44 protein-coding genes are annotated in these 53,008 nt (G+C 31.8%); 20 read left to right on the top strand and 24 right to left on the bottom strand.

Features of this window, described 5'->3' with window-relative positions; genetic code table 11:
• Nucleotides 1–314 precede the first annotated feature (314 nt).
• The gene (locus tag ABD816_RS20495; protein WP_344930611.1) at nucleotides 315–665 is read right to left on the bottom strand and encodes a hypothetical protein; all 351 of its coding nucleotides are present in this window, start codon (nucleotides 663–665) and stop codon (nucleotides 315–317) included.
• An 82-nt stretch (nucleotides 666–747) separates the two neighbouring features.
• A complete protein-coding gene (locus ABD816_RS20490) occupies nucleotides 748–1,821 on the bottom strand; it encodes a tyrosine-type recombinase/integrase (protein ID WP_344930609.1) in 1,074 nt (357 codons plus the stop codon).
• A gap of 146 nt (nucleotides 1,822–1,967) precedes the next feature.
• Between ABD816_RS20490 and ABD816_RS20485 the strand changes: the two genes are divergently transcribed.
• Entirely contained in the window at nucleotides 1,968–2,321 is a 354-nt protein-coding gene (locus ABD816_RS20485; RefSeq protein WP_344930607.1) for a hypothetical protein, read from the top strand.
• A 4-nt stretch (nucleotides 2,322–2,325) separates the two neighbouring features.
• Here the strand turns inward: ABD816_RS20485 and recG are convergent, their stop codons facing one another.
• Nucleotides 2,326–4,428, bottom strand: coding sequence for an ATP-dependent DNA helicase RecG (gene recG / locus ABD816_RS20480; RefSeq protein WP_344930615.1), 2,103 nt, complete (start codon nucleotides 4,426–4,428; stop codon nucleotides 2,326–2,328).
• A gap of 402 nt (nucleotides 4,429–4,830) precedes the next feature.
• Between recG and ABD816_RS20475 the strand changes: the two genes are divergently transcribed.
• The 5 genes from ABD816_RS20475 (at nucleotide 4,831) to ABD816_RS20455 (ending at nucleotide 11,580) form a co-directional block, all read left to right on the top strand.
• Nucleotides 4,831–7,083 (top strand): CocE/NonD family hydrolase, encoded by a 2,253-nt coding sequence (locus ABD816_RS20475; RefSeq protein ID WP_344930605.1) that lies wholly within the window; start codon nucleotides 4,831–4,833, stop codon nucleotides 7,081–7,083.
• A 120-nt stretch (nucleotides 7,084–7,203) separates the two neighbouring features.
• Nucleotides 7,204–9,327 (top strand): M1 family metallopeptidase, encoded by a 2,124-nt coding sequence (locus ABD816_RS20470; RefSeq protein WP_344930603.1) that lies wholly within the window; start codon nucleotides 7,204–7,206, stop codon nucleotides 9,325–9,327.
• Between the two features lie 3 nt (nucleotides 9,328–9,330).
• Nucleotides 9,331–10,254, top strand: a complete 924-nt coding sequence (locus ABD816_RS20465; RefSeq protein ID WP_344930602.1) for a patatin-like phospholipase family protein — start codon at nucleotides 9,331–9,333, stop codon at nucleotides 10,252–10,254.
• A 62-nt stretch (nucleotides 10,255–10,316) separates the two neighbouring features.
• On the top strand, nucleotides 10,317–10,952 hold the full coding sequence (locus tag ABD816_RS20460; protein WP_344930600.1) for a transglutaminase-like domain-containing protein: 636 nt from the start codon (nucleotides 10,317–10,319) through the stop codon (nucleotides 10,950–10,952).
• A gap of 196 nt (nucleotides 10,953–11,148) precedes the next feature.
• The gene (locus ABD816_RS20455; RefSeq protein ID WP_344930599.1) at nucleotides 11,149–11,580 is read left to right on the top strand and encodes a PH domain-containing protein; all 432 of its coding nucleotides are present in this window, start codon (nucleotides 11,149–11,151) and stop codon (nucleotides 11,578–11,580) included.
• Between the two features lie 113 nt (nucleotides 11,581–11,693).
• Here the strand turns inward: ABD816_RS20455 and ABD816_RS20450 are convergent, their stop codons facing one another.
• From ABD816_RS20450 to ABD816_RS20430, 5 genes are all read right to left on the bottom strand, one after another.
• Nucleotides 11,694–12,212 carry a DUF7935 family protein gene (locus ABD816_RS20450; RefSeq protein ID WP_344930597.1) on the bottom strand — a complete coding sequence of 173 codons (519 nt, stop codon included), beginning with the start codon at nucleotides 12,210–12,212 and terminating at the stop codon, nucleotides 11,694–11,696.
• An 81-nt stretch (nucleotides 12,213–12,293) separates the two neighbouring features.
• Nucleotides 12,294–13,868 (bottom strand): FMN-binding glutamate synthase family protein, encoded by a 1,575-nt coding sequence (locus ABD816_RS20445; protein ID WP_344930596.1) that lies wholly within the window; start codon nucleotides 13,866–13,868, stop codon nucleotides 12,294–12,296.
• Between the two features lie 12 nt (nucleotides 13,869–13,880).
• Nucleotides 13,881–15,164, bottom strand: coding sequence for an amidohydrolase (locus tag ABD816_RS20440; RefSeq protein ID WP_344930595.1), 1,284 nt, complete (start codon nucleotides 15,162–15,164; stop codon nucleotides 13,881–13,883).
• 444 nt (nucleotides 15,165–15,608) lie between these two features.
• On the bottom strand, nucleotides 15,609–17,984 hold the full coding sequence (locus ABD816_RS20435) for an Ig-like domain-containing protein (protein WP_344930593.1): 2,376 nt from the start codon (nucleotides 17,982–17,984) through the stop codon (nucleotides 15,609–15,611).
• Nucleotides 17,985–18,199: 215 nt separating this feature from the next.
• Entirely contained in the window at nucleotides 18,200–18,487 is a 288-nt protein-coding gene (locus ABD816_RS20430) for a hypothetical protein (protein WP_344930591.1), read from the bottom strand.
• Nucleotides 18,488–18,958: 471 nt separating this feature from the next.
• On the opposite strand from ABD816_RS20430, the gene ABD816_RS20425 reads away from it, so the two are divergent.
• The 3 genes from ABD816_RS20425 to mltG all read left to right on the top strand — a co-directional run bounded on the left by ABD816_RS20425 (nucleotide 18,959) and on the right by mltG (nucleotide 23,934).
• Nucleotides 18,959–21,289 carry an ATP-dependent helicase gene (locus ABD816_RS20425; protein WP_344930589.1) on the top strand — a complete coding sequence of 777 codons (2,331 nt, stop codon included), beginning with the start codon at nucleotides 18,959–18,961 and terminating at the stop codon, nucleotides 21,287–21,289.
• Nucleotides 21,290–21,354: 65 nt separating this feature from the next.
• Nucleotides 21,355–22,839, top strand: coding sequence for an FAD-binding oxidoreductase (locus ABD816_RS20420; RefSeq protein ID WP_344930586.1), 1,485 nt, complete (start codon nucleotides 21,355–21,357; stop codon nucleotides 22,837–22,839).
• Between the two features lie 9 nt (nucleotides 22,840–22,848).
• Complete coding sequence (gene mltG, locus ABD816_RS20415) at nucleotides 22,849–23,934, top strand: endolytic transglycosylase MltG (RefSeq protein WP_344930583.1); 1,086 nt, start codon at nucleotides 22,849–22,851, stop codon at nucleotides 23,932–23,934.
• 34 nt (nucleotides 23,935–23,968) lie between these two features.
• Here mltG and ABD816_RS20410 read toward each other — a convergent pair whose 3' ends face one another.
• The 4 genes from ABD816_RS20410 to ABD816_RS20395 all read right to left on the bottom strand — a co-directional run bounded on the left by ABD816_RS20410 (nucleotide 23,969) and on the right by ABD816_RS20395 (nucleotide 26,704).
• Nucleotides 23,969–24,283 (bottom strand): hypothetical protein, encoded by a 315-nt coding sequence (locus tag ABD816_RS20410; protein ID WP_344930582.1) that lies wholly within the window; start codon nucleotides 24,281–24,283, stop codon nucleotides 23,969–23,971.
• Nucleotides 24,284–24,312: 29 nt separating this feature from the next.
• On the bottom strand, nucleotides 24,313–25,212 hold the full coding sequence (locus ABD816_RS20405) for a YitT family protein (RefSeq protein ID WP_344930580.1): 900 nt from the start codon (nucleotides 25,210–25,212) through the stop codon (nucleotides 24,313–24,315).
• A gap of 10 nt (nucleotides 25,213–25,222) precedes the next feature.
• Nucleotides 25,223–25,540, bottom strand: coding sequence for a hypothetical protein (locus ABD816_RS20400; RefSeq protein ID WP_344930578.1), 318 nt, complete (start codon nucleotides 25,538–25,540; stop codon nucleotides 25,223–25,225).
• 249 nt (nucleotides 25,541–25,789) lie between these two features.
• Nucleotides 25,790–26,704 (bottom strand): LysR family transcriptional regulator, encoded by a 915-nt coding sequence (locus ABD816_RS20395; RefSeq protein ID WP_344930576.1) that lies wholly within the window; start codon nucleotides 26,702–26,704, stop codon nucleotides 25,790–25,792.
• Nucleotides 26,705–27,082: 378 nt separating this feature from the next.
• Here ABD816_RS20395 and ABD816_RS20390 point away from each other — a divergent pair, with 378 nt between their 5' ends.
• On the top strand, nucleotides 27,083–27,865 hold the full coding sequence (locus ABD816_RS20390) for a prohibitin family protein (protein ID WP_344930575.1): 783 nt from the start codon (nucleotides 27,083–27,085) through the stop codon (nucleotides 27,863–27,865).
• Nucleotides 27,866–28,321: 456 nt separating this feature from the next.
• On the opposite strand, the gene ABD816_RS20385 is transcribed toward ABD816_RS20390, so the two are convergent.
• Both ABD816_RS20385 and ABD816_RS20380 read right to left on the bottom strand, forming a co-directional pair.
• Nucleotides 28,322–28,630, bottom strand: a complete 309-nt coding sequence (locus tag ABD816_RS20385; RefSeq protein WP_344930572.1) for a hypothetical protein — start codon at nucleotides 28,628–28,630, stop codon at nucleotides 28,322–28,324.
• 98 nt (nucleotides 28,631–28,728) lie between these two features.
• The gene (locus ABD816_RS20380) at nucleotides 28,729–29,694 is read right to left on the bottom strand and encodes a sodium-dependent bicarbonate transport family permease (RefSeq protein WP_344930571.1); all 966 of its coding nucleotides are present in this window, start codon (nucleotides 29,692–29,694) and stop codon (nucleotides 28,729–28,731) included.
• A 479-nt stretch (nucleotides 29,695–30,173) separates the two neighbouring features.
• Between ABD816_RS20380 and ABD816_RS20375 the strand changes: the two genes are divergently transcribed.
• Nucleotides 30,174–30,794 (top strand): L-threonylcarbamoyladenylate synthase, encoded by a 621-nt coding sequence (locus tag ABD816_RS20375; protein ID WP_344930570.1) that lies wholly within the window; start codon nucleotides 30,174–30,176, stop codon nucleotides 30,792–30,794.
• Nucleotides 30,795–30,909: 115 nt separating this feature from the next.
• On the opposite strand, the gene ABD816_RS20370 is transcribed toward ABD816_RS20375, so the two are convergent.
• Nucleotides 30,910–31,785, bottom strand: coding sequence for an AraC family transcriptional regulator (locus ABD816_RS20370; protein WP_344930569.1), 876 nt, complete (start codon nucleotides 31,783–31,785; stop codon nucleotides 30,910–30,912).
• Nucleotides 31,786–32,026: 241 nt separating this feature from the next.
• Here ABD816_RS20370 and ABD816_RS20365 point away from each other — a divergent pair, with 241 nt between their 5' ends.
• Both ABD816_RS20365 and ABD816_RS20360 read left to right on the top strand, forming a co-directional pair.
• Nucleotides 32,027–32,614, top strand: a complete 588-nt coding sequence (locus tag ABD816_RS20365) for a hypothetical protein (RefSeq protein WP_344930567.1) — start codon at nucleotides 32,027–32,029, stop codon at nucleotides 32,612–32,614.
• 478 nt (nucleotides 32,615–33,092) lie between these two features.
• Nucleotides 33,093–33,680, top strand: a complete 588-nt coding sequence (locus ABD816_RS20360) for a hypothetical protein (RefSeq protein ID WP_344930565.1) — start codon at nucleotides 33,093–33,095, stop codon at nucleotides 33,678–33,680.
• A gap of 761 nt (nucleotides 33,681–34,441) precedes the next feature.
• Here the strand turns inward: ABD816_RS20360 and ABD816_RS20355 are convergent.
• The 3 genes from ABD816_RS20355 to ABD816_RS20345 all read right to left on the bottom strand — a co-directional run bounded on the left by ABD816_RS20355 (nucleotide 34,442) and on the right by ABD816_RS20345 (nucleotide 36,928).
• Nucleotides 34,442–35,308 (bottom strand): OmpA/MotB family protein, encoded by an 867-nt coding sequence (locus tag ABD816_RS20355; protein ID WP_344930563.1) that lies wholly within the window; start codon nucleotides 35,306–35,308, stop codon nucleotides 34,442–34,444.
• A 101-nt stretch (nucleotides 35,309–35,409) separates the two neighbouring features.
• The gene (locus ABD816_RS20350; RefSeq protein ID WP_344930613.1) at nucleotides 35,410–36,402 is read right to left on the bottom strand and encodes a glycosyltransferase family 2 protein; all 993 of its coding nucleotides are present in this window, start codon (nucleotides 36,400–36,402) and stop codon (nucleotides 35,410–35,412) included.
• An 82-nt stretch (nucleotides 36,403–36,484) separates the two neighbouring features.
• The gene (locus ABD816_RS20345) at nucleotides 36,485–36,928 is read right to left on the bottom strand and encodes a type I restriction enzyme HsdR N-terminal domain-containing protein (RefSeq protein ID WP_344930561.1); all 444 of its coding nucleotides are present in this window, start codon (nucleotides 36,926–36,928) and stop codon (nucleotides 36,485–36,487) included.
• A gap of 213 nt (nucleotides 36,929–37,141) precedes the next feature.
• Here ABD816_RS20345 and holA point away from each other — a divergent pair, with 213 nt between their 5' ends.
• Complete coding sequence (holA, locus tag ABD816_RS20340) at nucleotides 37,142–38,146, top strand: DNA polymerase III subunit delta (RefSeq protein WP_344930560.1); 1,005 nt, start codon at nucleotides 37,142–37,144, stop codon at nucleotides 38,144–38,146.
• Between the two features lie 83 nt (nucleotides 38,147–38,229).
• Here holA and ABD816_RS20335 read toward each other — a convergent pair whose 3' ends face one another.
• Both ABD816_RS20335 and fumC read right to left on the bottom strand, forming a co-directional pair.
• On the bottom strand, nucleotides 38,230–38,958 hold the full coding sequence (locus ABD816_RS20335; RefSeq protein ID WP_344930558.1) for an SDR family oxidoreductase: 729 nt from the start codon (nucleotides 38,956–38,958) through the stop codon (nucleotides 38,230–38,232).
• 269 nt (nucleotides 38,959–39,227) lie between these two features.
• Nucleotides 39,228–40,625: a class II fumarate hydratase gene (fumC, locus tag ABD816_RS20330; RefSeq protein WP_344930557.1), complete on the bottom strand. Its 1,398-nt coding sequence runs from the start codon at nucleotides 40,623–40,625 to the stop codon at nucleotides 39,228–39,230.
• Nucleotides 40,626–41,012: 387 nt separating this feature from the next.
• On the opposite strand from fumC, the gene ABD816_RS20325 reads away from it, so the two are divergent.
• Nucleotides 41,013–41,189, top strand: coding sequence for a hypothetical protein (locus tag ABD816_RS20325; protein WP_344930556.1), 177 nt, complete (start codon nucleotides 41,013–41,015; stop codon nucleotides 41,187–41,189).
• Between the two features lie 156 nt (nucleotides 41,190–41,345).
• On the opposite strand, the gene ABD816_RS20320 is transcribed toward ABD816_RS20325, so the two are convergent.
• Nucleotides 41,346–43,778 (bottom strand): TonB-dependent receptor, encoded by a 2,433-nt coding sequence (locus ABD816_RS20320; protein ID WP_344930555.1) that lies wholly within the window; start codon nucleotides 43,776–43,778, stop codon nucleotides 41,346–41,348.
• A 383-nt stretch (nucleotides 43,779–44,161) separates the two neighbouring features.
• Between ABD816_RS20320 and ABD816_RS20315 the strand changes: the two genes are divergently transcribed.
• From ABD816_RS20315 to ABD816_RS20305, 3 genes are read left to right on the top strand one after another with little or no spacing between them, the layout of a single operon-like run.
• On the top strand, nucleotides 44,162–44,734 hold the full coding sequence (locus ABD816_RS20315) for a conjugal transfer protein TraO (RefSeq protein ID WP_344930553.1): 573 nt from the start codon (nucleotides 44,162–44,164) through the stop codon (nucleotides 44,732–44,734).
• 7 nt (nucleotides 44,735–44,741) lie between these two features.
• Nucleotides 44,742–46,337, top strand: a complete 1,596-nt coding sequence (locus tag ABD816_RS20310; RefSeq protein ID WP_344930550.1) for a PKD domain-containing protein — start codon at nucleotides 44,742–44,744, stop codon at nucleotides 46,335–46,337.
• Between the two features lie 35 nt (nucleotides 46,338–46,372).
• The gene (locus ABD816_RS20305; protein ID WP_344930548.1) at nucleotides 46,373–48,253 is read left to right on the top strand and encodes a hypothetical protein; all 1,881 of its coding nucleotides are present in this window, start codon (nucleotides 46,373–46,375) and stop codon (nucleotides 48,251–48,253) included.
• Nucleotides 48,254–48,324: 71 nt separating this feature from the next.
• On the opposite strand, the gene arsC is transcribed toward ABD816_RS20305, so the two are convergent.
• Nucleotides 48,325–48,669: an arsenate reductase (glutaredoxin) gene (gene arsC / locus ABD816_RS20300; RefSeq protein ID WP_344930545.1), complete on the bottom strand. Its 345-nt coding sequence runs from the start codon at nucleotides 48,667–48,669 to the stop codon at nucleotides 48,325–48,327.
• 84 nt (nucleotides 48,670–48,753) lie between these two features.
• A protein-coding gene (gene prfB / locus ABD816_RS20295; protein WP_344930544.1) for a peptide chain release factor 2 occupies nucleotides 48,754–49,852 on the bottom strand; the annotation gives its coding sequence in 2 pieces (ribosomal slippage) (nucleotides 48,754–49,788 and nucleotides 49,790–49,852; 1,098 coding nt in all).
• Nucleotides 49,853–50,150: 298 nt separating this feature from the next.
• Here prfB and ABD816_RS20290 point away from each other — a divergent pair.
• Nucleotides 50,151–51,164, top strand: a complete 1,014-nt coding sequence (locus ABD816_RS20290; protein WP_344930542.1) for a threonine aldolase family protein — start codon at nucleotides 50,151–50,153, stop codon at nucleotides 51,162–51,164.
• A gap of 55 nt (nucleotides 51,165–51,219) precedes the next feature.
• Here ABD816_RS20290 and ABD816_RS20285 read toward each other — a convergent pair whose 3' ends face one another.
• Nucleotides 51,220–51,540 carry a YegP family protein gene (locus ABD816_RS20285; RefSeq protein WP_344930540.1) on the bottom strand — a complete coding sequence of 107 codons (321 nt, stop codon included), beginning with the start codon at nucleotides 51,538–51,540 and terminating at the stop codon, nucleotides 51,220–51,222.
• A gap of 228 nt (nucleotides 51,541–51,768) precedes the next feature.
• Between ABD816_RS20285 and ABD816_RS20280 the strand changes: the two genes are divergently transcribed.
• A complete protein-coding gene (locus ABD816_RS20280; protein ID WP_344930539.1) occupies nucleotides 51,769–52,872 on the top strand; it encodes an OmpA family protein in 1,104 nt (367 codons plus the stop codon).
• The last annotated feature ends 136 nt before the right edge of the window (nucleotides 52,873–53,008 follow it).

Raw genomic sequence — 53,008 nt, 5'->3', positions numbered from 1 at the left:
TACGCCATTCACAAATAAATTCAATTTTTTGTTCCATAGTTGTTGTGTTTTTCCAAGGCATAATAATTTGATTTTTGTCTCAAATTATAACTTGAAAAAGTGTAAACTATGTCCCTTTAACGTACCTGATTGGCTATAACGCCAAATATATGAATCGGAGCAAGGCAAGTACCCTAGAACCAATTGATCTATCTGCGCATTTTTATTTCTTATTCAATTTATAAAAATTTAGCGCCACTGCAAAAAGGAAATGACCTTTTGATTTGACATTAAATTGCTCTGATTTCATATATGATGTTGTATGTAGTTTATTTTCAAAGTTCAGTAAAATATAGCATTCGCATTCCGACAGTTTTTGTTTCCATTAAACTTCCAGGAGCAAATCCAGAAAATGCATTTTCGGCGTATTTATTGTATTTTTTATTTTTGAATTTAAACTCACAATTCTGCCACTTTTTTTCATCAAACACAATACTTTCCCACTCACCATTTAATGGAGCCACTTTATAAGAGCACCAAAACATATCAGTGAATTTCCAGTCAACAAGCTCACCAATAGTTTTACCTTCGTATTCAATATACCATCCATAATCTCTTCCGAAATTAGATTTTTTCAGTTCTTTTTTATCTTTATACTTTTTTAAATATTTTGAAAAGAAGTTCACTTACTATAATTTAATTACTCTTTTTAGGGAATTACATACAACAATGTTATAATAGCAATTGCTATTATATTCCTTGTATTTACTACAAATCTAATGGATTTTTAATTGATTTGAAATTGTTTATTGCCACTTGAGTATAAATTTCTGTGGTTTTTGTACTACTATGCCCTAAAAGAGTTTGAATATATCTTAGGTCAGTACCACTTTCTAAAAGATGAGTAGCAAAACTATGCCTTAACATATGCGGAGTTACTCTCCTGTTTATCTTCGATTTTTCTGCTGCTTTAACTACTATTTCTTTTACACTACTTCCACTATATTTAGTTCCTTTTAATCCTTCAAACAGATATTCTTTTGGTTTCCATTCTTTATAATATACCCTTAATTCTTTTAACACAGTTTGTGATAACAATGAATACCGGTCTTTATTATTTTTTGCATTTTTGATATGAATTAGCATCCGCTTACTATCTATATCTTGAATTTTTAATTCTAATAATTCACTTCTTCGTAATCCAGCAGAATATAATAGACTTACAATACAACGGTGTTTTATATTATTGGTATTGGCAATCATAGCGAGAATCTCTTCTTTCGATATTACTTGTGGAAGCTTCTGTTCTTTTCTAGGTCTTTCTATACTATAAAATCGATTGGGCATTCCCATCACCACTTCATAATAAAACTTAATACTATTTATAGATTGGTTGATATAACTGTTAGATTTGTTTTGTCCGATAAGTAATTGCAAATATTCTCTTATCTCTTGTTCAGATAATTCCACAATATCTTTATCGGGATACTGATTTATAAACTTCTCGAATAAGGAGATGTATATTTTACAGGTGTTTAGGGCGTATCTTTTGAGTTCTAGTTTCAGAAGATATGCTTCTGGCACATACTTATAAGAAACTGTTTTTACTCTGTTACGATACCAGTTAATATTAACTGGCTCGTTATCACGTTTTATTTTCTCTTTAAAAAAAGAATTTCCATTAATCCAGGCGACACCTCTAAATTTCTCAAAAACACAATTCAAGTTTTCTTTATTATGAACGATATATACCATCGCAAACTCTCTGCTCCATCTAGGGTTGGAGAGTTCTTTTATCAATGCTTGGATCACTTTATCAGGATGAAATTGTATCCCAATCATCTTTTGGTTATTAATCAACAAATGCTTTAAGGTGATGTGTTTAGTAAGATTCATGATACAAAAATGCAGTATTTAAAAACCATAGTAGTATTTTAGTCGAATACTATTCGAATAGTATTTGACTAATTTTTAGTTAAAAAGAAAATATGAATCCATGTCCACAATGTAAAGCTGAAATTATAGGTAGATCTGATAAGAAATATTGTTCCGTTCATTGCAAATCTGCTCATCAATATCAAAAACGTAAATCTGAAGAAACTTTATATTACTCAATTGACAAACAATTAAAAACTAATCGAAAAATATTAAAGGCATATAATAAATCAGGACTATCTACAATACGCAAAGAAAAACTGATTTTAGAAGGCTTTAATCCAAAATATTTCACACATTACTGGAAAAATAAAGAAAATAAAGTATACCTGTTTTGTTATGAATATGGATTTCTTGACCTAAAGGATAAATTTATATTAGTTACCTGGCAGAAATACATGGATTAAATGGTTAACTAATATAATTCCAAATATTCTTATGTTTAGCGACTTGTTGATACGTATATAATAAAACGTGGTTCTTTTCTAAAGCTAAAGAAGGATCTTCTTTTAATATTTTCATAGCATAATACCGTGCAGTTTTTAGAATATCATTATCTCGCACCATATCCGCAATTTTTAAATTGAGAACTCCACTTTGTTGCGTTCCCATAATATCCCCGGGTCCCCGTAACTTAAGATCTACTTCTGCGATATCAAATCCATCATTAGTACGAACCATAGTCTCTAATCTGGTTTTACTATCAGAAGAAAGTTTAAAACCGGTCATCAAAATACAAAAACTCTGTTCTGCCCCTCTACCTACACGTCCTCTTAGTTGATGTAATTGCGAGAGTCCAAACCGTTCTGCACTTTCTATAATCATCACACTGGCATTAGGTACATTAACACCTACTTCAATTACTGTAGTAGCAACCATAATTTGAGTTTCTCCTTTTACAAAACGAGCCATCTCATACTCCTTGTCTGCGGGTTTCATTTGCCCATGTACAATAGAGATCTGATACCGAGGAGCAGGGAAGGAGCGGGCAATACTTTCATACCCATCCATCAAATCTTTATAGTCCATTGCTTCTGATTCCTGAATCAGAGGATATACAATATATACCTGTCTGCCTTTTGCAATTTCTTCTGCCATAAACTTAAATACTTTAAGTCTGTTGCTATCATATCGATGTACCGTCTTGATTGATTTTCTTCCCGGAGGTAATTCGTCGATAACAGAAATATCTAAATCTCCATATAAGCTCATAGCTAATGTTCTGGGGATGGGAGTGGCTGTCATTACAAGAATATGTGGAGGGTACTTGTTTTTATGCCATAACTTAGCTCGTTGTGCTACACCAAACCTATGTTGCTCATCTATAATGGCTAAGCCTAGATTTTTAAATTTTACTTTATCTTCTAATAAAGCATGAGTGCCAATCAATATATGTAAGGTACCATTCTCCAGTTCTTCATGAATAATTCTGCGTTCTTTTACTTTAGAGCTGCCCATTAGCAATTTTACCTGGATATCCAAGCCCTTGGTGAGCTCTGTGATTCCTTGATAATGCTGACTTGCCAGAATAGCTGTTGGTGCCATCAAACATGCCTGAAACCCATTATCAATAGCTAGTAACATCGCCATAAAACCAACAATTGTTTTACCTGATCCAACATCACCTTGTAATAAACGATTCATCTGTGCACTACTGCCTATATCTTTTCTAATTTCCTTAATTACCCGTTTCTGCGCATTGGTAAGAGTAAAAGGTAAATGGTCGTTATAGAATGTATTAAAATAGGTACCAACTTCTGTAAATGGATACCCTTTGATTTTTTGTTTTCTAATCAGCTTTTTGATAATCAGTTGTAGCTGAATGTAAAAAAGTTCTTCAAATTTAAGTCGGTACTGAGCTTTTGCCAGTATTTCCTGATTTTTAGGAAAATGTACATGAAATACAGCTTCTCTTTTTGAAATTAATTTAAGTTCTGATAGAATTTCTTCAGAAAGGGTGTCATAAAATTTAAGTTGTGTTTCTGCAAACAATTGTTGCATCATTTTACTGATTACCCTATTACTGATACCTTTATTGGATAATTTCTCTGTAGATGGATAAACAGGTTGCATGCTGATTTTTAGATTTTTTTCATGCTCGGTCAGCAATTCCATTTCTGGGTGTGGCATAGAGTACCCATTGTAGTACTTTGTTTTTCCAAAGATAACGTACGGAGTATTGAGTTTTAGGTTTTCTTTGATCCATTTATGCCCTCTAAACCATACAAGCTCCATATCGCCAGTATCATCCATAAATTTAGCAACCAGACGTTTTCCTCGTTTCTGATCTACCATTTTGATATGCGTAATCTTACCCACAATCTGTACTTCTGCAGTGGTACGCTGCAATTCGTTGATCTTATAGTAATGAGTTTTATCAATATATCGATTAGGAAATAAATTGATCAAATCCTGATAGGTATGAATTCCTAACTCTGCACGTAATAAAGTGGCTCTTGATGGACCTACACCTTTTAAGTAATCAATAGGGGTTTGTAAAATGTTAGAATTCATAAGAACGAAGATATGTTTCATCACTCAAAGTTCAAAATGAAACAAAAACAGGTTTGCAACTATCTATAGTACGTTTTCTTTTTTTAATTTGTTTCGTACAAATTTATCTGTTGTTATTTTGAAATATGAGTTGCTACGACATATTAACAAGCTTGGTAAAGAACGGGTAGGTGTATTTTTACAAATCGCTTTCAGGGTCTTTATACGGAGTTTAAAATGCCTTTAATATACCTACAATTTAAAGTTCTTATTCTGAAAGTTAGTTCTAAAATCAGTCTTTAAGACATACTTTATAGAAGTAATTTTAAATAATTTTAGCAATTTTTTATTCGATTCATTTTAAATACCTTTTTTTGTAACCAAATTATAGGGCATTCATTCAATCATAATATATAGGTTCACATGAAAAAGATCTTTTTTCTCACCATATTTTTGTCAAGTATCACCTCTCTTTTTTCGCAACAATATTATTTTCCTGAAGCTTTAACTGAAGATCAAAATACTTTTGACAATAAAGTATCAGAACTGGCTGTTTCCTTATCAAAAGACTATGCCGAAAGGGATAAGAAAAAATTTTATACAAATTTAATTGATATTCAGATTTTATCCGGAAGATACGCAGAAGCATTGGTTTCAATTGATAGCTTGCGAATCATTGCAGGACAAGAGTATCCCGAAGAGGCAAATTTAATGGTCGCAGAACGCTACCTGTATGCTGATGCTATGCGATCCAAAAAAACCAATTTTGAGACTGCTTATACTAATTCATTTAAAAAATTATATGATCCTCTCACAGAAAAGGCAAAACTTTTTCTTCCTCGCAATTTTGATATCCACGAAGATGAGTTACAAAGAAAAATAGATAAACTTCTTCTAAAAAGAGTGGGCAAGGATAGCATTACAAAAAGTAATGCGATACAATTAGTTTCGCTTTGTACTTCTAAAAAAATTACAAAAGAGACTAAAAAAATGGCGTTTACAATACTGGACAGAGAAGATGAAAAAAGATACATAATAGAGGATAGTATCGCTATTAAGACAAAGGATAATGCTACGGTAGCATTACAGATGGCAATAAAAAAAGGAGATATTACCCCAAGGCCTACCATGTTAATATTTAGTATTTACCCATATGAAAGTGGTGTAATAGATAAAATAGCACTTAAGGAAGCTGCTTATTATGGATATAACGGAGTTTTTGCAAGTACGAGAGGAAAACATTTTAGCCCGGATGACATAGAACCTTTTGAACATGATGCTACCGATGCATACGAGGTAATTGATTGGATAAGTAAACAACCCTGGAGTGATGGTCAGGTAGGTATGATGGGAAGTAGTTATCGGGGATTTAGTCAATGGGCAGCAGCTAAGAAATTACATCCGGCGCTTAAAACAATTGTGCCTCAAGTTGCTGTTGGTACAGGTCTGGATTATCCAATGGAAAATAATGTTTTTATGAGTTACATGATCAGGTGGATTAATTTTGTGACTACAAATAAATTTATTGATCTTGAGAATTTTTTAGATACCCAACAATGGAGTAAGGTATATCGTGCTTGGTATGCTAGTGGTAAGTCATTCAGAGCATTAGATTCTTTACACGGCAAACCTAATAAAATTTTTCAGCGCTGGTTAGATCACCCCAGTTATGATGATTATTGGCAGAATATGGTGGCTAGTAAAGAAGATTTTGCTCATATTGATATTCCTGTTTTAACTACTACTGGATATTATGATTCGGATCAGGTGGGAGCTTTACATTATCACCGAGAACATATCAAAAGAAATAAAAATGCCAATCATTACTTATTAATAGGTCCATATAATCACAGTGGTGCAGCTGGAAGAACAGCAAAAAAGGTAAGAGGTTTAACGGTGGATAGTATTGCTAAATTAGATATGGATGTATTGGCGTATCAATGGTTTGATTATATTTTTAAAGGTGCAGAAAAGCCTAAAATATTAAAGGATAAAGTGAATTATCAAGTTACAGGAGCAAATATATGGAAACATAAACCTACGTTAAGAGATATGAATGACGATACATTAGTATTGTATCTGGATAATGTGAGAGAAGGAAAAGATTATAAGTTAACATTACAAAAACCAGACTCCAAAGAATATATAAGACAAGAATTAGATTTTATGTATAGAGGTGATAGTATCCAAAAACGTAATTCTATATATGCTAAAGAAATTCAAATGCACAATCAAGTTTCTTTTGTTTCTGAGGCATTTACCAAACCATTTGATATAAATGGAGCTTTTCTGGCAGACCTATATGCAGAAATCAATAAAAAAGATGTAGATATTATTCTTGAAATTTTTGAAATGAAAGCTGATGGTAGTTACTTACAGTTATCCAATTATTTGGGAAGAGCTAGTTATGCAAAGAACCCTGGTAAACGACAGCTTTTAGTGCCCGGTAAGCGAGAATTCATACCTTTTAGCAATTCATACTTTACCAGTAATAGAATTGAAAAAGGGAGTAAACTGGTACTGTTGTTAGGACTACACAAGAGCCCATCCTGGCAAATTAATTATGGAACAGGTAAAGATGTTAGTGATGAAACTATAGCTGATGGCAAAATTCCTTTGCAAGTAAAATGGTTTAGCGATAGCGCTATTAAAATACCGATAAGTACGGTAAAATAATAAGGAGTAATACTTATTTAAAGAAAAACAATGGTATTAAATATGTATTTGCTAACACTATTTTGTAATACTAGACATGTAAAATCGTTATTTTGGCAGAACATTTGATCAGATTTTACTATGCGTATTATTTTTTTTTACATTGTATTGCTTCTTTCTTTGCATATTCGGGCTAAAAAGTTTGATGTATCCTCTCTGGATAAAATTAAAAAAGAACAGACCTCTGTAGATTTTTTACAAGCGACCATTAATATTACTGTTAATCCTGTAACCAAAAGTGTAGAAGGGTCTGTGATATATACGATGAAAATTAATGAGGCTACACCATCAGTCACAATCGATGCACAGCAAATGCAAATAGAACAAGTGTTATTAGATGGTAAAAAAGCTGATTTTTCTTATGATGCTAAGCAAATAAAGATAACTTCTGATTTTAAAACAGATACAGAGCATATCATTAACATACGGTACAATACTACTCCAAAAAAAGCGGTATACTTTATTAAGGATTATCAGGGTAAAGATCAGATATGGACTCAGGGACAAGGCAAATACTCATCTAACTGGGTTCCTAGTTTTGATGATATGAATGAGAAAGTAGAATTTGATCTCACAATTAATTACAATAAAGAGTATGAGGTAATTGCTAACGGGAAACTGAGTAAACAAGAATCTCTTAATGATTCTATACAGAGTTGGCATTATGATATGCAAAAACCAATGAGTAGTTACCTTTTAGCATTTGCGATTGGTGACTATGAAAAAGTAATAGAAACTTCTGCAAGTGGAATTCCGCTTGAAATGTATTATTATCCAACAGATAAAAATAAAGTAGAGTTTACCTATGCACATACAAAACAAATTTTTGATTTTTTGGAAACAGAGATTGGATTTGATTTTCCGTGGCAGAATTACAAGCAGATACCTGTAAAAGATTTTTTGTATGCGGGTATGGAAAATACAGGAACTACTATTTTTTCTGATGCTTTTGTAGTAGATAGTATCGCTTTTAATGACCGTAATTATATTAGTGTAAATGCACACGAGTTAGCACATCAATGGTTTGGAGATTTGGTGACAGAAACAGAGGGAACACACCACTGGTTACAAGAAGGTTTTGCAACCTATTATGCATTATTAGCAGAGAGAGAAATTTTTGGTGATGAATATTTTCAGTATAAATTATATGAGAGTGCAGAGCAATTGACAGCGCAGTCCAGAGAAGAAGGAGCTACTTCATTACTAAATGCTAAAGCGAGTTCTCTTACATTTTATCAACGTGGTGCCTGGGCATTACACGCCCTGAGAACAATGATAGGAGATGTCAATTTTAAGATTACTATTCATAATTATTTAGAAAAATATCAATATACAAATGTTACTACGGCTGATTTTATAAAAATAGCAGAAGAAGTAAGTGATACAGATTTATCAATTTATAAAAAAGATTGGTTAGAAAATATAGCATTCCCTTCGCGAAAAGCCTTAGATATTCTTACAAAAGATGATTTTATCAAAAAATACCTCATTTTAGCTCAGGAACGAACCCAACCATTAGCAGGAAAATGGGGAACACTAGCTAAATCATTAGAGTTTCCTGTTAATGATTATATAGGCCAAGAGGTTGTATATCAGCTAGAAGGAGATAGTTCTCAGGAAGCTATAGCGATAGTAGATAGAGCTTTTGATACTAATAATCTTTATGTAAGACAAGCGATTGCTAATAGCATGAGTGATATCCCGAATGGGTTAAAAAAACAATATGAATCCTTATTAAAAGACCCATCTTATGCGACTATAGAACCTGCACTGTATCATTTATGGTCTAATTATCCACTGAATAGAGGTGAATATCTGGATGAAACAAAGGATATTATTGGATTTAATGATAAAAATGTTAGAATCCTTTGGTTGGTACTGGCTGTAAGTACTAAGGATTATCAAACAGATAATCACCAGCAATTTTATAATGAATTATCAGGGTATACGTCTCCAATTCATCATTTTAGTACACGTGAAAATGCATTTACGTATTTAGAAAGTCTACAATCATTCTCAGAAAGATCATTGGCAGATTTGGTAGAAGGGGCCTTACATCATAATTGGAGATTTAGAAAGTTTTGTCGTCAATTATTAGATAATACTCTTGAGAATGTTTCATATCGTAAGAAATACGTAGATTTAAAGAATGATTTGCCAAAGAACCAACAAGAATTTTTGGAAAAAAAGCTAACCCCAAATTAAAATATGCGAGCATTAGTAATTTCTGGAGGAGGAAGTAAAGGAGCTTACGCCGGTGGTGTGGCACAATATTTAATGCAGGTAGAAGGGAGGAAATATGATTTATTTCTGGGAACCTCTACAGGTAGTCTTTTGATACCTCAATTAGCATTAGGCAATATCGAGAAGGTACATGACATTTATACAAACGTTAATCAAAACTCTATTTTTAGTATCAATCCTTTTCGAACAAGAAAAAAAGGTAATAGAGAATATGTGTCGATTAATTTTACAAACACTATTCGTCAGTTTCTTAAACGTAAACGAACCTTTGGAGAAAGTAAAAATTTGCGTAAATCCATTAGAAGAAATTTTTCTGAAGCAGAGTTTAATGAAGCAAAAAAGCATACAAAAGATCTGGTAGTAACAGTTTCTAATCTTACTAAAAATAGAACAGAATATAAATCCATTCATGATTATGGATATGAAGATTTTTGTGATTGGATATGGATCTCCTGTAATTACATTCCTTTCATGAGTTTGGTTACCAAAAATGGTTGCGAGTATGCGGATGGAGGTTTTGGCTGTATGGTTCCTATACGAGAAGCTATCAAACGGGGAGCTACAGAAGTAGATGCTATCATTCTAGAGTCTGAGAATATGGAGTATCAGAAAGTTTTGGGTAAGAATCCTTTTTCATTGATGGTAAACTTATTTAGTTTTATGCTAGATCAGGTAGAAGGACATGATACCGTATTAGGCAAGTTAGCAGCTATTAATAAAGATGTGCCCTTAAACCTGTATTATACCCCATCTAAACTAACAGAAAACTCTCTGATTTTTAATAAAAAGTTAATGCGTAGCTGGTGGAAACAAGGATATGCATATGCTGAAGAAAAAGCTTCTCTAGCTGAAGAAAATAAGATCAAAAATATCGATATGGCGGGATAAATCTACACTGGAAGATATCATTCTAAAAATGAGATGTTAAATTAAATGCTCAATAAATAAATATGGATTATCTGAGAACAACCTATTATTTTGATTATCAGAGTAAAGAAATTCAGGAATTGGTATCTATGTATCAAACCGATTCACTTTCTGATAAAGAAAAGGCAAAACAGCTGTATATTAGAGTTCGTGACTCGTGGAGATATGATCCATATAATTTTAACTTGCGAAAAGAAAGCTTTAAAGCCAGTGTCATTGCGAGAAAATCAAAAGGACATTGTGTAGAGAAATCAATTTTATTAATTGCTTGTTTTCGTGCATTAGGAATACCAGCGAGGTTACATCTCGGTAAGGTAAAAAATCATATTGGAGTAGAACGATTAACAGAAAAGTTTGGAACGAATGAATTGACTCCGCACGGAATGGTTAATGTCTATTTAGAAAACACCTGGCTTAAATTATCACCTGCATTCAATAAATCAATGTGCAGAATTTGCAATGTTTCTCCCTTAGAATTTGATGGTGAAAATGACTCGTATTTACAAGCATTTAATGATGAAGGAAAGATTTTTATGGAATATCTTGATGACTATGGTCATTTTGAAGACGTCCCTTTGGCATTTATGATAGAAAATATTAGGAAACATTATCCTCATATTTTTCAAACCAATAATGATACATTGGATTTTAATGTATGAGTAAAAACAATATAACTTTATAAAGTCGATAGTATCATATTCTGGAACGCTTGAAAATTAGCAGCAAAAGACTATGTAATTGTGTCCACGGCTTGGTCTATTCATCATACTATCTTGTATTTTTAGTCTGTTTTTTATAATCCATTTGATATAAGATACTTATATTTATCAAAACGATTATAAAATTTAGAAAACGATGAATAAAATTACAATCGGGTTAATGTCGCTGATATGTTTTGTTTTAGTATGTTCTTGTAATATGCGTGAAGGTGGAGTAAGAGTAATGAATAATATGGAAGAGTATGCTATAAAATATATGAATACCAATCAATTGTTAAATACAGAAGAAAAAGTATTAGCGTATTATGATTATACCATTTCATTAGATGGTACAGAAGCTGCGATATTAACTGATTCCAGATTGATATATCATAATAAAGAAACGACAACTTCTTTTATAGCAATTAAAGATATTACTGATATTCAACACAGAAAAGAAACATTGATAGGTGATATTATTGAAGTAACTGACCATAATGGAGATCTCTTCGTTGTTGAGATTGCACCTTTAAATCAAGGAGAAACATTTCTGAGGGTACTGCAATCTAAAGTCAATGCAATTGAGTAGATTAGAAAAAAATATTTTTTTTATTTGATGAACAGATAGTTAACTTATTGATTTAATTATTTGTTGATATTTTTTTTGTCATATAATGTTATTATAAAAGTAGATATAAGAAGCTAAAATAGATTAGCTACTTCTTCTTTTATAGCAATCAGTGCTGTATCACTAGGAGCAACCTTTTCTATTAAATCCGTGAGTATTACTTCTCTCATCTTACTGGCAGAAGTGATTTCTTCTTTTAAAACTGTTTTTCTGATAATAGCGATGGTTCCATTTTTTGCAGCCTTGATAATATTCCAGGATTCATCAGAAATATAGATTTGCTGAGTTAAGTTATGTTCAAATTCCTGTTCGATGGTTTGAACCAGTAGTTCCTCATAACTTTTTTTATCATCTCCAATAGGAGCAATTCTAATAAGTAGTTTACCAGGAGAAATCCGCTCTAGTAATAATGCCATACGCTCATAGGCTTGTAATCTGAGAGGTAAGGATTGTTTTTGGTTTTCTTTGTGCATTAAATATCTACGTCTTTTTTCCTCATTATCAGTATGCATTTTAAAATAGGCAAATGCTAATAGGGTAATGAATAATGAAGGAATCAGTGAAATTAAAAGTGGAAGAATTTCTATGTTCATGAGTATGCTTTAATTTATAAATATTAATCTTAGATCGTTAATTTACTTGTGTCATCTTTCTAGATGTAAGGATGCTATTATTTAATGAGTTTCGTTTTTATGATAATGACCTCCAAGATAAGTACAATCTTTTAAATGCTGAATAGATGTAAAGTCAACTGGTGTTTTTGAATATTTATAAGAATCTTCCAGTGTTCTTGTAAGATCCACATCATCTACATTTACATTTACATCTTTCATAGTAAACTGGCACGGGTGTTCATATCCGGCAGCATGTGTAATTTCTGTTAGTTCTTTTCTAAACGTTTTAAAATATTGTGCAAGTCGATCAGATTTAAGAGGAACATTGATTCCTTTTTGTAACCAGTTATTCTGGGTAGCAATACCACTAGGACATTTATTAGTATGGCATACCTGAGCCTGAATACAACCAATACTTAGCATAGCTTCTCTGGCTACATTAATACAATCTGCTCCCATAGCAAAAGCCATTGCTCCTTTAGCTGGGAATCCTAATTTTCCACTACCAATGAATACAACTCTTTGGGTAAGGTTATGTTTTTGAAATATTTTATAGATTGTTGAGAATCCATAGATCCAAGGTAAGGAAACATGGTCGGCAAAGCTAGGAGGTGCTGCACCGGTTCCTCCCTCTCCACCATCAATAGTGATAAAATCAGGTCCGCGATTGGTTTCTACCATAAGTTGTGCTAATAATTCCCATTGTTCTATTTTACCAATTGCAGCTTTAATTCCCACTGGGAGACCCGTTTCATTGGCAATATCTTCTATAAACTTTAGAAGTTCTGGTACATCAGAAAAAGCTGTATGACTAGAAGGGGAAAGCACGTCTTTCCCAACTTCTACCCCTCTTATTTTAGCTATTTGAGGAGTTATTTTTGCACCAGGCAGTACACCTCCCTTTCCGGGTTTAGCACCTTGCGATAATTTGATTTCAATAGCCCTGATAAAAGGATTTTCTTCTATCAGTGTTTTTAATTTTGACATAGAGAAATTACCATCTTTTGTTCTAACACCAAAATATCCGGTTCCAAAATGAAATACAACATCACCGCCATGACTATGATAAGGTGATAATCCACCTTCTCCTGTGTTGTGATAAGCATTCGCTTGTTTGACACCTATATTTAAAGATTCTATAGCTCTGGCAGAGAGCGATCCAAAACTCATAGCCGATACATTGATAGCAGATGCCGGACGATACGGTTTTCTACGTTCATTATATAGTCCCATGACTTTGGCACAGGGTAAAAATGTTTTATCTTTATTATTAGGGTGAGCTGCATCCATCTTAAACGGAATCATACAGTTTTTTATGAAAATGTGTTGATGTTGATAAATATCCCGATCCGTTCCAAAACCTTCATAATTGTTTTCATTTTTAGAAGATGCATATACCCAACCTCTTTCAATACGATTAAATGGAAGTTCTTCTCTGTTATTAGCCACAAAATACTGTCTCATTTCCGGGCCTATACTTTCTAACATATACCTAATATGTCCAACTACAGGGAAGTTGTGACTTATCGTATGAGATTTGTTAAAAAGAATGTCTCTGATAGCTATTAACAAAATGATAAATAAGATCCACATCCACCAGGATATTGAGCTAAAGAAATGTAAAACTGCTTCCATCTTTTAATAATATTATTGCGCGTTTAAATAGTCTATTGTCATCTGAGACATTACTTTTACTCCTAATACTAATCCGCTTTCATCAATATAGAAATCTGGAGTATGATGTGAGGGAGCGTCTATAGTATCCAGGGCTTTTCCACCTAAAAAGAAGTAAAATCCAGGTACTTTCTCCTGAAAATAGGAGAAGTCCTCACCGCCGGTAGTAGCTTTTGACAAAACAACATTATTATCACCTGCAATAGCTTTCATTGTAGGTAACATTTGTGTAACTAATGCCGGATCATTGTAAGTAATAGACGTATTATTCTGAAATGTAATTTTGGCCTGACCGCCATATGCTTTTGCGATGGCAGGAACCATCTCATTCATTCTACGAATAATTAACCCACGCATCTTTGGATCAAGGGTTCGCACTGTACCAATCATCTCTGCATCCTCTGGGATAATATTAAAACGTACACCACTGGTTATTTTACCTACCGTAATGACTGCGGCTTCATCTACTAAAGGAGATTCTCTACTTATAATAGTTTGTAAACCATCTATTATTTTTGCCGAAATCAATATGGGATCCACACCTGTCCAGGGAGCCGATCCATGAGTTTGTTCTCCCTTTACATCAATAACAAAACGTTCTACAGCCGCCATTGTACCTCCCGGTTTATAACGAATAGTACCCACTGGTGTTCCTGAATTAATATGAAGTCCAAAAATAACATCTACGTCCGGATTTTTTAAAACCCCTTCTTTAATCATTAATTTAGCTCCTCCTTCTTCTCCAGGAGGAGGCCCCTCTTCTGCAGGTTGAAAAATAAACTTAACCGTACCCTTTATCTTCTCTTTACTTTTACTCAATACCTCGGCTACTCCCATTAAAATAGCTGTATGTGTATCATGACCACAAGCGTGACTGACACCGACTTCTTTATCCATAAAAGTTGATCTCACTACTGATTTAAATGGAATATCTACACGTTCTGTAACAGGTAATGCATCTATATCAGCTCTAAGGGCAACCGTTTTCCCTTTTGTACTGCCTTCCAGAATACCAACGACCCCGGTTTTTGCTACATTCTCAGTAACTTGAAATCCTAAGCTTTTTAAATGGGTTGCAATTTTTTTAGCTGTCTTAAATTCACGATTAGAGAGTTCGGGATTTTGATGAAAGTCTCTACGCCACTCTATAACTTTAGCTTCTATTAACTCAGACATAGTCATCAATTCTGTATCAGCCGTTTGGGATTGAATTATGTTGCATCCTAATAATATAAGGATAAAAGTAAGGTGTTTCATGAATTTAGTCGATATGAATTGCTTGCTAGCATGTTATACTTTTAATTATAAAAATGGAATGTACATTTATTATAATAATGTAAAGGCTAAAGATAGGAATTGCCTATTAACTTGTAAACTTTTTCGTAAAAGAATAGCGTATCAGTCTATATTTTACTTTTTTGCATACATTATGATGTGAATAAAAATAAATACGTGTGATATTTGTTTTGAGCTGGTGAGGTTAGAAATAGGAATAACCGCTGTAAAAATGAAAAACTCTCAATCCATATAGTTATTATTGAGAGTTTCTCTAACAAACAAATACTTGTAAAATTGTAGAGTTCAAAATTCTAATTTTTGGCTTTTAAAAGTTTTTAGAAGTTTATTTGAGTAAAATTATGAGTTCATATTTTGACTGATTATAAAAAAGATTCTTTTATTTAACGAATTTCTTATATTCAATTATAGTTTTACAAATTTACCTACATATTTATTATTTATAAGAATGATATACATTCCCTTAAATAAATTAGTAACCTCCATTGCTGGTTCTATTGAGGATTCTATCATAACTTGCCCTAAAGCATTTACTATTCTTATATCCGTTTCATTAACTGTTAATCCATCGATATAAAGTATGTCTGAGGCAGGATTTGGGTAATACTTAAAAAGACTGGTTCCTTGACTTAGATTAAGTTGTGATAAATCAACAGAAAACTCTGAAGAAACTGCATTACATCCAGTTTCATTAAAAACCTCTACACTGTAGTCTCCTATTTGATCTGGAGTATATGTTGATTTATCAGCTCCGTTGATTAGTTCGCCATTAACGTACCATTGATATTGAGTATATATGCTCGCTACAGTAAGATCAGAGGTATCAGGTATAGAAATCTCAGGCGAAGGTAAATTTTCTTCTACAATAATATGAACCTCAGTTCGTGTATCGGTTGTGCAACTATCAAAAGAACCTGATACATAATAGGTTTTATCAGATTCTAATATTGGCGTTTCAAAAGTAGCTCCCTGATGAACGAGGCTTCCGCCATTTGGCGAATCGTACCAATCAAAATTACTATTCCCTGATACGGTTAACACGGTTGATTCTCCAATACAAATACGAGCATCTTCACCAATGGGCTGTTCTGGAATACTAATAGTAATAAAATTATTTCTTTCTCTTGTATCTTGTCCTGCACTATTAGAAGTGGTAAGAGTAATACTATATGTTCCACTATCGGTATAGGTATGTGTAGGATTTTGTTCCGTAGAGGTTTCTCCATCGCCAAAATTCCAGAGATAAGTATTTACATTATTAATGGATGTACTATTAAAATCTACAGTAGAACAATCATAAGCTGCGTCAAAATTAGCTATGGGAGGTTGATTATTATTCCCCGGAGTATAATTCCCTGAAATAAAATAATTTCCTATAGATGAATAATCGGAATACCCTGTAATTAGGTCACCTTCACCAACGCCATCAATTTCTATAAAGTAGGTTCCAAAGGTAAGATCTTCATTAATATTGGCACTAAGTCCCGAAGGATCAGAGATGGCAACTTCTTCTCCTAGTCCATTTAGGATACGAGCTTGTATGTTAAGATTAGGATAATCAGGATTGGGTTCGAAATTAAATGAAACATTTCCTGTTTCAATCACAAAAGAAAATACATCCTTATCATCTCTATTATGTATAAAACCATAATTCTGATCGGAACTGACATTTCCATCTGAGCTTACTAAAATTGGTGTAGCCTCAGTAATAACATTTTGATGATCATCATCTCTAAAACCAACTCCATTACTACTTCCTGCTATGATTGCAATATCATCTTCCTGCTCTACTGCACCTATATATTCTCCTTTACTCCAATGACCAAGAGCTCTATTAACACTCCATCCCATTATTGGCGACCATTGGCCATGACCCGAATAATATTCACGATCAGCATCTCCATCGTGGCTTAATCCTAAGGTATGACCCACCTCATGAGATCCTGTTTCTCCTGCAGCCCTACTACTACCTAAATTAAAAACCCAACAAGGATTATCTGTACGACTAGCCGCAAACGATCTTACGTAGGCAATTCCTCCAGACGTAGGAGCAACATCTTTGGTCGGAGTAAAAATGACCATCATTCTCCTATTATTGGGAGCATTATCAAATAGATCTCTTCTTGTAGTTACATTAAAATTGAAAGATCTAAAATCTTCTGCCATTATTTTCCATATTTCTGTTATTTTTTCATCAGAAAATTCAGCAGGTTGTGCATCAATAGTGGCTCCACTAAGCCAACTTGTTTCAGAAACTATCTCTCCATCAAAATCTAAATAAATTATCCCCGGAGCTCCCGGAAGACTTTCCAATTGTGGGGTAATTTTAGATATATTGCTTTCTTTTTCTTTATTATCATCTTCTACAACGGATTCAAAATCTACACATACAAGTGTATTTATATTGACCTCTTTTAAAAAAACGTTACCATTCTTATGGGTAAATAAATGATACCCTTTTTTGTGATCATTTACGATAAGGGTACCCTCAAGGGTGTTGTTGGTTTTATATATGGTAAAGGAAGATCGGTTATCATCATTAATATTACCTATGAATGTAATAGTATCATCTTTTAATTTTTCTACATGAATACTTAATGAAAGAGAAGTTTTGTTAAAGACAGAAAGCGAAAGTCCTTTAGCCTTGTTAGCGGTAAGACTTTCTATAAAACTATCAGGGCTTTCTGCTATCAAAATAGGAGTTGTATCCTGGGAAAAGCCACATGTAGAAATTAATATAAATAGAAATAAAGTAACCTTTTGGGTATAAGCTTTGATCATTTTGGTTTATTAATAACAATTTAATTTTATACTCAGTAGGTGGGGGGTATTACCTTAAAACTATTATGGAATCTCAATAAAAGATAATTATCTAACAATATTAAACATAGTAAACTAGACTTTATTGTATTTTTTATTATCGAATTGCAATAAAATAGTTTTAATTATTTGTTTAAAAGACCTTTTCAGCTTTTGGAGAATAATTAATTGTATTTTTAAGTAATACTTATAATTCTTTCTAATGGAATTATTGTAGCACTTTTTAAGATAACTTCTTTATCAGTAATGCCCCAGATTGTTGTCTCTACAATTTTTAAGCCTTTAGCATCTACAAAAGTAATACGTACTTTTTGACGCTCTAAATTGCCTAGAGCAAGAGCTCTTTGTAAATCCAAAATGCGATTTATTTGATCTTTTCTTGTATGTAATACATCTTTCTTAGGGAACTTTAAGAATTTAATTTGTTCTTTTTCAATGGATAGGATGGATAGATTTTGGGTCATAGTATATAGGTATTTGGGGTTGATTTTTAAGAAGATTAATTATCATCATAAAGTATAAATATATGTATTTTATCTTTAAAATAAGTATTTTATCGTATTTATTTTGAATAATATTGCAAATAAGTAGGAAATTTATTATTCATTTAACGTTTACATAGAATATATGAAATTTAATATTTTCAATTTTGATGTTATTAAAATAATCAATAATCTATAAGTGGAAAATTTATTAAATACAGTATATTTTTTGATAAAACCAGATGATAAAGTGCTTTGTAAACAATACTGAGAAGGGATTTATATCGTTTTTTAACAAATATAATTAGTACGGTCTTACGTTTCAGAATCTGGTTCAAAATTAAATTAATAAAAGTTCTAAAAAAATTCATCACTTGTTTATAAGTAAAGCACTCTAAGTTTCAATAAAAGATATACTTTACTTAAATTTCGTAGCTTAAAAATGAAGAAAAATTGGAAGACTATTTAGCCGGATTAAATGATGCACAACGCGCTCCTGTGCTGCAAAAAGATGGACCTCTTATTGTGATTGCTGGTGCAGGTTCAGGAAAAACCAGGGTACTTACGTATCGCATTGCTTATTTAATGCATCAGGGTGTAGATTCATTTAATATATTATCGTTGACGTTTACAAACAAAGCGGCACGTGAGATGAAAAAAAGAATCGCAGACATCGTAGGTCCCAGTGAAGCAAAGAATTTATGGATGGGTACTTTTCATTCTATATTTGCTAAAATCCTTAGGTTTGAAGCTGATAAATTAGGATATCCCTCTAATTTTACCATTTATGATACACAAGATTCTCAGCGATTAATATCTTCTGTGATTAAGGAAATGGGATTAGATAAAGATATTTATAAGTATAAACAGGTATACTCTCGTATTTCTTCTTATAAAAACAGTCTGATCACGGTAAAGGCATATTTTCAGGATGCAGATTTGATAGAGGCAGATGCGATGGCAAAACGTCCTCGAATGGGTGAGATTTATCAACAATATGTAGAGCGTTGTTTTAAAGCAGGAGCGATGGATTTTGATGACTTATTGCTTAAAACAAATGAGCTACTGAATCGTTTTCCAGAGGTTTTAGCTAAATATCAAAATCGTTTTAGGTATATTCTGGTAGACGAGTATCAGGATACAAATCACTCACAATATTTAATTGTTAAAGCATTGTCTGATAAGTTTCAGAATATTTGTGTTGTAGGAGATGATGCGCAGAGTATTTACGCGTTTCGTGGGGCAAATATTAATAATATCCTTAATTTCCAGAAGGATTACGATAATGTACAACAGTACAGATTGGAACAAAATTATAGATCAACAAAGAATATTGTAGAAGCAGCCAACTCCATTATCGATAAAAATAAAACTAAATTGGATAAAGTTGTATGGACTGCAAATGATTCCGGACCAAAAATTCTGGTTAACCGTTTATTAACTGATGGAGATGAAGGAAGATTTGTAGCAAGTTCGATTTTTGAGAATCGCATGCAGCATCAGCTCAATAACGGTCAGTTTGCAATTCTGTACAGAACGAATGCGCAATCCAGAGCTATGGAAGATGCATTACGTAAAAGAGATATTCCTTATCGAATTTATGGAGGACTTTCTTTTTACCAGCGTAAAGAGATTAAAGATGTATTATCTTATTTACGGTTAATTATAAATCCCAAAGATGAAGAAGCATTAAAAAGAATAATTAATTTTCCTGCAAGAGGTATTGGTGGTACAACAGTTGACAAACTGGTCGTTGCAGCTAATCATTATGATCGTTCTATTTTTGAGGTGATTGAAAATTTAGATCGAATTAATCTCAAAATTAATAGCGGGACTAAAACCAGGTTACAAAACTTTATGATGATGATCAAAAGTTTTCAGGTAACTAATCAAACAGCAGATGCTTTTGTATTAGCAGAAGAAGTAGCTAAAAAGACTGGATTATTACAAGAGCTTAAAAAAGATGGGACACCAGAAGGAATAGCGCGTATAGAAAATATAGAAGAGCTACTTAATGGAATGCGAGATTTTGTAGAAGGGCAAAAAGAACTGGCAGATCAGACAGGCTCTCTTGCTGAGTTTCTGGAAGATGTGGCTCTGGCTACTGATCTTGATATGGATACCGGCGATGATGATAGAGTAGCATTAATGACTATACACTTAGCAAAAGGATTAGAATTTCCTTATGTATATATTGTGGGGATGGAAGAGGATCTATTTCCATCCGGAATGAGTATGAATACCCGTGCAGAAATTGAAGAAGAACGAAGGCTTTTTTATGTAGCATTAACCCGTGCAGAAAATCAAGCATATTTGACGTACACTCAATCCAGATATCGTTGGGGAAAACTGGTAGATGCAGAGCCTAGCCGCTTTATAGAAGAAATTGATGATCAGTTTCTGGAATATATCACACCCATCGACACCTATCAATATAAACCATTAATCGATATTGATGTTTTTGGTGAAGTAGATAAAAGCAAATTAAGACTTAAAAAACCAATCACAGGCAGACCGCCATTAGCACATAAACCATCAGAAGAGCAATTACGTAAATTACGTAAACTACGTCCCGTATCTAATAAGTCAGCAAGTACCCAAAAGGCAAACTTATTTGATGGAGACTTGATCCCTGGTACTATGGTAGAGCATATGCGTTTTGGTAAAGGAAAGATCTTACAATTAGAAGGAGTAGGGCAGGATAAAAAAGCAGAAATTAATTTTGAAAATGGTGGGATAAAAAAGCTCTTACTACGATTTGCAAAACTAAAAGTATTAGAATAATGAACTTTTTTATGTGTTAGCACATTAACCATATCTACATAAGTATATAATTCAATCAAGTAAGTATGAAAGAACAAAAAAATAGGAGAGAGGTTTTAAAATTATTAGCATTATCCGGTTTTAGTGTATTTCTACCATCTTGTTTGCATTCTGAAAAAAAAACCGGAAATGGTGCAGCAACTTCTTTAGATACAACTGTAAAAGATACAATTGCATCTTTTGAAGAAGCCGTAACGGTAAATGATGTGGTCTATTTTAGAAAGACAGATAAAGAATATGATGAATTAAGACAAAGCTTTAATTTAAACGTTCAGAAATTTCCTTTGATTATAGCATTATGTAAAAATACTGTAGGAGTGGCAGCGGCTATTAAATTAGCAAATGCAGAAGGATTAAAAGTAGCAGTAAAAAGTGGAGGTCATAGTTTTGAATCTTTTTCATCTATTGACAATGGATTACAAATTAATTTATCTTTATTAAAAAGTACTACATGGAATGATGATCAAACTGTCACCATAGAACCTGCTTGCACATTAAAAGAAATGTATGATGAGTTGTTGCCTAAAAACAGAATCATACCTGCGGGTTCCTGTGCAACTGTTGGCATAGGGGGATTAACGCTGGGAGGTGGATATGGTTTTTTTGCTAGAAAATATGGATTAACCTGTGATCATTTAATTGAAGCTATATTAGTAGACGGCTTAGGAAATGTGCATACTACAAAAACCGGAGAAGAATTAATGTGGGCACTACGAGGTGGAGGAAATGGTAATCTGGGTGTAGTGACAAAGCTTACTTTTAAAACGCATAAAGTTCCTTACGGATTTACGAGACATCGATTTAAAGCATATAAGTTAGATAAAGAAAGGACAAAAGAGCTATTACAAGCATATTTTAAATATTCTGCAGCCTTACCAGAAAGTTGTTTTGCAGCATTTGTACTTAATTACAAAACTATGGTGCTATTGATAACTAATTATGGCGAGGATAATGAACCGTTGCGTGAGATGCTGGATGCATTCTCTACATTAGCGGATAAAACATCCATTGGTACGAAAAAGAACCTAGCGGTATCACTTCGTAATTATTATGGAATCCAGCATCCGATTTATTTCAAAAATGCTTCTGCTGGTTATTACAAAGGTTATGAATCTATTGAAACCAGTATTGATGCTGTATTGAATGTGGTATTTAGAAAAAGAGGTTTGATTTATCAGATAAATACACTAGGAGGTGCTATTAATACTCCAGAATTTGAATCTAATTCTTGTTACCCTCATCGTAACATCCCATACCTGTCTGAACTACAAGCGTACTGGGAAGAAGGAAAAAACCCGGAAGTCTTAATCGAATCTTTTGAAGAAATTCAGGGAATCCTTTACGATCACGGAATTAAAAGACAATATCGCAATTATCCGCATAAAGGTTTTAAAGATTGGGAAACTGCTTACTATGGAGATAACTATAAAAAACTTCAGGAAATCAAAAAGAAGTATGATCCTAATGATGTTTTTTCTCATGAACAAACGGTTAAATTAAAAAAATACTAAATCAGTCTGATGAGTCCAAAAAAAAAGAAAAAAAGTGTCAAGAAAAAGAGTAGCGGTATTCTTAAAAAAATTCTGGGTTTTCTGGTGTTATGCGGATGTATTGTTGGTGGATATGTAGGGTATTTGTACTACACTAATTTTATGAAAGCAAATGTGGATACTAAAGGCGAGGAGGTATATCTAATGATCCCTCGTAATGCTAATACAGAGCAAGTATTGACATTAATAAACGAATTAGATATCATAATTGATGAATCGTCATTAATATGGATGGCGGAAAAGAAAAACTATAAAGGAAGGAATATAGTTGCTGGTAAATACAGGATAAAAGACGGGCTGAGCAATAATTCATTAATTAATCACCTGAGAGCAGGGAATGGAAAACTTGATATGACGATTACCTTTAATCAAGTTAGGGATTTAAAACAACTTTCTGGAGCGATTACCCGTGGAATTATGTTAGATTCTCTTGATGTATATAATTGGTTGTCTAATAAAGACTCAATTAGGAAATATGGCTTTAATGAAAACACAATTATCTCCATGTTTATTCCTAATACATATAATGTGGATTGGGATGTAACTGCTTCCGAATTAATGGCAAGGATGGCAAAAGAATATAAGGATTTCTGGAATGAAGAGCGTATAAAAAAGAGTAAAGCATTAAAATTGAGTCAGTCAGAGATAACCACATTAGCATCAGTTGTCTACTGGGAAACAAAAAAGCCTAAAGATATGCGAACTGTTGCGGGTGTATATCTGAATCGTTTGCGGATCGGAATGCCACTGCAGGCGGATCCTACATTAATCTTTGCTTTAGGTGACTATACTATCAGACGTGTATTAGATAAACATAAGGAAATAGATTCTCCTTATAATACGTATAAATACAATGGTTTACCTCCAGGGCCAATTATAATTCCTCCGATTTCTTATATTGATGCAGTATTGAATTATGAAAAGCATGATTATTTATATTTTGTTGCAAAAGAAGATTTCTCAGGAGATAGTTATTTTGCGAAAACATATAGTCAACATCTTATATATGCACGCAGATATCAAAACGCATTGAATAAACGAAACGTATATAGGTAGTTGCAGCGATTGACAGAAGTTCTTAGCTTTAGTCTTATTTATTAAATTCACTTTTGATAGAAAGAGCAAACTGCATTAAATTAAGATCCGCATGCACACCATAATTACTACTTAAACAACCTTTAATTCCATCATCACAGGAGATTAGAAATAAAATTGATGCATCACCCGGGTCATTAAATCCTTCGTGTCTACAATATTCTATCAGGGTGCAATTTTCAATAGAATATGCCTTGTTTGTTTCACGATCGTAAATCTGATTATCTTTATATAAAAAGTCAGCAGTAAATCCTGCTTTTTTAGCTGCTTCAATATCTTCCAGAAGTGTTTTATGTGATGATAATATCATAATGATTAATTTTTTTGTTTGAATGAATTCTAAAATTGACCTGTCTTTTTAGAAAGATACCGCCTTAGGATACCGCCCTTTATATGGTTAACATCATATTCTATAACAAATGCCTCAGGGTCAATGGTATCAATTATTTTATTAATTTTTCCAATTTCAATTCTATTAATAATGGTATGAATTACCTCCAGATCTTGAGTTTTTCCACGGTTTCCATATCCTTGGGCACCATTAAAAACAGTCATTCCTGAACCTAATTTAGTGGTAATAGCGTCTTTGATCAATTCATAATGCTTAGATACAATCATAACTCCAATAAAATTTTCAAAACCTTCTATTGTAAGATCTGTAATTTTTGCAGTGATTAAAAAAGCCAGAGTTGAATACATAGCCGTTTCTTTAGATACCATAATAGCTGTGATACCAAATAGAATAAAATTAAATAACAAAATGATTTTCCCTATTCCTATTCCATAATGCCGATTTATATAAATTCCTAACACTTCTGAACCATCTAATACGGCTCCGTTTTTAATAGTAATTCCTATACCAAGCCCCAAGAAAAGTCCTCCAAAAATCGAGGTTAGTAATTTATCACTCGTTACTATTTCAAAATTTTCAAGATGTATGAATACTGCTAAACTCAGAATACTAAGAATAGATTTAAATACCATATAACCAGAAATAGTGAAATAGGCTAATACTAAAAACGGTATACTTAGAATTATAAGAGCCACAGAAAGATTTATGTCGAATATGGTATTTATTAAAATAGCAATGCCAGTTACTCCACCATCTAAAAAACCGTTAGGTAAAAGAAACGCTTTTAAACCAATACTTGCCAATAACACACCAATAGCTATTTGGATGTACTCATTAACACTACGTAATATTTGCTTAATTAAGATTGGTTGAGTAGATGTAATCATATAGTTTTTTTTAAAATGCAGTGATATATTCTGTTATGGATTCTGCTTGTTGTGGATCCATGTGTATTATTGGAATTGAATATAGAACAGGCATACTTTTACTGTACATCTCTCTAAGTCGATCATTTAGATTATTAAACTGTGTGGATCTTATAATCCCTGTAATTATTATTTTTTTTAATCGACTGTAATGCTTTTTACGATCAATTTTCCCCATAACGCAGTTCTCCATTACCAGGACGGTTAAAAAATATTTACTTCTCAAAAGAAATTCAACTATTTCATTAGCTTGAGATTTACTTTCCGGGATGATATATACCTTTACCATTATTTTAGCATTTAAAATTACTTACTTCAAATTTCTAAAATTCATTTCATATATTTTTATTTATATTTATGATGATAATCATAAATATAATTTATATAAAATGAATTTATGGTCAAATATTTATCATTGGATATGATAAATGATTTCAAGTATACATTTGGTGAAGATATTGTTTAGAAAAAGTTTTAAAAATTTAAACAGATAAGATATTTACTTATAAGCAGATGATAATAGATAGTTATTATCTGCTTACAATATATCAAATTTCTGTTTAATAATCGTGTTCTTTTCTTCTTCCAGATATTCAAGGAATGCATTAGCAACAAGCGAGAATTTCTTATTTTTAAGCCAAATCATATTCCAGTTGGATTTGATAGGAAACCCCTCTACCGGGATAATCTGAAGACGTCCCGTTTTAAGTTCATTTCTGATTCCAATAAGAGGCATAATAGAATAACCAAGCCCGGCAATCACAGCTTGTTTTACAGCTTCATTAGAGGTAAGTTCCATTTTTTTACTTACAGGGATATTGTTTTTTTCGATGAATTTTTCCATTGTATATCTTGTTCCGGACCCTTGCTCTCTATAAATCAATGGAAGCTCTGTAAAAATAGATTTATTATATATTTTTTTTGTGAATTTTTGATCTGAATTCCCTACCAGGTATAGTTGGTTTTCCATCAATTTAGTCTTTTCTATTTGAAGTTTATCCGGCAGAACAGAAACAAGAGAGAAATCGACTGTATTCTTTTCTAGACTATCTATTACCTTGGCTTTATTAGTAACATCTAATATTAAATTAACTCCACTATTTTGTTTTATAAAATCAGATAAGAAATATGGCATTATATATTTTCCTGTAGACACTACAGAAATTTTTAATACTCCCGATAGCTCACCTTGATATGCTAACGTCTTATAATTAATCTGTTTTACTTCTTCTAAAATTTTTTCTGCAGCGATTGCTATTTCTTTACCAAAATCTGTAACATATAGTTTTCTTCCTATTACCTCGGTTAAAGGAATAGGAAATTGATCCTGAAAGTTTTTTAATTGTATAGATACTGCCGGCTGAGTAAGATGTAACTCTATAGATGCCTTAGTGATGCTTTGTTTTTCAGCAATTTTTAGGAAAATGTGTAATTGGTGAAGTGTATAATGCATAAAATACTTTTATATAAATGATTATAAATATAAATAAAAATATATGAACATTGTTTATTAACTTAGTAAAAAGTAAAAAAATGTTTCTATTTTAAATTAAAGAGTTAAAAGAAATTAGAAACACTAAGAATGTAAGGATAAGAAATAAAATATAGATCTTTTATGTAGGCAAAATATCTCATTTTTCTGCTGATAAGAGATTAATAGGTAGATATAGTAGTAGGAAGTTAATAACCTAAATTTTCAAAAAGAATATAGCTTGTAGTGATTGCTAGCGTTTATCTAAGAAAAAAGGGGGGTAAATGTTTTTCAATATGATTTTTGATCAAATTGGTAAACTAAATAGAAGATTAATTTTAATTAAAAACAAGAAAGCATATGAAAACTAATTTTTTTCTTTGGATTGGGGTATTAGCGTTATGTACTAATTGTGCAGTAATAAGACCGGGTGAAGCAGGTGTTAAATTAACATTGGGTAAATTTTCTGATGATGTTTCTACACAAGGAACAGTTCTTTATAACCCTCTGGTAAGTAAAGTATTGAAGGAATCAACACAAACCAAAAATATAAAACTAATTTTAAGCTTGCCTAGTAAAGAAGGTCTTAGTGTAAATTCTGAAATTTCGATTCTTTATCGATTAGAACAAAGTAAAATTCCTTCTGTTTTAGAGAATTTAGGACAAGGTTATGAATCTATTATTACCAGTGTATTCAGATCAGCATCTTCTGATGTATGCGCTCAGTTTTTTGCCAAAGATATGCATTCAGGAATGCGGGCAAAAATTGAGGAAGAGATTAAAACAAAAATGGAGGTAAATCTGGAGAAGCAAGCGGATGGAATTGAACTGATTGCAGTATTGATGAAAAGTATACAATTACCTAGAGGATTAGCAAACTCAATCGAAAGAAAATTACAAGCTGAACAGGACGCTATGCGTATGGAATTTGTTTTACAGCAAGCAAGATTAGAAGCTGATAGAAAGATTATAGATGCAGAAGGGGAGCGTGATGCTCAGAAAATTCTCTCAGAGGGTCTTACTGAAGAAATTATTAAAATCAGAAGTATAGAAGCATTTAATAAATTATCAGAATCACCTAATGGTAAAATTATTATCACAGATGGTAAAACTCCTTTTTTAATAGGAAGCGAGGGTAATTAATATTATTATCTATATTAATTCTATCGATCATCCTCATTTTTGAATGTATATAAAAAGGAATAAAAAGAGGTTGTATACAATTTTCAACATAATTTAAGAATTGAAATTAATGTGGTATAATGTAATAAAATAATTAGTCCAGAATAAATAATTTTATCAAATGAATAGTTATATAACAGGTAGAGAAAAATTCTGAATTAATTAATAGTTAAAGATGATTAAAGATAAAATGTATGTTTAAGTAGTCATGCATTTTAATAAGTGTTAATTGTTTTTATAGCAGGTAAATCATATATACTGATTTACCTGTTTTTTTATTTAGTGGATTGTGGGTCCAGGTGATCTTTAGTAAATTTATACCTATATCTATAGAAATGTCAGCTTTACTTTTATTATAGAATAAAAAAGCGGTTCTATGATGAACCGCTCCGTAGGATATAGATAAAAAAGAAGCTATTAATCTTCTATTGTAATATTAATAGTACTATTCATAGTTATTTTTCTTCCTTCTAGTCTTGCTTTCTTAAAAAACTCTTTAGCTGTATTTTGCTCAGCAATCAATTCTGCAATACGATCACTATCATAAATACATTCATCATCCGTATTACCTTCGATCAATGATAGTCGTTGTAATTTGTGAAAATTAATTTTCTCTTGTAATAAAGAATTAATTACATCAGCCGCCTCTGAAGGGGTAAAGGATCCATCTATTAAATTTATTTTTTGTTCCATTTTTAATTTGGCTTTTGTTTCTAATACTTCCATAATTTTAAATCAGTTTTACACTCATTAGACAGCACAAATATGGTATTAAAAAATCATATATTTTTATTTATAATACTTATGATAATCATAAAAAATAATTATGATAGTTGAATGAGATGTAAATATAATGGCATCCCAAGTGTTATATTAAATGGAAAAGTAATTGCGAGTGCCATTGGTATATAAAGACTTGGGTTTGCTTTTGGTGCAGCTAGTTTCATCGCTGCCGGTACAGCAATATAGGACGCACTTGCAGCAAGTATTGCAAAAAGAAGTCTATTACCATCTACAGAACTGAATAGACCACTAATAAAAGCTACAGCACAACCATTGATTATAGGAATGATAATAGCGAATAAAAAAGCAAACCATCCTTTTTTAATAAAATCAGAGAGCTTTTTACCACTGGTTATTCCCATGTCCAGAAGAAAAACAGCCAAAAATCCTTTAAAAATATCTATAGTAAATGGTTTGATTCCTTCTGCTTGCGCTTCACTTGCTAGGAGACCAACAAAGAGACTACCTATAATTAATAAAACACTACCATTCGTGAGGGCGTGATGTAGTACCGTCTTGGTAGGTATTTTGTTTTCTTTCTTATTTTTTCTAAATAGTGATATGAGTAAGAGTCCTACCATAATTGAAGGTGCCTCCATTAATGCCATTACCGCTACCATGTGCCCATTAAAAGCAATTTGTTCTATTTCTAAGAATGAAATTGTAGTGACAAAGGTAACGGCACTTACAGATCCATAGGCGGCTGAGATAGCTCCTGCATTTTCGACACTAAATTTTCTTCTTAAAATAAAGTAGGTGTAAATAGGTATCACAATAGCTAGAAAAATACCAAAAAGCAAAGACCATAATATTTCGTATGTAAATGTACTATGAGCAAGTTCCTGACCTCCTTTAAAACCTATTGATAGTAGTAGATATAATGATATAAATTTAGAAGAATTTTCAGGTATTTTTAAGTCACTTTTAAGTTGAACTGCAATTATACCTAAAAAGAAAAATAATAAAGCGGGGTTTGTTAGATTATCAATTAATAAATGTAAATCCATATAAGTTTAGTAAAGGTTAATAATTATTTAATTCGCCAATTTTAACTTATGCAAAGGTGTAATCAATATTTTATATATTTTTATTTATAATAATAATGAATTGTATAAAGATATTTTATGAGTTATATTGGGTTTTGATATCTAATGATTAACAATTATTACTAAATAATTTTTCTTATTGAATTAAGTGAAATACATATTGAGAAAGTTGAGTTCTTATCCTATTGCTAACCTTTCTTTATATTACCCAATACTTTTAAATAAAAAGAATTGGTATAAATCTATATCTAAAAGGGTATTAAATCTGGAATCCAATTCAAGTAGCTCATGATCGTTCCTCTTTAAAAATTGAGAAAACCTACTGATGTATTTACAAGTAAGAATTTAAGATGAGTAAAAATTATAAGAAAACATATTTACAGCGTCATTATACCATAAAGTAGTATCTTTATTTTATGTTTAAGTTATTAGTATAAAATATGGCTACCCTGATCAAATTATATAATGATAATCCAAATCCACGCGAAATACAAAAAGTAGTAGAATGTTTGCGCAATGGTGGTTTAGTTATTTATCCAACAGATACGGTTTATGGTTTAGGATGTGATATCACCAACAATAGAGCGTTAGAAAAAATTGCAAAAATAAAAGGTGTGAAATTAGCAAAAGCGAATTTTTCCTTCATTTGCAGTGATCTTAGTAATTTGTCTGATTATGTGAAACAAATTGATAATAGCATTTTTAAATTATTAAAAAGGACACTTCCTGGACCTTATACATTTATTCTGCCTGGGAGTAATAATTTACCTACTGTTTTTAAAAAGAAGAAAACGGTGGGAATAAGAGTTCCTGATAATAATATTTGTAAAGCTATTGTAGAGGAACTGGGTAACCCCATAGTTTCTACATCGATTCATGATGAGGATGAGGTAATAGAGTATACAACAGACCCAGAATTAATCTTAGAAAAATGGGGTAAGTTAGTTGATATAGTAGTAGATGGAGGATATGGAGGTAATATTGCTTCTACGGTTATAGATTTAACAAGTGGAGAACCTGTATTAATTAGGGAAGGAAAAGGAGCCACCGATATTATTTAAGTGATACGTGCTACTAAGGCTATAATATTACTATTATAAATTAGCTATCATCATGACAAGCCCAGTTTATATTATAATATTTAGACAATCTAATAAACATAATCAACATAACGATCTATTCTGATATAACGTATTTTAGCTCATTTCTATATGTGCTGGGTGTTCTTCCTGAAAATTGTTTGAAGAGTTTGTTAAAATGAGAAAAGTTACTAAAACCGCTCTCATAGCAAATATCTGTAATACTGGTTTGTTTTTCGTGCAGTAATTTTGCCGCATGTACTAATCGATATTCATTTACGAACTGAATAAATGTTTTTCCAGTAATTTTTTTGAAATATCTGCAAAATCCCGGAACACTCATACTCACTTTGTCAGCAATTTCATCTAATGTAATTTGTCTTGTAAATTCTTTCTGAACAAAATTGAAGATGAGATTAATGCGATTATTGTCTTGTAATTCTGTTTCTATAGAGAAACCTTCTGCATTGAGAATAGAATAGTCAGTGGTTTGTTCCATCTCTTTTAGTACTCTAAGAATACCAAGTAATCTATCAAAGGGATCAAGCATACCTAATGCATCAATTCTGGCTCCAATTCTTCTTTTAGCATCTCCTTTAAATGCAATTCCTTTTTTTGCCTGTTCTAACATTTTGTTCACTCCACTCATTTCTGGAATGGTAAAAAATGAGTTTCCAAGAAAATCTGGTAATAATTGTATAACAGTTTCACTTTTATTGCCCGTAAGATTGTCTGTGAAACCACAATGAGGGAGATTAGCACCAATAAGCATAAGTGCACCATTTCTATAATACGACATATGGCTACCGATTTGTCGTTTTCCGGTCCCCCCGTTTACGTAAACAATTTCGATTTCGGGATGGTAATGCCAAATGGGAGCTTTATTTTTATTTTCATCTGAAAAATTCTCATAAAAAAAAGAACTTCCAAACTCCGGCACTATCTTTTCTAATGATGGTTTGTTATTCTTCATAGTTTTAAAACAATGATAATCTTTGTGATCGGTTAAACGCCTATAGTGATCTGGTATTATTACTAAAATGTAAATTTAATACTTATTTTGTGTTAAATTACCTTTATTGTGGTTTAAAATTAGCTGTGACGCTAAAATAGCATATATATATGCAAATATAGAGTTGTTCTTGAACTTTTATCAAGCCTATCTTTGCCTCATCAAACCGTGACAATTTAATAACCTAAAATAAAATTGTATTATGAAAAACTCAATTAAACTATTAGTACTTACGTTCATACTTGTATTTAGTAACACTGTATTTGCAGCTGGAAAAGTTTCTGTTGCGATCACTAATTCATCTATGGTTAATGTTTCATTAGCTAATGTGGCGCAAGGTGAAAAATTATTCTTGAAGGATTATTATGGAGTTGTATTATTTGATGCTACGTTAGATGCATCAGCAGCATACCAGAAGTATTTTAATTTTAGTGATGTCAAAAATGGATTATATTTTATTGAGACAGAATCAGAATTTGAAGTAAAAGTTACACCAGTATTAAAAAATGGAAAGGGAGTTTCTCTAGTTAATAATTCTGCGGTCACCATATTTAAACCTCAGGTAAAAGTAGATGAAAATAAGGTAAGTGTCATGTTGATCAATACTAAGAAGTCACCTGTAAACTTCAGTATTTATGATCAAAATAATATACTATTGGTAGAAGAAAAAGCCATTAACGATAAAATTTTAGAAAGAATCTATGATTTTTTTAATGTAAAAAAAGGAACTTATTTTCTGTATTTCAGTTTAGAAGACAGAACATTTATGAAAGAAGTAACATTATTCTAATAGAATCATAATTTTCATAAAATTTTTAATAAAATAGAAAATAAACTTTATGGTACTACAGGGTATCCTCAATATCCATTTACTATAATTGTTTCATTATTTAATTCAACTAGTCTAAAGACCATATCAATATTGATCATGGTCTTTAGTTTTTTAGGATCATCTTATCTAAAACCTATAAGTAATACATATGGAGCTCATGATAATTTATGATGGAATAAAAATTTGTGTTCACGGGAATTTTCCTTTCTTTAATTTACTGTTTTCAACAAAAAATAAATCATAATAAGGTTAAAAAATATGTTAATTAAAATTTAAATTTATCTGTATATGTGTTGAATTATCTTTATTAAGGTTTCTTTTAAATAATGAAGGTTAAAATAGAATAGAAATTAGCAAAAATAGAGTTATTTCAAAATGTATATCTAATATACCTTTGTAGTATCAAATATGAGGCTATAATTAAAACAAAGTAACTATGAAAAAGTTAATTAATTTATCACTGTTAGTATTTACACTTTTATCTTTGAATACGGTAAATGCAGCTGGAAAAGTTTCAGTAGAGATCACGAATGTATCTGTAATCAATGTGAGTCTTACTGAGATTGCGAAAGGAGAAAAACTATTTCTTAAAGATTTTAATGGAATGGTATTATTTAAAACTACTTTAAATGCATCCCCAATCTATCAGAAAAATTTCAATTTAAACAAAGTTAGTAATGGAATATACTTTGTCGAAACAGAATCTGATTATGAGATTAAGGTTACTCCAGTACTGAAAAATGAAAGTGGAGTATCTTTGATTACGGATTCTGAAGTTACAATTTTTAAACCTCAGATTGAAATAGTTGACAATAAGGTGAGTGTTATGTTTTTGAACACAAGAAAATCACCAATGGACTTAAATATTTATGACGAAAATGGAGTTAAACTAGTAGAAGAACTAGAAATTCAAGAAAAAGTTGTAGAAAGAGTTTATGATTTTTCTAATGTTGAAAAAAACACATACTATATGTATTTTGTTTTAGAAGACAGAACGATATCAGAACAAGTTATTATAAAATAGAGGATAAATTTTAAGTAATATAAATAGAAATCCCCGATTCTATTTATAAATTACAAGGAATTTAATCTACTGATAAGGACCACATCAATTTGATGTGGTCTTTTTTTATAAGAAAACAAGAGACTATATAGGTAAGAAACTTATTGTCTGTTTATGTAGTTTGTGTAGTTATTCATACGATTTTATCAAAATCAGTGATTCCTATTGCATATCTTTATTAATTGTAATTTAATTAATAGAATATCCTCTAGTCAGAGCCTCGAGATTCTATAAAATCAGGGTAAAAGAGTTTTATCTCCTGATTCATATAATGAACGGTTTCGTTTTTGTTATCTCATAGCCCCTTTAGATTGAGATAGTTCATTACTATGATCAATTAATTTTATTTAAATAGACGTTTATAACTTTAGTATTGATTATTGTAAAGAATTGAAAAATTGGAATGTCTGTATATGCATTCCGATTTAACTATAATTATAAATGATTTATAAGATTGTACAAAGAGTTGTCCTTAAAAATACTTGCTTTAATCAATGTAATAGCTTAAAAAAATAGTTTTAAAGTTAAAATAAAAAGTTTTGTCTCTTCATTTTTGTAGTGAAGTGTTCTTGTGGTCAAGACCTCGTACCCTTGGTCCAGGTAGTTTAATTGGTTAAAATTCTTTAACCTTTTAGTTGTACCAGATATCAAAAACTTTGATAGAACAACATAAAAAAAGGGATAACCATCGGTTATCCCTTTTTTTATCAAAAATTTATATTTTAATTTCCTCCTTCAGAGGCTTTTTTCATTCCATCTTCAATCATACTATAAAATTGATCTAATTTAGGAAGTACTACAATTCTTGTACGTCTGTTTTTAGCTCTATCACCTGCAGTATCATTACTTGCTAAAGGAACATAATAACTACGTCCGGCAGCAGTCATACGCTTAGGATCTACATTAAAATCATTTTGTAATACTCTTACTACAGAAGTAGCTCTTTTTACACTAAGATCCCAGTTGTCTAATAATACTTTATTTTTAATTGGTACATTATCAGTATGTCCTTCTACTAAGAATTCAATATCTGGTTTATCGTTAACCACTTTAGCAACTTTACCTAGAACCTCTTTTGCTCTAGAAGATACATTATAACTACCGCTTGTAAATAACAGTTTATCAGAAATAGATACATAAACCACACCTTTTTCTACATTAATTTCTATATCTTCATCTGCAAGGTTACCTAAAGCTCCCTTAAGACTCGTAACCAATGCCAATGTAACAGAATCTTTCTTGTTCATGGCATCATTCATCGTCTTGATCTGAAGATCTTTTTCTTTAATACTTTCTAAAGATCTTTCTAGGTTTTCTGCTTCTTTAGAAGATAAAGTGGCAAGGTTACCTACATTATTTAGTAATGCTGAATTTGTGTTTTTTAGATTTTTAACTTGATCTTGTAATACTTTTAACTCAGAAGACGCACTTGCTTTTTCTTCAAGACAGTCATTTAATTTAACAGTAGCAGTATTTAAAAGATCCTGGGTTTTTTTATTTTTGGCTTCAAGGTCTGAAAATTTCTTCTGTGATACACAAGAAGAAAATAAGATGGCCATAGAAGCCCCAACAATCATTGCTTTTTTCATTAGAAAATTTGTTTTTAGTTTTTTGTACTGGTTATATAACTCAAAATTATTAAAATTGTGACATAATACTATGATGTTAACATTAATTTAATGAATATCTTCTATAATTCATCAAATCGTTTTTTCTTTTGTACATAGTACCTCCATACAACGGAAAAAACAGAATAATATTTCTTAGTTTCAGATAGTTTTCCTCGTTTCTTTACAAAAGTTGGTAAATTTCCGTAAAAGCTAAAATGGGCTTTGAGGATTGCAATAAAATGGGATGGTTTTCCCTCTATTAGAAATTTAAATCCTGCCATACCATCTAATATCATTCGAAAATATATAATAAAAATGATACTTGAACTATTTATATTTTTTACCATCATTAATAAGTTATTTCTAAAATTAAGGAAGGTTTTACGAGGGTTCATACTATCTAATGTAGCACCACCCAAATGATATACGCAAGAATCACTGATATATTTGATTTGATATCCCTTATTTTGTATTCGCCAGCAAAGATCAATTTCTTCCTGATGAGCAAAAAAATCTTCATCTAATTTACCTACAGCCTCAAAAATTGTTTTTCTAATAAATAAACATGCACCACTAGCCCAAAAAATATCAATATTCTTATCATATTGACCTATATCTTCTTCTAGTGTGTCAAAAACTCTACCTCTACAATAGGGATACCCTAGTTTATCAATAAAACCACCTGCAGCACCTGCGTACTCAAAATGAGTTTTCTTTTTGTAATCTAATATTTTGGGTTGTATTGCGGCAATATTTTCAGTTTCTTGAAAAGATTGGATAATAGGGGATAACCAGTTTTCCGTTACTTCTACATCACTATTTAATAAGCAATAGATGTCTGCATCAATCTTAGCAAGTGCATCGTTATATCCTTTTGCATATCCACCATTAATTTCATTTTGGATAATTATTAAATCAGGAAAAAATGTTTTAAGGTAAGAGATAGAATCATCTGTAGAATTATTATCAGCAATATATATAGTAGCTTCTTTAGAGTAGCGCACGACAGAAGGAAGGAATTGCTCTAATAATAAACGCCCATTCCAGTTTAATATAACAATAGCTATGTTCACAGACACAAAATAAAGAGTTTAATTTAGAGTTTCCAAAGATTTGAAGGGGTTATAGTGTATGGTTGATAAGTTTTGAATTATATTAATTATAATCTGGTACATCTTTTAAAAAGGAATATTTCTTTTTACTGTAATCCATTTGACAATAGAAATGATTTATACCATTTGTAATCATAAGATATTCTGCTTGCACAGTTAAGTTATATCTAGCAATTTGATCAAAAACTTCTTGAGTAATCTTGATCTTAGGCGATTTACACTCCACAATAAGATAAATACTGCCATCTGGATTAAACACGATAATATCATATCGTTTACTGAGATCATTCACTTTGATTAACTTTTCAACATTAATAAGACTTTCAGGATATTTTTTTTCTTGGATTAAATAGTTAACAGTATGTTGTCGAACCCATTCTTCTGGAGTAAGGATGATAAATTTTTTGCGAATTCTATCAAAAATAGAAACTTTATTTTCATTATTTTTGAATCGAAACTGATATGCCGGAAAGTTGAGTTTTTGCACAATGAATTTTTATTGACTGTTGTAATTCTTTATAAGATGACTCCTTTATATCGATAGTAGGTAACTTAGCTGTACGTTATTTTTCGTTTATTACTTTTCAGCATATATTATGATTAGTTTCAGGAAAGCTTTTGCTTGAAAACAAAACACAGTTTTCTGGTTGAACTAAAAATGACTAAAAAGAGTTGACACAAATTTGATGATTTTTTCTTAATGGATGAAGTAAAACAGATCGTAACTGATATTAAAAATGGAAATTTTAAACCTATCTATTTTTTGATGGGAGAGGAAGCGTATTATATTGATAGAATTTCAGAGTATATCGAGGAGAATATCCTGACAGAAGACGAGAAAAGCTTTAATCAGGTAGTGTTATATGGCAGAGATGTTACGATTGATGAGATCGTATCCAATGCAAAGCGATATCCAATGATGGCAGAGCACCAGGTTGTTATTGTCAAAGAAGCACAAGATTTATCCAGATCTATAGAAAAATTGGCTGATTATGCAGAGAATCCGCAGCCAACAACAATTTTAGTATGCTGTTATAAGTATAAAAAAATTGATAAACGTAAGAAACTGTATAAAACGGTTGCTAAAAATGGAGTGATTTATGAAAGTAAAAAAATGTATGAAAATCAGGTAGCTGATTGGATTCGAAAAGTATTGGCGGGGGCTAAGTATAGTATAGAACCTAAAGCAGCTCAGATGTTGGTTGAGTTTTTAGGAACTGATCTGGGTAAAATAAATAATGAACTAAATAAACTTAAATTGATCATTCCTAAAGGGGAGCAAATTACTGCAGATCAAATTGAAGAAAATATAGGTATCAGTAAAGAGTTTAATAACTTTGAACTACGGAAGGCTGTAGGAACCAAGGATGTTGTAAAAGCGCATAGAATTATTAATTATTTTGCTCAGAATCCTAAAGATAATCCATTGGTTGTTACCATTTCATTATTATATGGTTTTTTCTCTCAGGTATTACAATATCACGGTTTGTCAGATAAATCACAACGTAGTGTTGCAAGTGCTTTAAAAATAAACCCATATTTTGTAAGCGATTATTCTGATGCTGCACGTAATTATCCAATGAAAAAAGTAAGCCAGATTATCGGACTCATACGAGATGCAGATTTAAAAAGTAAAGGAGTAGGGGCCGCAAATCTTCGTCCAGGAGATATTCTTAAAGAATTATTGGTAAAAACTATGGGATAGTAGTAAACTACTTAAATAATATTGATCTATAAGTACTGATTCTGTAGTAAAGCGTTAGCAACTACAGAATCAATACTATCTTATTATACTTTAGGATTCGTTGCAAAAACAGTAGCTTCAGTAATAAAACCTCGATTATCCATTTCTAAAAGTGCACCAATAGTATGCGCAATTTCTTCCCCTCTTAATTTTGTCTTTTGTTCAGCTTCTGTATAAGTTTTTTTGTCAGAATTTCCATCTACTCTATTATCTACAAAATTAGTCATTACTTCACTGGGATTTACTTGCATTACCCTAATGTTATGAGGTCTTAATTCATTTCTCCAGCTCTCAGTCATTCCTCTCAATGCAAATTTTGAAGCCACATAAGGTGATGCAGAAGGAGATCCTTTTAAGGAAGCTGTAGAGCCAATATTGACAATATTTCCATAATCTTGTTCAATAAAATGCTTAGCAGATTCTTTGGCACATAGCGCCGCACCCAGAATATTGGTTTTAAATTGATCTGTAAATTTATCCGCTTCAATATCAATGAGTTTAGCAGCATAGCCATACCCAGCATTATTTATTAAAGTATCCAGCCCTCCAATCTTAGTAATTGTCTGTTGTATCATGTTCTGTACCTGTTCTTCTTTTGTGACGTCTGCTACTACATAATCGATGTCTAATTCATTGGCAGTTTGTTGAAGAGTATTCTCATTTCTACCCGAAATAATAACTTGAGCTCCTTTCTCTTTTAAAAGTTTAGCAGTGGCTTTTCCGATTCCGGAGTTTCCTCCTGTGATTAATATTTTTGCTTCTTTTAGATTCATGTTAGTGTTGTTTTTATATCAAATTCAAAGATAAATGTTAAGTTCTAAATCTTTTGTTAAGCTTAAAAAATTAGTGTCAAATTTGTTGGGATTTTCAGTTCATTAAGCATGTCTGGATGATAACATATATCCTTTGTCACATTAATTAAATTCTTTCTAAGATAATTTAGTGTTTAATAAAAAAACTCACAGATATACTATCAATTATGTAGTAATCTATGAGTTTTATATATTTAGTTATAAGCGAAAATATAACAGAAAAGAACTTTCTATTTTAAAGCTCCTACCATATCTTCTGGTTTTACCCATTCATCAAATTCTTGCTCTGTAACATATCCCAAAGCTACTGCCTCATGCTTAAGAGTAGTACCATTTTTATGCGCAGTATTTGCGATTTCGGCCGCTTTATAATATCCTATTTTTGTATTTAATGCTGTAACAAGCATTAGTGAATTATTTAATAATTCTGTAATTCTCGCCTGATTAGGTGCTATACCTTGCGCACAATGTTCATCAAAAGAGACACAAGCATCTCCAATAAGTTGAGCACTCTGTAATAAATTAGCAGCCATGACAGGTTTAAACACATTAAGTTCAAAATGCCCTTGCATACCACCTACATTAATAGCAACATCATTTCCTAATATCTGTGCACATACCATAGTTAAAGCTTCACACTGAGTGGGGTTTACCTTACCGGGCATAATAGAACTTCCTGGCTCATTTGCTGGAATAATTAATTCTCCAATTCCACTTCTTGGTCCAGATGCAAGCATTCTAATATCATTACCTATTTTATTTAAAGAAACCGCTAATTGTTTTAATGCCCCATGAGTTTCTACAAAAGCGTCGTGAGCTGCTAATGCTTCGAATTTATTCTCTGCAGTAACAAAAGGTAAACTGGTAAACTGAGCAATAAATTCAGATACTCTTTTTGCATACCCTTTTGGAGTATTTAAACCAGTTCCTACTGCTGTACCTCCTAAAGCAATTTCAGCTAGATGCGGTAATGTGTTTTCTAACGCTTTAATACCGTGATTTAATTGAGATACGTATCCGGATAATTCTTGCCCAATAGTAAGTGGAGTAGCATCCATAAAATGTGTACGTCCAATTTTTACAACATTCTTAAATTCGATAGATTTTTTTTCTAGTGTATTTCTTAACTGCTCAATACCCGGAATGGTAACTTCTAAAATCTTCTTATATGCTGCAATGTGCATTCCTGTAGGAAAAGTATCATTAGAAGATTGTGATTTATTGACATCATCGTTAGGCTGAATAGTTTTTTCTCCTTCTCCAATAGTTTTACCAGCAAGCTGATGAGCTCTATTAGCAATTACCTCATTCACATTCATATTACTCTGTGTCCCAGAACCGGTTTGCCAGATGACTAATGGAAACTGATCATCATGTTTACCTTCCAGAATTTCATCACACACCTGTGCAATTAAATCTCTTTTTTCTATAGGTAGTACACCAAGCTCACAATTAGTAAATGCAGCAGCTTTTTTTAGATATGCAAAACCATAGATTATTTCTAAGGGCATAGAAGCAGATGCACCAATTTTAAAATTATTTCTGGAACGTTCTGTTTGCGCACCCCAAAGCTTATCAGCAGGCACTTGTACATCGCCCATTGTATCTTTTTCTAATCTATATGCCATAATATTGATGATTTATTTTTTCGAAGTGCAAATTTAAGGATTTGTTACCCTAATTTTTAATAAAGCTATTACTTTTTAAATTGTTTCTGATTCGTAATTCGATTTTGACATCAGAACGCCATATCCAATGTGGAATGCTTAAAAAGATCAGTCTTATGTTGAAAAATCTATCGCTAAAATGATTTTGAAAACTGACAGTTCATGTTTTCTTGATATTGAATAATTATTTAATAATCAGTCTTCGCAAGTACTTATAGTATAGTTTTGCTGAAGGTTAAAAGATTTTTTTTATTAATTTGGATAAGGGTTAAAATAAATCAAAATTATATTATGAGATAAATAGAAGAGTTATTATCTTTGACAAATAATTGAAATAAGATTACTACTATGTTCGAATTTGATCAATACCTCGGCTTTTTAGCCTTTTTAACTATTCTTACAATTGGATTTTGGTTAATGATATTTTTATTAACTTTTGTAGTCCCTTATTGGATTTTTGGAGCTACTATTGAGAATTTTAAGATGAAAATGGAGGCAAAACGTAAAGCTAGAGAAGAGGCTTAATATCATTTGCAGTTCATAAAATATATATAAAGGAAGTCGATCTCGGCTTCCTTTTTTTTTGCATCATTTCTTTATAAGTATACTTGGATTTAAGACTAAGAAAAGATCATTTATATAGGTATACAGTGGCAAGCAGTATCAAAATATTCATTTTTATTATTCGAAATCGTCACCTCCATCATTACCATCTTCTCTAGAACGTTCTCTTTTCTTTTTCTGGTTAAATCTGTAGGTAAATGATAAGTTGAAACTTCGTACTCTGCGCTGATATTCGTTGTATGATGTAAATGTTTCTGTGATAGCTCTACTGATCCTTTTTCTAGAATTGAATAGATCCCTCACATTAAACGTTATAGAAGCTTTTTCCTTAAAAAGGTCTTTACTAAATGCCAGATTCATACTAAAAATACCTTCACTTTTAGTCTGTGCATTCTCATTGGGTCCTCTATAAATTGCTGTCATTTGCCAATCAATCTGTTTAGGAAGCGTAATCTTATTATTTAACCTTGCGGACCAACTGAAAATGTCCGCATTCAGTGATATTTCATTAAATGTTCCTTTAATACTATTTTGAAACGCATTTAAATTAGCACTAAGTCTCCATTTTCTAGAAGGATTGTAAGTAGTCGTAAACTCAAATCCATATCGATCAGAATTTGATAAGTTAATTGGAGTTCTCCTGATAACAGGAACAACAATAGAACTGCCGTCTGCATTAGTTCCTATAGTAGCTACATCACCAGTATCTTCTGATATAAAAGTAAAAACTTGAGTAGATCGATTATAATAGATCGAGCTATTTAATGTTAATTTGCCAATTCGGTTAAGATATCCCAGGTCAAAAGCATTAGAATAACTAGGATCCAGATCAGGATTTCCTTGAAAAATATTGGTGGCACTGGATCGTGATGGGAATGGGTTGATAAACCGGTTTCGGGGTCTGCTGATTCTACGATTGTATCCCAATACAAAACTTTGATCCTCAGAAATTTCATATCCTAGGTTTATCGTCGGAAATACATCTGTGTAATCTTTTTTTTCAAAATCACCATTAGTTTTCTGATCAATGGTAATTTTAGTGTTCTCAACTCGAATGCCTAAAAGATAAGAGAGTTTGCCTGTTTTATTTCCAAACTGTGTATAGACCGCATTAATATGCTCTTTATATCGTAGATCATTAGAAAGATTATTATCAACAGTTATAAGTCCGCTAGTGTCAAATTGTACAAGAAATTCAGTATCTAGTTCATTAAAATTACCTCGATAACCCAATTCGAATTGACTGTTTTCTCCTAATGGAAGTACGTAATCCGTTTGTATAAGTGTACGGTTCTGTTTTTCTAACGTGTTAACCAGTTCTATACGGGGATCATTTTGCTGCGTTATTCTTGAATCTTCTTCTTCGCTGCTCAGTTCAGTTTGAAAATCAAATGTAAGTTTGTGACCAGTCTTCTCAAAATCTTTGGTATAGTTTAATGAATATTGTTTAGTTGTGTCGTCTTCTATTTCAGGATCAAATCGTATGCTGTTTTCTAAATTATTATCCGCATCTATTTCTGTGATTACATTTGTTGTATTATTTTCATCATCACTAAAACGATATAAGAAAGATGAAGTGATAGAAGAACTATCATTAATATACCATTCTACACCGACATTAACATTGACCCCATTTCGGATTCTGTCAAATTCTCTATCTTCTATGAGAAAATTTTCTGAGGCGATAAAAAATGTTTCTGCTAATGAGTTTCCCGGGGCTTCCCGATAATTATAACCAGATGTAGTGAAAAAATTCAAATCTCCTGTCCTGTAATTTAAGTTTCCAGAAACTCCAGCTGATAATGGATGGCCTCCATTTACAGTTAATGCACCATTAAGACCTTGCAATTTACTTCTGCGTAAAATAATATTTATAATACCAGCGGTACCTTCAGCGTCATATCTTGCAGAAGGAGATGTAATCACTTCTACACGTTCAATAGCATCAGCAGGTAATTGTGTTAGAGCATCTGTACTATTTAACCCAACAAGGCCAGAGGGTTTTCCATTAATCAAAACAGTAACATTATCATTATCTCTTAAAGCAACATTTCCTTCTACATCAACAGAAACCGAAGGGACATTGTCTAATACATCGCTGACGGTTCCACCACTTACGGTCAAGTCCTGACCTACATTGTAAATTTTTTTATCAAGTTTGATTTCTACTGTCGTTTTTTCTGCAATGATCAGTACATCATCCAGTGATTCTGTGTCCAGACTTAATGCAATTACTCCCAGATCGGTATTGTCAATTAATTTTTGCTTTTGTAATTTCTTAGTTTTAAATGAAATATATTCCATTATGACCGTATACATTCCAGATTGTATTTCTATAGAAAATGTACCATCAGTAGTTGTAATTCCGCCATTAACAATTTTTTTTTGTCTTGGACTATAAAAAGAAATTGTAGCATATTCTAACGGCTCCTTTGTATCCTGGTCAATTATTTTGCCAGATATTTTGATTTGTCTTTGTTGATTTTGTTGTTGTGAAAAACAAGGAATAGCAATAAGTATAAGCAATAGAACCAGACACTGATTTTTCATTCCTTTTTTATTTTTATATATGATGACAAACTTAAAACAGGGTAGTAAAAAATTAAAGGTTAAAAGTAAAATTAGGTTTAGATTATACGAGTTAAAAGGGTGTTAATTTTATATCAGTAAAAGGAGCTATTTTAGGCTATGAATAAATTGTATTTGAATATTGTACTATACTTCAATGGAGATTTTAAAATATAATTTTACTTAATAACAAAAATATTGGCAGTAAAAAAGAGTTTTTTACCACTTATAGTATTGGTTTTTAATGTAGTTTATCGATCTATTTTGATATTAAAAGAATTACTGATGGTAAAACACTTTTTTTGTTATGAATTCTGCTACATTTTGGTAAATTTACATCTACGTAAAAACCTAGTTAAAAAATCATGAAAAAAACTTTTATTAATAAGAGATCATTTTTAAATATATTTATTTTATTTTCTTTAATATCGATATCCGCCGAGGCTCAGAGTCATAAACTTGCTTTCTCCTTAACAGGTGGGTATGTGCAGGGAGGTTTTGGAGGAATGGCGACATTAGATTATAAGGTTAATGAGTTTGACTACCTACAGCTTAATTTTCAATCTAATTTTACTAATCTTGATTATGAAGATATTGAAGTGCCAGTTCGATTGTATTCTTTTAATGCTGGTTTCTTTTTTGATGTATTAAGAAATAATAAAAGAACTTTTGCACTAGCTGTGGGAGGAGGAGCTACTGCCGGATCAGAGATAGTGAATGGTGGCGATGACATATTGGAAAATAATGAAGTGCTGAATACAGAATTAATAGAGCCAAGTAAAATAGTATTTGGTTTTTATGCTGGGCTTGATGCAGATATTTATTTAATTCCAACGATAGCACTTACTATAAAAATAAATGAAACATATCACCTGAATAGCGATGTCGGTGAATTTACACCATATATGGGATTAGGAGTTAAATTGATATTGAAATAATCAAAATATGAAAAAAATTTATAAATATCTGTTAGTAAGTATCGTTGTGTGGTCTTTGATTAGCTCCTGTAACAAAGAAATTTCTGATGATTTAGTAGCACTTTATAAAGTAGAATTTAATGAAACTACAATAGAATCATTTTTGAATACAGCAGAAGCTACTAATTTTAAGATTTTAATTGAAGAATCTATTGAGGCTGGAGATTATCAAATGAAATATGATGTTACCAAAGGTTCAGGTTATTATCTCGTAAATTCAGAAAGAGTAGAGGAAGGTGTTTTTGTAGATTTACCAGCAGGGTCAGAATTTAGTATTGGATATGTAAGTACTACAGCGGGAGAGAATAATGTTACACTTACCTTACAAGATAGTCGAAACAGGCAACAAGATTTTTTTCTTATTTATAGTGTAACAGATAATAGGTTTATTTTTGATATAACACCAGAAGAAGCAACAACATATGTAGGAGGCATCCTCGATTTTAATATAAATATTACTGCAGAAAATTCTGCGAATTATGAAATTTCATATGTGTTAGATGAAGAAAATACGGGGTCAGGTACGGTGAAGGTTGATGGAGAAGTTATTACTCCAGAAGATAAGCAAACCATAACAGATTCGAGTGAATTTGAATGGCAATTTGAAGGAGTAACTTTAGGAACTGTTGATATCATATTTGCTATAACCAATAGTTTAGGAGTTGTTGTAGAACAATCTGTGCAAATTGAAGTTTCCGACATACTAGTACTACAAGGAGATAATCCACAGATCATTCAGCTTAATGGAATATATGAAGAACTGGGAGCTACGGTAGACGATGCATATAGTTTGGAAATTAATACTGATGCATTGTTATTAGATACGCCTGGTGAATATCAAGTTGTGTATACAGCAGTAGATGTTGATAATAATGCAGCAGTTCAGGCAGAACGAACGATCATTGTAAACAATCCTCCTACAGCTAGTTTTACACCTGGATCTATTAGCGGTGAAGCACCATTTTCTGTAACATTTGATAATACAAGTTCAGAAGATTCTGATGGAACCATTGTAAAATCCGAATGGAATTATGGTGATGGAGAATCTGATGTAGATACTACGTTTCCTTCAATTAACTCTATTACATATAATACTCCAGACGAGTATACCGTGACGCTAACAGTAACAGATGATCTTGGTGGTGTAGATACTGTGACAGCAACTATTACAGTGACATCATCTACACCGGTTGTGACAGGATTTAATAGATCCACGGGATTATTAACTGCTCCTGCAGGAGCAGAGATATCAGTAGCAATGCAATCGGGAGGAAATGGAAATCCAGGTAACGCAATTTTAAGTGCAGGAGATATTGCATTTGGAACTACGTGTTGGGGTTTTAGTCAAGATACTCAATGTCTGATATCTATTCATGATACAAATCCAGCTGTAGATGTTATGGAGTTTACTTTTACAATGCCAGCAAGTAACGAAGTTTTTTTTACAGGTTCTCATAATCCTGTAACCACAGGGAATAGTGGATCGCAGTTTGTTATAAGAGTCGATGACGTTGAAGTTTATAATGATGTCATGACCATTAGTGAAGGAGTTCCTTCAAATTAAGATTCATCTGATAATTAATTAAGTTTATGAATAAAATGTATAAGTTTTTATCTTTGACTGTTCTTTTGTTATTGATAATTACAGCTTGTAAAAGCGATGATGATGGAAACTCAATAGAACAGTTTAAAGTAGAATTTGAAAAAACAATAATAGAATCTTTTCTAGATACATCTACATCTACTAGTTTTAAAATAACACTAGGTGGAACCATTGCTACAGGTAGCTATCAACTAAAATATAGAAATACGAAAGGTTCAGGTTACTACTATGTTGATTCTGAGAAAATTGAAGAAGATGAGTTTGTTGATTTAGTCATAGAACCTAAAAATACTATAGAATATGTAGCGACTACTATTGGAGTCAATAATGTTACCATTACTATACAAGATAAAGAAGGAAGAGAACAAGATTTTTCTCTCGTTTATAATGTAAATGATACAGCTTTTAGTTTTAGTATTGAACCCGATCAAATAACAATTTATGAAGGTGAAAGGTTGGATTTGAATTTTTCTATTTCAGAAATAAGTAATGCTAATTATGATATTTCTTATGTTGTTGACAACTCAAATACTACTGGTTTAGGTAATTTTATAGTGGATGGAGATGTTTTTTTACCAGAGGAGGTGAAGACATTGGTTGACTCTAATGAAGTCATCTTTAACTTTGAGGGTGTTAGTGGAGGAGATGTTACTGTCTTGTTTACAATCACCAGTAGTTTAGGTGTAGTATTAGAAAAAAGTTTAACCATTGAAGTTTTAGAAATTCCTGATTTTTCATTTACCTCACAATTGTCGATTACAGATGAAGTAGAGGTTAATACAGCAACTGTAATAAATTTTGAACTTATAGAAACAGTCGGAACTTCAGAGTATATAATGACATATGTTACATCTAGTCAAGGTAGTTTAGAATATAATGATAAGGTATATCAATCAGGTGATGAAATCATTATAGTGCCAGGAGCGTCAACAGGACAATATACAGGAGCGTTAAAGGGAGATCATGATTTAGAATTTACGGTAATTAATGCTAATAATATTCCTATTAAAAAAACTACTTCAATTACATTAACATTTGTAGATACTCCTATTCTGCCAGAAGTAATTGCCTGGCCTAATGTAATATCTAAGGATGTTCCCGGAATCCTTATTGGAGAAAATCTTAATTTGACAACTAAGATTGTAGTAGAGGGTATAGAGGCTGTTATTATAGAAAAGGAACTGAACTCTGTTGAATTTTTATTTCCGTCAAGTTTACCAACAGGTTTATACACGGTACTAGTGTATAATGGTGATTCTATTGGTAGTTCAAAAGAAGGTGTTGCCTACATTGATGGTGAGTATGTAGAGTTTTTTGATTTTGATGAGTATTCAACAGAATATGTAAGAAATATTGATGCAGAATCAATAAATACAATTGATGATATCAGTGAACAACCTACCATTCAGGGAGTTCCTTTTGGAAACACATTTTTGAATCTTAAATATAATGATTTAACACTTAATTCTAGGGCATACTTATATGTCTATGAAACAACAATTTTTCCTGGTAGTAATAATCAAGATCAGTTATCTAATTTATTAGACCCTGATAAATTTAATAATAACCCTGTTCTTCATTTTTGGATGCGAACTCGATCCGGAGAAAATCCACGTTTTAAAATTTATTATGGATCATCTGATAGAAGAGAGTTCAGTATTAGAGAAACAAATAATGAATGGGTATTAGTAGCTGTAAAGTTAAAAGATTTTATAATTGGAGGAGATATAGAAGAACTTCATTTTAGATTTAGTCCTGGATCTGATATTGGACCATCTTTGATTAAATCCGTAGATTATGATTGGTTTATAGTTACTGATAAAGTTTTGACTGAGTTCGGAGCTATTGATTATACGGACGATTGGAGGGATCAGTAATGATTTTGTCTACAATAGTATAAATAATAAGATAAAAAAGCCCTGAAAATCTAAATTTTCAGGGCTTTCTTTCATTTCAAAATTTCGGTAACCTTTTCTGGAGGTCTTCCTATAATAGCTTTATTATTTTTAATAACAATAGGTCTCTCTATTAATTTAGGATGCTCACACATCGCTTTTATAAGTTCATCGTCAGTCATATCTTTCCCTTTAAATTTTTCTTTCCAGATAGTTTCATTAGTTCTGATGAGTTCTTTTGGTTGTATATTGAGAAGCTGAATAATTTCTGTTAATTGTTCTTTAATTAAAGGAGTATCTAGATATTTTATATTAGTAACCTCTTCTTTTTGCTCTTCCAAAATAGCAAGGCATTGCCTTGACTTACTGCATCTGGGATTATGGTAAATGGTTGTCATTATACTTTTATGATTTTTGTTTACTTGTTTCTAAAACACTATCAGTTTTAGAAGTTTCATAATCTATTTATGATGTACCTGATATTATTCCTCATTTCTTTGTCCCATCATCATTAAGAATGCTTTTAGAAATGCATCAATATCTCCATCCATAACTGCGTCCACATTTCCAGTCTCTTCGGCCGTTCTTACATCTTTTACCAATTTATAAGGATGCATCACATAGTTACGTATCTGAGATCCCCATTCTATTTTCATTTTAGAGGCCTCAATTTCATTACGTTGTTCTTGTTGTTTTTTGAGTTCTAATTCAAATAATTGAGATTTGAGCATTTGCAATGCTTTTTCTCTATTATCGTGTTGAGATCTAGAATCCGAACAAGAAATCTGAATTCCGGTAGGGAAGTGGGTTAGTTGTACTTTAGTTTCTACTTTATTTACATTTTGCCCTCCCGCACCGCTTGATCTGGACGTTATGATTTCGTATTCAGATGGATTTATTTCTATTTCAATACTGTCATCCGCGAGCGGATAGACATATACAGAAGCAAAAGATGTATGTCTTTTAGCATTACTGTCAAAAGGAGAAATCCGAACTAATCGATGTACTCCATTTTCACCTTTAAGCCATCCAAAGGAATATTCGCCTTCAATTTCTAAGGTCACCGTTTTAATTCCAGCTACATCACCCCCTTGATAATTAAGTTCTTTAACTTTGTATCCTTGTTTCTCTGCCCACATTAAATACATACGCATTAACATGTTTGCCCAATCACAACTCTCAGTACCGCCTGCACCAGCTGTAATTTGTAGTACAGCACTCATACTATCACCTTCATCACTTAACATGTTCTTGAACTCAAGATCTTCGATAAGTTCCAATGCTTTAGTATAACGTTCTTGTACTTCAGTTTCAGTAGCATCTCCTTCTTTGTAGAATTCATAGAGTACATCAAGATCCTCTACGAGAGTGACACTTTTTTCATACTCGCTGACCCATTTTTTTTCTGAATTTAAGGCACGCATTAGTTTTTCTGCTTCTTGTGCATTATTCCAGAAATCAGGAGCAAATGTTTTTTCTTCTTCGTTTGCTATTTCAATAAGTTTGGCATCAATGTCAAAGATACCTCCTTAACGCAACCTGGCGCTCTCTAAGATCTAGTATCGTCTCAGTATTAATCATAATTCAATTATTTTTGACAAAAATAAGATTTAAGAGCTCAGTAAGAAGTAATTTTACTATTATTTTATAATTTTAATTTTTTATTATCTACTGATTCTTTTTAATATAATTTTTAGAAAAATAAGAGAAGTTGAATACGATTTATTAAGATTATTTTAATAAGAAAATTTTAGATGCAGGCGGTAGAATTAACGATATTGTATTGATCATTATTTATAATGAATTATCAAAAGTTGTCTTTGATTTTGGATTTTAGTCTGGTTAATTGTAAAAAATATTATTTCAAATTACTCCGTATATGATAATTGATCTCAGAAGTGATACAGTAACCAGGCCTACATCAGGTATGCTTGATGCAATGATGAATGCAGAAGTGGGGGATGATGTATATAAGGAAGATCCTACTGTCAATATTTTAGAAGAAAAGGTTGCTGCGATGTTTGGAATGGATACTGCTTTATTTTTTCCATCAGGTACGATGGCAAATCAGGCAGCAATTAAATTGCATACACAACCTGGAGAGCAATTGATTGCAGATGCTTATGCCCATATCTATAATTATGAAGGAGGAGGAGTTTCATTTAATAGTGGGGTTTCTTGTAAATTAATACAAGGTCATAGAGGTATGATTACAGCAGATCAAGTCGCTGTATCAATCAATCCTCCTGATTTTTACCACAGCCCATTAACTAGTTTAGTTTGTGTTGAAAATACTGCTAATAAAGGGGGAGGCGCTTGCTATGATTTTAAAGAGATTAAAAAAATCAGAAATATATGTACACAGAATGACCTGAGATTCCATTTAGATGGAGCGAGATTGTGGAATGCATTAGTAGCTAAAGGAGAAAATCCAAAACAATATGGTGAGGTTTTTGATACTATTTCGGTTTGTTTAAGTAAAGGCCTAGGAGCGCCTATGGGTTCCTTATTACTTGGTAAGCAATCCATTATGAATAAAGCAATTAGAGTAAGAAAACTACTTGGAGGAGGAATGCGTCAAATAGGATATATGGCCGCTGCGGGATTATACGCTATTGATCACCACATCGATAGATTAGCAGATGATCATAAAAAAGCAAAAGAAATAGGAGAAGCGTTAGAGGGATTGTCCTTTGTTAAAAATGTTGCACCTATAGATACAAACATTGTTATTTTTACAATTACAGGAAACGAAGAGGATTTTATTGCTAAAATGGCTAAGAAAAATATTCATTTTTATGGGATGGGAGAGGGAAAACTAAGATTTGTTACACATTTAGATTATACTGCAACGATGCATGAATATTTTTTAACAATATTGTCTTCCTTCTAATAAAATAAAGCTATCCTTTTGTTTAAATAGGAATAGCTTTATGAGTATACGTATACTAAAGTTCCATTGTTTTTGATTCTGGAGCATTTTCTAATACGGATTTGATACCATTTTCCATTCCCGATTCAGAAGAGTACATCTGACTACTTCCGATTACCTGTCCATTACCAGCTTTTAAATTAAAGAAAAATTTACCGTCTTTTGACGTTTTTCTTTCGTATCTCCCGTCTTCAGCAGCGTTTTTTTGAACAGATTTTATTCCTTGAATAGCAGCAGATTTACTCTCATAAATTTCACTACTTAAAATTACCTGACCATTTTTAGCCTTTAATGTGAAATGGTAGTTAGATCTTTCCTTGCATTTAAGTTCAAACATAGCGTTGAGTTTTAATAAAGTTCAATGATTTGGTTAAAATTATAGAATTAAAAGGAGAAAGAAAAATATAAGAACCAGTATGATCTAGTTTTTAATTTGCCATTTATCGGATAAAGATACAAGTCATCGAAAATGTATATTCTTTATGAGTTGTTGTTTTTTAACATTTCCTTTCGATTACATATTTTCGTATCTTTATAAGAATTAATAATCACAAAATAATCAACTATGAAAAAATTCACTTTATTACTCGTTCTTCTGACAGCAGGAGCTACGGTAAAAGCACAAGACTTACCCGCTAATCCGGAACCGGGGAAATGTTATGTGCGTTGTACTACTCCTGATATTTATAAAAATGAAACAGTTCAAGTTCAAATTACTCCAGAATATAAGAAATTGAAAACCTATCCTGCTACTTACGAAACAGTTACTGAGAAAGTACTGGTAAAAGAAGCTGCTAAAAAGATGTCTGTAATTCCTGCAAAATACGCTACAGAGACAGTAACTTTTGTAAAAAAACAAGGAGCCTCTACGCTTAAAGTGATTCCTGCTGAGTTTGGAACCGGAGCGGAAACTGTAGAAATTAAAGCAGCATATGCTCAATGGGAGTTAGGAGCACCAGCACCCGATTGTGCATCAAGTAATCCTGATGATTGTCGCTATTGGTGTTATAAAGGGTATCCTGCAGAATTTACTACTGTTCCTGTTACTACATTAGGTAGTGATGCTACGACTTCCAGTACTGCTATTGCAGAGCAATCAGGAACCTATACTAAAAAGGTAGTAGCACAGCCTGCCAAAGTAGTAGAAGAGGAAATTCCTGCTGAATATGCAACGATTACTAAAACAGTGATGGTAAAGGATGCATATGTAGAAGAAGTAGTAGTTCCTGCAACATTTAAAACCGTTAGCAAAGAAACACTTTCTCAAAAAGGAGGATTAACAACCTGGAAAGAAGTTGAATGTTCTTTAGTTGAGTATTCTGCATTGCCAATTAATTGGAATTTAGGTAGCGCAACATTAACAGCCGAAGCTAAGAGTATTATTGATACAAGATTAATGCCTGTATTAGCTAGTAATGCTGGAGCAAAAATGGAAATCGCTTCTCATACAGATTCCAGAGGATCTAAATCTAGTAATAGTGAACTTTCTGATAGAAGAGCGCAAGCTGTTGTTACTTATTTAATCTCTAAAGGTGTTAATGATAGTCGTTTAGTAGCTAATGGTTATGGTGAAAACAAACTAAAAAACAGATGTTCTGATGGAGTTTCTTGTACAGAACGAGAACATGCTACAAACAGAAGAACTGAATTTAGATTGATTAATAACTAGTAATCTGGATAGACACTATCCCATTAAGTGTGTAAGTTTAAAATAAAGAGGGTTTGACTTTTATTTAAAGTTGAACCCTTTCATCAAATATAGTTAAAAATTGATTTAAAATTATTCCCCAATTCCGAATAGGCAT

The sequence above is a fragment of the Aquimarina addita genome (assembly GCF_039539305.1).
Classification (GTDB): Bacteria; Bacteroidota; Bacteroidia; order Flavobacteriales; family Flavobacteriaceae; genus Aquimarina; species Aquimarina addita.
Note: the sequence above shows the minus strand (reverse complement) of the source record. Positions and strands in the feature narration are given on the sequence as shown.

Bases quoted from the DNA above. Each gene is read 5' to 3' on its own strand.
- ABD816_RS20490 (WP_344930609.1), bottom strand. From the start codon at position 1,821: ATGATTGGGATACAATTTCATCCTGATAAAGTGATCCAAGCATTGATA.
- ABD816_RS20485 (WP_344930607.1), top strand. From the start codon at position 1,968: ATGAATCCATGTCCACAATGTAAAGCTGAAATTATAGGTAGATCTGAT.
- recG (WP_344930615.1), bottom strand. From the start codon at position 4,428: ATGAATTCTAACATTTTACAAACCCCTATTGATTACTTAAAAGGTGTA.
- ABD816_RS20475 (WP_344930605.1), top strand. From the start codon at position 4,831: ATGAAAAAGATCTTTTTTCTCACCATATTTTTGTCAAGTATCACCTCT.
- ABD816_RS20470 (WP_344930603.1), top strand. From the start codon at position 7,204: ATGCGTATTATTTTTTTTTACATTGTATTGCTTCTTTCTTTGCATATT.
- ABD816_RS20465 (WP_344930602.1), top strand. From the start codon at position 9,331: ATGCGAGCATTAGTAATTTCTGGAGGAGGAAGTAAAGGAGCTTACGCC.
- ABD816_RS20460 (WP_344930600.1), top strand. From the start codon at position 10,317: ATGGATTATCTGAGAACAACCTATTATTTTGATTATCAGAGTAAAGAA.
- ABD816_RS20455 (WP_344930599.1), top strand. From the start codon at position 11,149: ATGAATAAAATTACAATCGGGTTAATGTCGCTGATATGTTTTGTTTTA.
- ABD816_RS20450 (WP_344930597.1), bottom strand. From the start codon at position 12,212: ATGAACATAGAAATTCTTCCACTTTTAATTTCACTGATTCCTTCATTA.
- ABD816_RS20445 (WP_344930596.1), bottom strand. From the start codon at position 13,868: ATGGAAGCAGTTTTACATTTCTTTAGCTCAATATCCTGGTGGATGTGG.
- ABD816_RS20440 (WP_344930595.1), bottom strand. From the start codon at position 15,164: ATGAAACACCTTACTTTTATCCTTATATTATTAGGATGCAACATAATT.
- ABD816_RS20435 (WP_344930593.1), bottom strand. From the start codon at position 17,984: ATGATCAAAGCTTATACCCAAAAGGTTACTTTATTTCTATTTATATTA.
- ABD816_RS20430 (WP_344930591.1), bottom strand. From the start codon at position 18,487: ATGACCCAAAATCTATCCATCCTATCCATTGAAAAAGAACAAATTAAA.
- ABD816_RS20420 (WP_344930586.1), top strand. From the start codon at position 21,355: ATGAAAGAACAAAAAAATAGGAGAGAGGTTTTAAAATTATTAGCATTA.
- mltG (WP_344930583.1), top strand. From the start codon at position 22,849: ATGAGTCCAAAAAAAAAGAAAAAAAGTGTCAAGAAAAAGAGTAGCGGT.
- ABD816_RS20410 (WP_344930582.1), bottom strand. From the start codon at position 24,283: ATGATATTATCATCACATAAAACACTTCTGGAAGATATTGAAGCAGCT.
- ABD816_RS20405 (WP_344930580.1), bottom strand. From the start codon at position 25,212: ATGATTACATCTACTCAACCAATCTTAATTAAGCAAATATTACGTAGT.
- ABD816_RS20400 (WP_344930578.1), bottom strand. From the start codon at position 25,540: ATGGTAAAGGTATATATCATCCCGGAAAGTAAATCTCAAGCTAATGAA.
- ABD816_RS20395 (WP_344930576.1), bottom strand. From the start codon at position 26,704: ATGCATTATACACTTCACCAATTACACATTTTCCTAAAAATTGCTGAA.
- ABD816_RS20390 (WP_344930575.1), top strand. From the start codon at position 27,083: ATGAAAACTAATTTTTTTCTTTGGATTGGGGTATTAGCGTTATGTACT.
- ABD816_RS20385 (WP_344930572.1), bottom strand. From the start codon at position 28,630: ATGGAAGTATTAGAAACAAAAGCCAAATTAAAAATGGAACAAAAAATA.
- ABD816_RS20380 (WP_344930571.1), bottom strand. From the start codon at position 29,694: ATGGATTTACATTTATTAATTGATAATCTAACAAACCCCGCTTTATTA.
- ABD816_RS20375 (WP_344930570.1), top strand. From the start codon at position 30,174: ATGGCTACCCTGATCAAATTATATAATGATAATCCAAATCCACGCGAA.
- ABD816_RS20370 (WP_344930569.1), bottom strand. From the start codon at position 31,785: ATGAAGAATAACAAACCATCATTAGAAAAGATAGTGCCGGAGTTTGGA.
- ABD816_RS20365 (WP_344930567.1), top strand. From the start codon at position 32,027: ATGAAAAACTCAATTAAACTATTAGTACTTACGTTCATACTTGTATTT.
- ABD816_RS20360 (WP_344930565.1), top strand. From the start codon at position 33,093: ATGAAAAAGTTAATTAATTTATCACTGTTAGTATTTACACTTTTATCT.
- ABD816_RS20355 (WP_344930563.1), bottom strand. From the start codon at position 35,308: ATGAAAAAAGCAATGATTGTTGGGGCTTCTATGGCCATCTTATTTTCT.
- holA (WP_344930560.1), top strand. From the start codon at position 37,142: ATGGATGAAGTAAAACAGATCGTAACTGATATTAAAAATGGAAATTTT.
- ABD816_RS20335 (WP_344930558.1), bottom strand. From the start codon at position 38,958: ATGAATCTAAAAGAAGCAAAAATATTAATCACAGGAGGAAACTCCGGA.
- fumC (WP_344930557.1), bottom strand. From the start codon at position 40,625: ATGGCATATAGATTAGAAAAAGATACAATGGGCGATGTACAAGTGCCT.
- ABD816_RS20325 (WP_344930556.1), top strand. From the start codon at position 41,013: ATGTTCGAATTTGATCAATACCTCGGCTTTTTAGCCTTTTTAACTATT.
- ABD816_RS20320 (WP_344930555.1), bottom strand. From the start codon at position 43,778: ATGAAAAATCAGTGTCTGGTTCTATTGCTTATACTTATTGCTATTCCT.
- ABD816_RS20315 (WP_344930553.1), top strand. From the start codon at position 44,162: ATGAAAAAAACTTTTATTAATAAGAGATCATTTTTAAATATATTTATT.
- ABD816_RS20310 (WP_344930550.1), top strand. From the start codon at position 44,742: ATGAAAAAAATTTATAAATATCTGTTAGTAAGTATCGTTGTGTGGTCT.
- ABD816_RS20305 (WP_344930548.1), top strand. From the start codon at position 46,373: ATGTATAAGTTTTTATCTTTGACTGTTCTTTTGTTATTGATAATTACA.
- arsC (WP_344930545.1), bottom strand. From the start codon at position 48,669: ATGACAACCATTTACCATAATCCCAGATGCAGTAAGTCAAGGCAATGC.
- ABD816_RS20290 (WP_344930542.1), top strand. From the start codon at position 50,151: ATGATAATTGATCTCAGAAGTGATACAGTAACCAGGCCTACATCAGGT.
- ABD816_RS20285 (WP_344930540.1), bottom strand. From the start codon at position 51,540: ATGTTTGAACTTAAATGCAAGGAAAGATCTAACTACCATTTCACATTA.
- ABD816_RS20280 (WP_344930539.1), top strand. From the start codon at position 51,769: ATGAAAAAATTCACTTTATTACTCGTTCTTCTGACAGCAGGAGCTACG.